Here is a 54,780-nt window from a genome sequence, read left to right as displayed (position 1 = left end):
CCAGCCCGGTCTTACCATGCACATGTTCCGCCGTGACCAGAGGCCGGTTCAGCGGGCGGTCGCATCCGGCAAAGACCGGAACATCCGTGCGCCCGGCCAGTTCGCAGACGATCCGCGCGTTTTTGGCGGTCAGTTCCAGCGGTACGTTGCCGGCAACGGCAGTGATCCCCAGAACATCGATCTCTTCCGGGCTGGCCAGCGCCAGCAGGATGGCGACGGCGTCGTCCTGTCCGGGGTCGGTGTCGATGATGATTTTGCGGGGTGCCATGTTCTGCCTCCGGGGTCTTGAAGCGCGGACACTCGCAAGTGTCACCGCGCTTGTCCAGCGGTTTCAGGCCCCTGTCGCGGCGTCCACAGGCGGGAGTTTGCCGTTGGCGCGATGTTCCTCGGTTTTCACCTCGTCCCAGAGTGCGTCCATCTCGGCCAAGTCGCTTTGAGACGGGGTTTTTCCGCGGGCGGCCAGCCGCGCCTCGACCTGTTCGAACCGGCGGGTGAACTTGGCGTTGGTGCGCCGCAGCGCGGCCTCGGGCTCGATACCCAGGTGGCGGCCCAGGTTGACCATCACGAACAGCAGATCGCCGAATTCATCCTCAAGCGCGTCGGCGTCCATGCTGTTGCGGGCCTCTTCCAGTTCGGCGGCCTCTTCGGTGATCTTGGCCAGCACGTGGCTGGCGTCGGGCCAGTCGAATCCAACACGGGCCGCACGCTTTTGCAGCTTGTGGGCGCGCAGCAGGGCAGGCAGGTTGGCCGCAACGCCGTCCAACGCGCCTTTCTGTTCCTTGCCTGCACGTTCGGTCGCCTTAATGGTCTCCCAGTCCACGGTCTGCTGATCAGCCGATTTGTCGCGGGATTCGTTGCCGAACACATGCGGGTGACGGTCGACCATCTTGTCCGACATGGTGCGCACCACGTCCTGAAAGGTGAAATGCCCCGCTTCCTCGGCCATCTGCGCGTGGAAGACGGACTGGAACAGCAGGTCGCCCAGCTCTCCTTTCAACTCATCATAGGCCTCGCGCTCGATGGCGTCCGCGACCTCATAGGCCTCCTCAATCGTATAGGGGGCGATGGTGGCGAAATCCTGTTCGATATCCCACGGGCAGCCTGTTTGCGGGTCACGTAGGCGGCGCATGATTTCCAGCAGACGCTCGATACCCGCATCGCTGTCATGGATCAGAGGATTTTCGGCCATTGCGAACCCTTTCGTTCCGGTGTCAGATGCATCCATTCCGCAGTCAGGATCAGGAGTCCACCCCAGATGCCCGTCGTAAACCGAATTGCCGAATTCTCTGCCGATATGGCCGCATGGCGCCAACATCTGCACTCGATCCCTGAACTGGAGTTTGAATGCCATGAGACCGCCGCCTTTGTGGCCGGGCGTCTGCGTGAATTCGGTGTGGACGAACTGCATGAAGGTATCGCCAAAACAGGTATCGTGGCCATCATCAACGGGCAGGGTGCCGGCCCGACCATCGGCCTGCGCGCCGATATGGATGCGCTGCCGATTCCCGAGGAGACGGGTGTTGACTACGCCTCGAAGAACCCCGGCAGGATGCACGCCTGCGGGCATGACGGGCACACCACGATGCTGTTGGGGGCTGCGCGCTATCTGGCCGAGACGCGGAATTTCGCAGGTCGCGTGGCGTTGATCTTTCAGCCCGCCGAGGAAGAAGGCGGCGGCGCAGGCGTGATGGTCGAAGAGGGGATCATGGACCGGTTCGACATCGCTCAGGTCTATGCGCTGCACAACGCGCCCGGAATCGCCGAGGGCGCCTTTCATACAACGCCCGGGGCGATCATGGCGGCAGTGGATACATTCCATGTGTATATTCAGGGCGTTGGCGGCCATGGCGCCATGCCGCATGAAGCCCGCGACCCGGTGATGGCCGCCTGCGGGATTGCACAGGCGTTGCAAACCATTGTCAGCCGCAATCACCACGCGCTGGACGATCTGGTGGTCTCGGTCACGCAGATCCACACCGGTACGGTGAACAACGTGATCCCGGATACTGCGTATATCAACGGCACCGTGCGTACCTTTGATCCCACCGTGCAAAAGATGGTGATGGAACGGATGGAGCAGATCGTGCAGGGGCAGGCGGCATCCTACGGGGTTGAGGCGCGGCTGGACTATGAGGTGAACTATCCCGCCACGATCAACGACGCCGGAAAGGCCAGGTTTGCGGCGGATGTTGCGCGCGATATCTCGGGACCTGACAATGTGATCGACAACATGACCCGCAACATGGGGGCCGAGGATTTTTCGTACATGCTGAACGCGCGACCGGGGGCGTATCTGAATCTTGGGCAGGGCGACAGCGCCGGGCTGCATCATCCGAAATACAACTTCAACGATGAGATCGCGCCCGTTGGGGCGTCCTTCTTTGCGCGGATCGTCGAAAAGGCGCAGCCGCTGGGCTGACGGGGGAATAACATGGCACTGGAAGATGCAAAAAATCAGGTGGATGAGGCGTTCACCAATCCGGACCTCAAAGGGCTGTCATTCGAGAACACCTTTGGCGGCGCCACCTCGTTTCTGCGGCGGCTGTATACCAAAGACCTTAAGGGCGTGGATATCGCCGTTACTGGCGTACCCTTTGACCAAGCGGTGACCAATCGCCCCGGCACCCGGCTGGGGCCCCGCGCCATCCGCGAGGCCAGTGCCTTGCAATCGCCGGACGCGCCCTATGGCTGGCCGTTTGACGCGCTCAGTGAGCTGGCGATCGTGGACTATGGCGATGTCGCCTATGACTATGCCAACATTCCGGCCTTTCCCGACACGCTGACTGACCATATCAGCACCATTCTGGCGGCTGATGTGGCCTCGGTTTCGCTGGGCGGGGATCACTATATCAGCTTTCCGATCCTGAAAGCCTATGCCGAGAAATATGGCCCAATGTCCCTGTTGCAATTCGATGCCCATACCGACACCTGGGCCGATGACGACATGACCCGCGTGGATCACGGGACGATGTTCTACAAGGCGGTAAAGTCGGGAATCGTCGATCCGAAACGCTCGGTTCAGGTCGGCATCCGCACCACGAACGAGGACACGCTGGGCGTCAACATCATCGACGCGCGCGAGGTCTATGAATCCGGGCCTGCCGCCGTGGCGCAGAAGATCAAAGGTATTCTGGGCGACAGCCCGGTCTATCTGAGCTTTGACATCGACGGTCTGGACCCGGCTTTTGCGCCGGGCACCGGTACGCCCGTTTGGGGTGGGTTAAGCTCGATCCAGGCGCAGATCATCCTGCGCGACATCGCCGGGATCAACATCAAGGGCGGTGATGTGGTCGAGGTTTCTCCGCCCTATGACACATCCGGCGCGACGGCGATTGCGGGCGCCCATGTGGCGACCCAGATTATTTGCCTGTTGGGGTGGAACAAGCTGATGCCTTAACCATTGGTTAGCCATCTTTCCGGTATCACGTTAACCAAAAGACCGGACGGGAGACATACGGGCATGACAGAGTTTAACCAACCCATCAGCGGCAACGATCTGGCGCGGTTTTCGGGGCCGAATACATTCATGCGCCTGCCGCAGGCGGATACGTTGGCCGGGCTGGATGTGGCCGTGTTGGGCATTCCGATGGATATCGGAACCTCATGGCGGTCGGGGACACGGTTCGGGCCAAAGCAGATCCGTGGCGAAAGTGCGATGATCCGGCCCTATAATATGGCCAATTCCGCGGCTCCGTTCGACAGCCTGCAAATCGCGGATATCGGTGATCTGGCGATCAATACCTTCTCGCTGGCCGACAGTCTGACGATTATCAAAGAAAGCTATGACGCCATTTTGGCGCAAGGTGTGATCCCGGTTGCCATGGGCGGCGATCATTCGATCACCCTGCCGATTTTGCGGGCGATTGCGGCCAAACGGGGGCCGGTGGCTCTGGTCCATGTGGATGCGCATGCGGACGTGAATGATGAAATGTTCGGCGAGAAAGAGACCCACGGCACCGTCTTCCGCCGCGCTTACGAAGAGGGGCTGATCGTCCCTGACAAGACCTTCCAGATCGGTATTCGCGGCTCGGGCTATGCGGCCAGCGATTTCACCGAGGCCAAGGGCTGGGGTTTCCGCCAGTTCCCCGCGTGGGAGCTGTGGCAGCAGAACCTGACCGAGATCGGCTCGCAAATCCGAAAGACTGTCGGGGATCACCCGACCTATATCTCTTTTGACATCGACAGCCTTGATCCATCTTTCGCACCCGGCACCGGAACGCCCGAGATCGGCGGACTGACCACCCCGCAGGCGCTGCAACTGATCCACGCGCTGGCCGGATTGAATGTGGTGGGGTGCGATCTGGTCGAGGTCTCTCCGCCTTATGATCCCACGGGCAACACGGCGCTAACCGCCGCGAACCTGCTGTTCGAGATGTTGTGCATCCTGCCGGGCGTGACGTCACGGTAGGGGGATCGGCATCTTGTCCGACGCGTCATTGCGCATATTGTTTGCCAAAAGAACGGGTTTGGGATGAAGAAAACGGTGTTTTGGCTGGTCATTGGTCTGGTGGTGCTTGTGGGCGCCTATATTCGTTTGGCCCCATCCGATCCCGGTACGTGGCATGTGGCACCCGTGGGTAAGGCTGATCTGGACATGAAAGGCGGTGTGCTTCGGGTGATTGAAACCGGGCCTGAGGGTCTGGCGAAACTGGACGCTATTGCCCAAGCGACGCCACGCACGGCGGTTCTGGCGGGTTCTGTTGAAAAAGGGATGGTCACCTATATCACCCGTACCAAGGTGATCGGCTTTCCTGACTACACCACGGTTCAACAGGACGGAGACACGCTGCTTATCCACGCCCGCCTGCGCTTTGGGCGCTCAGATTTTGGGGTAAACCGAAATCGCGTTGATGGGTGGTTGGCTGCTCTGCAACCGTGACGACAGACACCCCTCCTGCACCTCGCGCCACATCGGTACGTTCAGCGACATCTGACACTGGGCCGTGAACATGCGTCCATCGACCTGAAGGCAGATCATCTCGCCCAGTTCTATGCGCGTGCCGGATTTGTCGGTGCAATAACAGTCCTGAACCTTGCCTTTGGGGCCGACAACATCAGCCATGGCAGGGGCCGCGCACAGCAGTAAAACAAGTGCTAAACGTGTCATACGCGTCAGCATAGCACAGCGACGGGCCTTGACCAAAGCCTCGGATTAAGAGACACCGCGCGGATGATCCCCGAAGAACGCCTTGAACAGATAACCCAGCGATTCCAGTACCTCGAAGCCGCCATGGCCGATGGCGCCTCGGGTGGGGATATTGCGGCCTTGGCCAAAGAGTATTCGGACCTCAAGCCGGTGGTCGATCAGATCATGGCCTGGCGTCAGCTGGTCGCCGATCTGGCCGAGGCCGAGGTCATGCTGGCCGACCCCGACATGAAAGAACTGGCCGAAGAGGAAATTCCGGGCCTGCAGGCCCGCATCCCGCAGGCCGAGCACGCCCTGCAACTCGCATTGCTGCCACGGGACAAGGCCGATGCGCGGCCTGCGATGCTGGAAATCCGCCCCGGCACGGGCGGCGACGAGGCGGCGCTGTTTGCAGGGGATTTGCTGCGCATGTATCAGCGGTACGCCGAAGGGCGCGGCTGGCAATTCGAGATTATTGAAGAACAGGCCTCGGACCTCGGTGGGATTAAAGAGGTCGTGGCCCATATCAAGGGTGACAATGTCTTTGCCCGGATGAAATACGAATCCGGTGTGCATCGGGTGCAGCGTGTGCCGGAAACCGAAAGCGGCGGGCGCATTCATACATCGGCGGCCACAGTGGCGGTTCTGCCCGAGGCCGAGGACGTGGACATCCAGATCGACGCCAATGACATTCGCATCGACACCATGCGCAGCTCTGGCGCAGGTGGGCAGCACGTGAACACCACCGATTCGGCGGTGCGGATCACGCACCTACCGACGGGGCTGGTGGTGACCAGTTCAGAGAAATCACAGCACCGCAACCGAGAGATCGCGATGCAGGTGCTGAAAACGCGTCTTTACGACATGGAACGTCAGCGGATCGATAGCGAACGCTCGGCAGATCGCGCCAGTCAGGTGGGTTCGGGCGACCGGTCCGAGCGGATCAGAACCTATAACTTCCCGCAGGGCCGCATGACCGATCACCGCATCAATCTGACGCTGTATAAGCTGGATCAGGTGATGCAGGGCGATCTGGACGAGGTGATCGACGCGCTGACCGCCGACGATCAGGCGCGTCTGCTGGCGGAGATGGCACAATGATTGCGGCTTTGACAGCAGCACAGGCAATGGTCGCCGCCACCGCGCGCCTGCGGGCCGCAGGGGTGGCCGATCCGGCACGGGATGCACGGGTGTTGCTGGCCCATGCCGCACGGATCGAGGCCAGCCGCGTCACGCTGATCGCGCCCGAGGAACTCTCGCCCGAAATTGCCGAACGCTATGACCAGTTGATCTCGTTGCGGGCCATTCGGGTGCCGGTGTCGCATTTGCTGGGTGAGCGTGAATTCTATGGCCGCCAGTTCCGGGTCAGTCGTGATGTGCTGGACCCACGCCCCGAAACCGAGACATTGATCGAAGCGGCGCTGAGCGAACCGTTCGATCATGTGCTGGATTTGGGCACCGGCTCAGGCTGCATTCTGATCACGCTGCTGGCCGAGCGTACCAGCGCCTCGGGCGTAGGTGCGGATTTGAGCGAATCCGCCTGCCTGCAAGCCAGCGCCAACGCGGTGCAGCACAAAGTGCAGGAGAGGGCCGAGATTTTGCGCTCGGACTGGTTTGAGAACATAGAAGGCGAATTCGACCTGATCGTTTCAAATCCGCCCTATATTTCCCTGTCCGAAATGAACGACCTGTCTCCCGAAGTGCGCGAGCACGAGCCGCGCATGGCCCTGACGGATGAGGGCGACGGGCTTGGCGCGTACCGCCATATCGCAGCCTCGGCGCCGGACTTTCTGATGTCGGGGGGGCGAATTCTGGTCGAAATTGGCCCGACGCAGGGTCAAAGCGTCGCATCCCTGTTCCAGGCCGCGGGCCTGGCCGAAACGAGGATCATTCCCGATCTGGATGGCCGTGATCGTGTTGTTCTGGCCAGAATGCCATAAATACGCCGTCAGGTGAGGCCGAAAAGCGCCGATTAATGTAAAAAAGCTGCGAATTATCGGACAAACCTCTTGTCTGCGCGCGCTGGACATGCTTACTCAGAGTTAGTCGGAGAGGTTGACGCTGTTTCAGCGGGCCCCTGACGCCAAGCCCAAAAAAGTCGACATCGCGTGACGGCTAAAGCCATTGAGCAGTGCAGGACGCGACTTCATCGGCACCGAATGACAAGGCTGACGTAAAGTAAGATGAGATCTTCCAAATCCCGCTCGCGGGCCAAGAATAACCGCAATCGTCCTTCTGGCGGCAACGTTGTTAACCGGGTTTTTGACAGCTCGGGTCCCGAAGGCAAGGTGCGCGGTACGCCCCAGCAGATCATTGACAAATACAACCAGTTGGCGCGCGACGCCCAGCTGTCGAACGACCGAGTGGCGGCTGAGAATTTTCAGCAGCACGCCGAGCATTACCTGCGCCTGCTGAGCGAAGCGCAGCGCGAGATCGAAGCGCGCCGCGAAGAGCAGGAGCGCCAGAATCGCGAGCGTCAGGCCGAGCGTGACCGCGAACGCGCCGAACGTCAGGAACGTGACGCCGCCCGTCAGGCGGACCCGGCCGATGCGCCGCAGCCCGATGTGATGGATTTCGGCACGCCCGAAGCCACACCCGAAAGCGGTTTGGTTGAGACGCCAGAAAGCAAAGGGGCTGAGCCCACTCCGGCACCGGAGAAAAGGGAAAAGCCCGCACGTAAGCCGCGCGCGCGCAAGCCCAAGGCTGCACCAGCCGAGGATGCGCCCAAGACGGACGGCGATGCGCCGGAAGCGGCCGAGTAAGCGCTGGTACAGAAATTGCAAAAGCCCCGGTTTTGCCGGGGCTTTTTTTGTGCTCAGCCTTTTTTGACTTCGCGAGCCAGCGCGCAGAACGCCTCGAGCGGGACCTGCTCGGCGCGTTCGGTGGGCTGGATGCCAGCCGCCAGCAGGCGATCTTCGATATCCGGGGCAACGCCTTTCAATGAGGCTCGCAACATCTTGCGGCGCTGGTTGAAGGCGGCAGCCACGACGCGGGATAGGGTTGCGGCGTCGGCTGGGTAGCGCGGTTCGGGCAGGGCGGTCAGGTGGATCACCGCGCTGGAGACCTTGGGCGGAGGCGTGAAGGCGCCGGGCGGCAATGACATGGCGATCCGCGCCTCGGCCCGCCATTGGGCGAGGATGGCAAGGCGGCCATAGGCCTTGCCGCCGGGTTGGGCGACGATGCGCTCGGCTACTTCGCGCTGGAACATCAGCGTGAGGCTTTGCCAGAAGGGCGGCCATTCGGGTGGGGTCAGCCAGCGGACCAAAAGTTCGGTGCCCACGTTGTAAGGCAGGTTGGCCGCGATGCGGATCGGCGGCGTCAGATGCGCCAGCGGGTCGATTTCCAGCGCGTCGCCGTTGATCACCTCAAGCCGACCGGGATAGGCGGCGGCAATGTCGTTCAGGGCGGCGATGCAGCGAGTGTCCTTTTCCACCGCCACAACCTTCCGCGCGCCTTCGGACAGCAGCCCGCGGGTCAGACCCCCGGGGCCGGGGCCAATTTCCAGCACGTCGCACTCCGTCAGGTCTCCGGCCTGACGCGCGATCTTGGCGGTCAGGTTCAGGTCCAGCAGGAAGTTCTGGCCCAGCGACTTGCGCGCCGAGAGCTGGTGGGTGGCGATGACCTCACGCAGAGGGGGGAGATTGTCGATAGCGCTCATGATCCGGTTACCGTGGCGGGGGTTGATGGGATGCGCCAGTTATTTTGCCTCCGGCGGGGATATTTTCAGACAGGTGAAGGGTCAAGGGCTTTGCGCCATGCGTTGGGCCAGTTTCAGCGCCTCGATCAGGCTGGTCGGGGTGGCGATGCCTTTGCCTGCAATATCCAGAGCAGTGCCGTGGTCGGGTGAGGTACGGATGAAGGGCAGGCCCAGCGTCACGTTCACGCCGCGGTCGAAATCCAGCGTCTTGATCGGGATCAGCGCCTGATCGTGGTACATCGCAATCGCCGTATCATAGTGGGTGCGGGCGGCGGCGTGGAACATCGTATCTGCCGGGTGCGGGCCGGTGACCGTATAGGTGTCGGTGGGCAGGCCTTCAATCAGCGGGGCGATCCAGTCCAGCTCTTCCCGTCCCATCTTGCCACCTTCGCCCGCATGAGGATTCAGGCCCGCAATGGCGATGCGGGGGTGGGCGATGCCGAACTGGCGGCGCAGGCCCTCGGCGGTGATGGAAATCGTCTCGTGCAGCAGGTCCGGGGTCAGGGCCGAAGGGACCTGCGACAGGGGGATGTGGATGGTCGCGGGCACCACGCGCAATTGGTCGCTGGCCAGCATCATCACCACCCGTTTACGATCCGCGAGTGCGGCCAGAAACTCGGTATGGCCGGGATAGGCAAACCCGGCCCCGTCGATCAGCGCCTTCTTGTGGACCGGCGCGGTGCACAGTGCCGAGGCGGCACCGGATTGCACCAGCGCGACACCCTGTTCAATGGCGTCGATGACATATGGCGCGTTGGCCGGGTCCGGCTGGCCCGGGACGTTGGGCGCCGGGAAATCCAGCTGCAATACCGGCAGGGCAGAGGCGCAGGCTGCAGCAACCTCGGACGGGTGCGAGATGCGCGCGACCGGGGTGTCGGGCGGCAAATGGGCGGCGTCACCGATGTAGAAAAACGGGCAGGTGTCGCGCAAATCCGACCACGCTTTGGCTGCGATTTCCGGGCCTATACCGGCCGGATCGCCGCAGCTGAGCGCGATCGGGGCCGTCATTGTTCGACGATGGTCGCTTCGGCGCGCAGCTGTGCCAGCAGGCTGTTGGCAAAGGCCTCGAGCCGTTGTTGGGTAAGCGCGTTGGCAACATCCGTGCGCGTTGTCTCTTCGCCCAGATCGCGGGTGCGGGTGCAGAGCATCAGGAACATCAGCGTCTGGCCGTTGTTGCGGGTCAGCGTTGTGGAGACTTCGTTCAGGTCCAGCTTGGCAAGCTCCAGCGCCACGGCGCGGGGGATCTCGCCCGGGCTGGCCTGAATGCGTTGCAGCACTTCGGCGGGCTGCTCCTTGGCAATGCCATAGAGGTCATCGCAGGTGTCGACCTCTTCCCTCAGTTGGGCGGCTTTGGCCAGGGTGTCAGCGCTGCGGCCACCGGGCATGTTGTAGATCGCATAGTCGATCTCGGAATAGCGGGTGGTGCCCGTCGCAACCTCGCGCAGGCCGCGCATCTGGAACAGGGCGATGGCGTTGGGCAGGGTCAGTGGCTGCGTGATATCCCCGTTCTTCAGCCCGATGATCACCGGTTGCAATGCCGGCGGCAGGCTCGAGAGGTTCAGCCAGTCCAGCCGTCCACCGTTGTCGCGCGTGGCGGCCGCCGAATACTGCGTCGCTGCCGCTGAAAACGCATCAAAGCCTTCCAGCTGGGAGATTTCGTCTGCTAGAAGCTGCGCCTGAGCCACGGTCTGCTGGTTCACCGGGATGATGACTTCGGACAACAGCACCTGCAGGCCGCCGCTGTCGGTTTGTCCCAGCGCCCGATTGATTTCGTCATCGGTCGGTCGGGCCTGCGACAGGAAACGCGCGCTGACATAGTCGCGCCACGTAATCTGATCGGCGACGAAATCGCGTACGGTTTCGCGATCGACGCCCTGATCGGCCAGCAATTGCAGGAACTGATCGGTCGACAATTGTCCACGCGCGGCAAATTCGTCGATCCCGACCTGAATGTCTTCGGGCGCGGCCTGAATGCCCGCCTCGCGCATGGCCTGTCGACGCAGCCGGTCGTCGATCAAAGCCTCGCGCACTTCCTCATCGGATGAGCCGGGTGCACCCAGAGCGGTCAGGAACTGTTGCCGCTGGCTCAACTCGTACCAGGTGATGATATCCTGATTGACCTTGATCGCCGGCGAAAACAGGCTTTGCGCATCGGCCTGAGGCGACGTCATGGCCAGCATTGCCCCGACCAGCACGGGGGCGACCGGTTTTAGCCAACCGGAGCGAAGGAAACTGGAGAAACCTGAAATCAACTGCATCTTCTCTTGTACTGTTGGCCGCCACTGGTGACGGAATAACCCGTCAGGGCTACGGTAAAGCCGAATTCTGTCGAAGGCTCAATACTTGATGATGAGGTAAAGCGCCTGCTGACGTCCATGTTAACCTGCACACATTCATTCTGATACGTGACCCCCAACCCATAGCGGATCGGCTCGGACTCGCTCAGGTCATAGCGTGCCAGGGCGGTTGTGTTCCAGTTCTGATCGACACGGTAACGTCCGGTCAACCAGACCTCGGAAATCTCGTCGTCCACGTTTTCCGCCGGATCGGGCTCTTGCCAGACATAACTGCCGGTGACCCCCACTGTCGGTTTCTGCCATGCGGCGCGCAGTTCGGCCTTGGCAAAGCTGAAATCCCCGTTCAGCAGGCCGCGCCCGGCCAGAGACCAGCCGTTCGCCGTCTGAATCTGACCGGCCAGCAGCAGATCCGAGGTCGTGCCCTGCAAGCCCGAGGTCAGGTTGAAATTGGGGTCCGCATCGGCGCGAAAGACCTGGCCGATCGTAGCCAGGGCCCGCCAGTTGCCGGCGGAATAGCGTGACCAGTTGACGCCGATGACGCCGGTCAGGCCATCTTCGCGCTGGTCCGGGGCAGGGAACCTGGACAGTGACAGAAGGTTGCCCTGATCGAATTCCTGAAAGGTGCTTTCGTCGTCGGGCACATCGTCGTCGGTCACATGTGTCCAGCCGACCTGGGCAATCGGTTCCAGAATCTGGGTCGCCCCGGACGTTTCCCGCTTGCGCATCGGATAGCGCAGCGTCAGTGCCGCGCGGGGGGTGGCCCGGGTCACCTGATCGGGGAAATTGCTGTCGTGGCGGATGTTGAACGTATCGACGGACGTGCCCACGCGCGCCTCGGCCCGCAGGCCCGAGGCGAAGGTCCAGTTGCGCAACCATTCCGCATCAAAGGTGGCGCGGGCGATATCGCGACCGAGGACGTCTTCGTCGCTGGTACGCTCATGCGCGTGCGTGATGAAGCTCAGCCGGACCTCGCCGCCCAGGGACGTTGGGAACATGCGTTTTTGATAATACAGGTCAAAAATCCGCGACGGGATTTCGTCCTGGTTTTCACTGTCGCGCAGGGTTTTGTAGTGGATGAAACTGGTGCGGAACGCGGTATCGCGTTTGATCCGCTCAAGGGCGACCTCGCTGCGCAAGCGGTCAAGATCGGGCAGGCCGTAATCCGCCAGATAAGCATCGTCTGACGTGGTTCTGATGTTGAACAGGAACCGGTAGCCGTCGTTCAGATTGAACCAACCGTTGGCGAACAGGTATCCCCGGTCCTCGCCCTCTTGCAGGTCGTCACGGGTATAGGCGCCCTCAAGCTGGATGCGTCCGTTCTTGAACGCTTGCCGAAAACGCAGCCCAAGGGTCTTGGTCTTGGACGAGACATAGGGCGTCAGCGTCAGGTCCTTGTGATCGCCCAGCTTGATGAAATAGGGCACCTGAACGCCGGTTCCCAGCTGCGATGTGGTCCGGACTGAAGGCACCAGAAATCCGGTGGCGCGATCCAGGGTCGGGTCCGGCAGCCGTAGGTAGGGGAAATAAAAGACGGGCACGTCCAGCACCCGCAGCTGCGCCCCCTCGAAATAAAGCTGCCGTTCCAGCTGATCATGGGTGACCTTGCGGGCGCGAATCTGCCAGATCGGCGGTTTGCCGTTGGCGCAGACATGGCACGAAGTGGCCGAGACCTTGCTGAACTGCGTGTATCTGCCGACCGCGCGGGTGGCCTGAACCGAGGCGATCTGAACCTGTTGGTCGAACACCATCCGGGCGCCGATCAGCAGGCCGTTCTGGATGCTGTCATCCAGTTCCGCCGAATCCGCCAGGATCGTTGTCGCTCCGGCCTGATCGATGCGGATTGGGCCCTCCAGCGTCAGCGCGCCGGTCTCGCGGTCGTAAGTGACGCGGTCGGCGGTGATTTTGACGTCACCCTGAAAGGCCTCGACATTACCTTCGGCCACCAGCACACGTTCGGGCGTGATGAAAATCTCATCTGCCACCAGCAGGGCGGGCTGGTCTTGCTGCTGAACATCCTGCGCCGGATCGGCGGCGGGCTGGGCCTGAGCCGCAGCAGCGGTTGGCAATGCCAGTGCTACGGCGCCTGACAGCAAAAGGTGAGATATGATCCGCATCAGCCGTCCTCCGCATGAAGCAGAAGGCCGAGGGACAGAAGAATGGCAGCAAAGGGTGGCGCCCAGGCCGCGACGATGATTGGCAATTGACCGTTTTCCCCGAGTATTTGGGCAAAGTTGCGAACGAAATAAATGGCAAAGCCCAGCAGAACGGCGGACAGAACCGCGATGCCGGTGCCGCCAAAGCGCACGTGGCGCATGGTGAAAGCCGCGCCGATCATCACCATCGCCATCAGAAAGAAGGGCCGCGCCAACTGAACCTGCAGCCAGACCTCGTATTGTTTGGTGGAAAAGCCAGCCTCGCGGAGGTCGCGGATCAGTTGGGGCAGGTCGTAGACCGAAACCGAATCCTGCTGGCCCAGCGTATCCAGAATGCGTTGCCGCGTCAGAGAGGTCGGGAGTTCGATCTGCCGGTGGACCTCGGCAGCGGCCTCCGGGTTCACGTCATCGGCCAGAGACCAGATCTTTGCGTTGGACAGAATCCACGACCCGTTTGAAAGTCGCGCCTGATCGGCGACGATCTGCTGCGTCGGTTTGCCATCCGGTGAAAACGAGATGATCGTCACCCAGGTCAGTTCCAACGTGTCGGCATTGGTGGTGCCGCTGGCGTGAATGACCGATTGCCCGTCTGCTGACCCCTGCCGCAGCCAAAGCCCTTCGCTGGTGATGGACAGGGCGGAATCGCCCTTGTTCTTGTAGGTGTCGGACAGGCGACGAAACTCTTCGGACGTCGCGGCGGAAATCGGGTTCAGCAAGGCCACTGCAAGGGTGCCGATCACCAGGGCCAGCGACACCGGTGCCAGCAGCGCCCGGATACCCGACCGTCCGATGGCACGGGTCACAACCAGTTCGGAACTGCGCGCCATCCCGACAAACAGCGCGATGGTGGACAGGATCACCAGCAGCGGAAGCATTTCGCTGATCGCCGCCGGTGTATTCAGCAGGGTCAGGTGCAGCAGGGTGCCAAAGGACAGGTTTTCCGAGTCGAAACGGCGGGCCTGCTCGACCAGATCAATCAGAATCAGCAGGGTCAGGAAAATGCCGCCGATGACCAGAAAGCTCTGAATGAACCGGCGGGCGAAATAGCGGTCGAGGATCACGAATGTGCCTCCGCCCGGACGATTTCCTTGGGGAAATGGGCGATCATCGGGCCGAAATCACCGTCGCCTGCGCGGATGCGCACCGGCTTATGCCTGCCCTGTCTCGCCAACTCGTTCTCCCCCGATCCTGCCGGAATTTTTCGGAGACTGTAATGCAATTGGCGCGCGGGGAAAACTGCTATCTGGTCAAGCCGTGCGGGGCGGGCTAGGTCTTGGGGAACAGATTTTGAGGAGTTTGCAATGAGCAGTCTTGTACCGATCCGGTTTCAGCCCTTTGACGTGGACGTGATGGCACAGGCCGAGGGGCGTGTGGCCGTGATCGTGCCGCCTGAGGGCAAGATGAGCCCCGCGGTGCGTCGCGCCAATCGACTGACCCGCGGCGCAGTTGCCCGGCTGATCGAAAGCGCCCGGTTCGAAAAGGTCAAAACGGGCGACGTGATCTCGCTGGGTTGGCCCGGCGGCATGGCGGTAGAGGCATTGGATATCGTCGTTTTGCCGCGCCGCCCCGATGCGGCCGAGGCGCGCAAGGCCGGTGCCGCGCTGGCCAAATTGGCGGGTGGCAAGGACCTGCTGGTGATGGCGGGCAATCAGGTGCGCACCGAGGACCTAGCCATGGGTATCGCCCTGCGCAGCTATGATTTTGACGCGCATAAAACAAAGGAATCGGACGAAGCAGGAACCGTTACAATCAGCCATCAAAAGTCTGATGAGGTCGAAGCCGCCTTTGCCCCGCAATACGCCGTGGCCGATGGTGTGCGCATGACCCGCGACCTGACCAACGAACCGGCCAACGTCCTGACCACGACCGAATTCGCCGACCGTCTGGTCGAGATGAAGGAACTGGGCCTTGAGGTTGAGGTTCTGGATGAGGACAAGCTGGAAGAACTGGGGATGCGCACGCTGCTGAGCGTGGGGCAGGGCTCGGTCAGCCCCTCGAAAGTTGTGGTGATGCAATGGAACGGCGGCGACAAGGACGACGCGCCGCTGGCCCTGGTCGGCAAGGGCGTGGTGTTCGACACTGGTGGTATCTCGTTGAAACCGGCGGGCGGCATGGAAGACATGACCATGGACATGGGCGGCGCAGGCGTCGTCGCGGGCACCATGCGCGCGCTGGCCAAGCGCAAGGCCAAGGCCAATGTGGTCGGGCTGGTTGGGCTGGTCGAGAATATGCCCTCGGGCAACGCGACCCGTCCGGGTGACGTGGTCAAATCGATGAAGGGCGACACGGTCGAAATCATCAACACCGATGCCGAGGGCCGTTTGGTTCTGTGTGACGTGATGTGGTACGCGCAGGAACGGTTCAAGCCGGTGGGCATGATCGATCTGGCCACCCTGACCGGTGCGGTCATCATCGGGCTGGGGCATGAGAATGCGGGTGTTTTCTCGAACAATGACACGTTCTGCGATGCCTTCCTGAAATCGGCCAAGGCCGAGGATGAAGGCGCATGGCGGATGCCGCTGGGCGAGGCCTATGACAAGCAGCTGAAATCGCGCATTGCCGATATGAAGAATGTGGGCGGTCGTCCGGCGGGCTCGATCACCGCCGCGCAGTTCCTGCAGCGGTTCGTGAAAGAGGACACGCCGTGGATTCACCTCGATATTGCGGGCGTGGCTTCAGTGTCTTCGGACACATCCTACGCACCCAAAGGGGCTACCGGCTGGGGTGTCCGCGCGCTCAGCCGCCTTGTGCAGGACAACTTCGAGTAATCCGATGGGCGCTGTCTATTTCTACCACCTGACCCGTCAGCCGTTGGAGTACACATTGCCGGTGCTGCTGGACAAGGCGCGGCAGGCCGGGTGGAAGATCGCCGTGCGGGGCATCGATCCCGCGCGGATGGACTGGCTGGATGAGAAACTGTGGCTGGGGCGGGAAGAGGATTTCCTGCCCCATGGCCGCGAAGGCGGCCCGCATGACGCGACGCAACCCATTTTGCTGACGACCGGACCCGAGGCCGCCAACGATCCGGCCTGTGTCATGGTCGTGGACGGTGCGGCTGTGGAGCCGGACGAGGTAGCGGCGCTGGAGCGGGTTTGCATCCTGTTCGATGGCAATGATGGCGAAGCCGTTCAGCACGCGCGGGGCCAATGGAAGGCGCTGACCGGCGCGGGCTGCGCGGCGCAATACTGGTCCGAGGAATCGGGCCGGTGGGAGAAAAAGGCCGAGGCGTAAGGCGCTGAATTTAAGTCAAGTATCGGGAGGGTGGCAGATGGAAATGAAGCCTTTGGGTCGCACTGGAATCAGGGTGACCGACCTGTGCCTTGGTACGATGACTTTTGGCACGCAAACATCCGAGGCCGATGGTCATAAACAACTGGACATGGCGCTGGAGGCCGGGATCAATTTCGTCGACACCGCCGAGATGTACCCGGTGAATCCGATCTCGAAAGAAACTGTTGGCCGGACCGAAGAGATTTTGGGCAACTGGAACGCCGCCAATCCTTCGCGGCGGGGTGATTATGTTCTGGCCACTAAACACTCGGGCGCCGGATTTGCTCATGTCCGTGACGGTGCGTGGATTACAGGTGAGACCATTCCCGAGGCGATCGAAGGCTCGCTGCGTCGGTTGCGAACGGACTGCATTGACCTCTACCAGTTTCACTGGCCGAACCGGGGCAGTTACATGTTCCGGCAAAACTGGAATTATGCGCCATCGGGGCACAATACCAACGAAGTTCTGGACAACATGCAGGGCTGTCTTGCGGCGCTGCAGACGCAGGTGGACAAGGGCAACATTCGCGCCTTTGGCCTGTCGAACGAAAGCGCCTGGGGTACCGCACAATGGCTGCGGATAGCCGAGCAGATGGGCGCGCCACGGGTGGCCTCGGTGCAGAATGAATACTCGCTGCTTTGCCGCCATTTCGATACCGACATGGCGGAACTGAGCGTGCACGAGGATGTGGGGCTGATGGCGTTTTCGCCCCTGGGCACCGGGTACCTGACCGGTAAGTACCAAGGAGGTGCCATCCCGGACGCTTCGCGTATGTCGTTGAACCCCAGCATGGGTGGGCGGAATTCCAATCGGGTTCTGGATGCTGTCAGGGCCTATCTTGAGGTCGCCGAACGACATGGGCTGGACCCGATACACATGGCGTTGGCCTGGTGCCGTGCGCGACCGTTCATGATGTCCGCCATTTTCGGAGCAACGACCATTGCGCAGTTGGAGCATATTCTGGCGGGTAAAGATCTGCGGCTGTCGGATGATGTCGTGGCCGAGATTGATCAGGCCCACCGCGCGCATCCAATGCCGTACTAGGGGACTCTGCCCCCGCCGTGCTGCGCGCGTCTCCCCCTAGGTATTTTGGGCCAGAGGAAGCGGAGCCCGTCAGTGATGGGTGGGTTGCACGCGCTCTTGCCTCAGGTCGCGGGCCGACAGACCGTGTGCGGTACGGAAGGCGCGGGCGAAGCTGGATTGTGAAGCGAATCCCGTGGCAAGCGCCACATCCATCAGCGGTATGTCGGTGTCTGAAACAAGACGGCGGGCCTCGGCAAGGCGCAGTTGCAGATAGTGGTCCTGCGGCGTGGTGTTCAGGCGCAGGCGAAACTGCTGCTGCAACGTACGGGGACTGGTGCCCAGGGTGTCGGCGATATCGGCGAGGGGGAGGGGGTCGTCAAGCGATGCCTCCATCAGCGCGTTTGCCTTTGCGGTCAGGGCGGTGTGGCGATGCGGGGCGCCGGTGCGGCTTTGCGGCTTTGTCGGCTCGGGCGCGTCATCATACAGGAACAACCCAGAGACACGGGCTGCAAAACCGGAACCGTGACGGGCGGAAATAATATGCAGCATCATCTCGATTGCAGGCATCGCGCCGCCCGAGGTCAGACGGTTTCCAGAAGCAACATAGCGGTCGGATCGCACGTCGACTTCGGGAAAACGGGCGGCAAAGGTCTCTTTGTCTTCCCAATGGGTCGTGGCGGCGTGACCGTCGAGTAATCCGGCCTCGGCGAGCAGCCAAGGCCCTCCGTCAATGCCAGCCATCGTGGCGCCGCTGCCCGCGATGCGGCGCAAGCCGGCCAGCAGGCTTGGTGTCGCGTGACGCGCCAGTTGGAAGCCTGCGACAACGATCAGCAGGTCGCAGCTTTCCAGACGGGCGAGGGGAATGCCTGGAACCTGCAGTGCGCTGGTCAGCATCGCGGGTTCTGCCGTGGCGGTGACATAGTCCCAATCGAACGCCGGACGATCCGCCAGGCGATTGGCCGCGCGCATCGGATCGACGGCAGATGCGAAGCTGAGCGTGTTGCATTCGTCCAGCACCAGCACCGCCGTTTTCAGGGCGCGATGTTCGGGTTGCAGTATGTTTTTTGCGGATTTCATCAAGTTCGATTCGCATTCTGGCAAGTGTTTGCACAAGGCTGCGTCAAACTCAGGTCCGAACGCAAATCGGAATCCGTGGAGAAGCCTGGGGAAAACCCGGGCAAAACCGGGTATAACTTGGGGAGAACGTCATGCCTTTGGAAATGAACCGCGAAGTCTTTATCACCTGTGCCGTCACAGGCTCGGGTGGGACGCAGGATCGCAGCCCGCATGTGCCACGCTCGCCGCAGCAGATTGCGGACAGTGCGATTGCCGCGGCCAAGGCTGGGGCGGCCGTGGTGCATTGCCATGTGCGCGACCCCGAAACCGGTGCGCCCAGCCGGCGTCTGGACCTGTATCGCAAGGTGACGGACCGCATTCGCGACGCTGACGTGGACGTCGTCTTGAACCTGACCGCAGGGATGGGCGGGGACATCGTCTTTGGTGGCTTCGAAAGCCCGTTTCCAGTGAATGAAGCCGCCACCGATATGATCGGGGCCTCGGAACGTGTGGCCCATATCGCGCAGTGCCTGCCCGAGATTTGCACTCTGGACTGCGGCACCATGAACTTTGCCGAGGCCGATTATGTCATGACCAACACCCCCGGCGCCTTGCGCGCGATGGGTCAGATGATGACCGACATGGGCGTGAAGCCTGAGATTGAGGCCTTTGACACCGGCCATCTTTGGTTTGCCAAGCAACTGGTGAAAGAGGGGATTTTGGAGCCCAACGCCTTGGTCCAGCTGTGCATGGGTGTGCCGTGGGGTGCGCCGGACGATCTGAATACGTTCATGGCGATGGTGAACAACGTGCCGGACGATTGGACCTTTAGCGCCTTTGCGCTGGGGCGCAACCAGATGGCCTATGCGGCGGCTGCGGTTCTGGCAGGCGGCAATGTGCGCGTCGGTCTGGAAGACAACCTGTGGCTGGACAAGGGCGTTCTGGCCGAGAATTGGCAGTTGGTCGAACGCGCGAGCACCGTGGTGTCGAACATGGGCGCGCGGGTGATCGGGCCGCAGGAAGTGCGTGAGAAGCTGGGGTTGGTGAAGCGGGCGCCGGTGGCTGCCTAGGGACGCTTGTCTTGGGCGGATTGGGGGCCAGCCCCCAAACCCCCGGAGTATTTGGGAAAAGATGAAGACGTGATGCCTGAGTGAGCTTGAAGAGGCTTTCAGGCTGGAGGAAGAGCGATGAAAACGGCAGCTATCATAGGTGGCGGCGTGATCGGCGGCGGTTGGGCCGCGCGGTTTCTGCTGAATGGGTGGAACGTCCGGGTGTTCGATCCGGACCCCGAGGCCGAGCGTAAGATTGGTGAGGTTCTGGACAATGCGCGACGGTCGCTGCCGGGGCTGAGCAACGTGCCTCTGCCACCCGAAGGCGCGCTGACCTTTCATGATGACATGGCCGAGGCGGTGCAGGGTGCCGCGTGGATTCAGGAAAGCGTGCCAGAGCGGCTGGACCTGAAACTCAAGGTCTACAAGGGGTTGCAAGAGGCTTGTGACCCGCAGGCGATCATCGGGTCTTCGACCAGCGGATTCAAACCGTCTGAGTTGCAGGAGGGCGCGTTGCGTCCCGAACAGATCGTGGTGACGCACCCGTTCAACCCGGTCTATCTGTTGCCGCTGATCGAGTTGGTGCCGATGGACAAGAACCCGCCTGAGATGGTCGAACGCGCGCAGGAGCTGCTGAAATCGGTCGGTTTCTTTCCGCTGCACGTCAAAAAGGAAATCGACGCGCATATCGCCGACCGGTTCCTCGAAGCCGTCTGGCGCGAGGCGCTGTGGCTGGTCAAGGACGGCATTGCCACCACCGAAGAGATCGACGAGGCGATCCGCATGGGGTTCGGCATCCGCTGGGCGCAGATGGGTCTGTTCGAAACCTACCGCGTGGCGGGTGGTGAGGCCGGGATGCGGCATTTCATGGCGCAGTTCGGGCCTGCGTTGAAATGGCCGTGGACCAAGTTGATGGATGTGCCCGAGTTCACCGATGAACTGGTCGACATGATTGCCGATCAGTCGGATGCGCAGTCGGGGATGCACTCAATCCGAGAATTGGAACGTATCCGCGACAACAACCTTGTTGGCATGATGCGGGCCTTGAAGGCACAGAACTGGGGTGCGGGTGCGGTGCTGAACCAGCATGACGCCTTGTTGAAACCCGGTGCGCTGCCCACGCTGGAACAGGCGGACCTGAGCCAGCCGATCCTGACGGTATCACGCGCGGTGCCGCTGGATTGGACCGACTATAACGGCCACATGAACGAGGCGCGCTACCTTGAGGCCTTTGCCGACGCGACTGACCGGTTCATGGAGATCATCGGTTGCGACGCGGACTATATCGCCTCGGGCGGCAGCTATTTCACCGCCGAAAACCACATTCGCTACATCGATGAGGTTCACGCGGGCGCAAAGATCGAGATTCGCACGCAGATGCTGTTGGGGCAGGGCAAGAAGCTGCATGTCTTCCACAGTATGTACGAGGGCGACAAGCTGATCGCCACGGGCGAAAGCTTCCTGCTGCATGTCAGTCTCGAAACCCGCCGCCCCAGCGCGCCATCGGCCGAGATTGAGGCCGCAATGGCCCGAATCGCCGAAGCGCAGGCCGGTTTGCCATATCCGGAAGGCGCCGGTGCTGCGATCCGAAAACCGGCATGAGTGGGCGCGTTCTGATTACGGCCGGTGCTTCGGGCGTCGGCAGGGCCATGGCCGAAGCCTTTGATGCGTCGGGCGCGCAAGTGTGGGTGGCGGATGTGGACCAAGCCGCCTTGGGTGGATGTCCGGCGCATTGGAACCGGTCTGAAGTGAACGTAGCGGACGAAACTGCCGTGGCTGCCTTGTTCGCTGATATCGAGGCCGCATGGGGTGGTTTGGACACGCTCTGCGCCAATGCAGGTGTCGCAGGGCCAACCGCTCTGGTCGAGGACGTGGCGCTGGACGACTGGCGGTTCTGTCTTTCGGTTAACCTTGAAGGCGCCTTCCTGTGTGCGAAATTCGCCGCGCCGATATTCAAGCGGCAAGGCAGCGGGTCAGTGGTGATCACGTCCTCTACCGCCGGGCAATACGGCTATCCAAACCGCGCACCCTATGCGGCGGCGAAATGGGGTGTGATCGGGCTGGGCAAGACGCTCGCGATGGAGCTTGGTTCACACGGTGCGCGCTGCAACGTCATCTGCCCCGGCGCGGTCGAAGGCCCCCGGATGGAGGGTGTGCTGGCCCGCGAAGCCGCCGCCAAGGGCATGACCCGCGATCAGGTCTATGACGGCTATGCGGCTGGTACCTCGATGGGGCGGTTCGTCGAAGGGAAGGATATTGCCAATATGGCCGTCTTCCTTGCCTCGGATGCGGCGCGGCTGGTGTCGGGTCAGGTGATTGCCGTGGACGGCCATACGGTGAATCCTGACCCGAAAATCTAGACCGTATCAGCCCTGGTTTGGCCCACGAATCTGGCGGATGGTCTGGCGGACCGCCTGCCAGTCCTGCGCTTGCTGAATGTTCCCTGCGGCCTCGCATTCGCGCATTTTCCTGGCAGCTTCCGCCTCGGCCTGATCGCCATGAGCGGTATAGAGTGCTCGTGCATATTGAGCGGTTTGTAGTGCGTCCATTCCTATCGTCCTCCCGTCTATGATCGGAATACCCGAAGGTTCGCGCCGAATGACGATAGCACAAGAAAGCCGTTGGTGCATCCTCAACCCTGGGGTGGGCTGGAAATCGCCGCGCGCAACCGTTTGAGATGGTCGGGAAAGTCGCGCGCGGTCAGGTCGGCTTCGCGCACCAGACGGTCGAAATGGCGGGTAAATGTCTCGATCCGATCGCGGTCGCGAAAGGCCATATAGTGGCTGCCCGCGTAGAAAACGCACAGAAGCGGGCCGAAAATCGTCACCGGGGCCGAATAGAGCCGTTTTGCATCGAACAGATAGATGCGCAGGCGCGGATAGAGCTGCTCGCAGATTTCAAGCAGATGGTCGATCTGTTCCAGCCGGATTTTGGGGCAAAGCCCTTCGTAATAGCCCGAGGCCTGGGCGAAACTGTCGATTTCATACAGCGGCATGGCAATTTCATAATCCGACTGGGCGCTGCGCATCCATGTCAGCCGGTCTGCCGAGGCGCCGATCGCCTGATCCGCAGTTCGGCCCAGATGCGGCGCGTATTCCCATTCCAGCACGGCGCGTGTTTTCAACATGTCGGGTAAAGTTGCTGGAACATAACGGATTTTATAACCCGCGGCCTCTTGGTGCCATTCGAAGATCCGCTCATCTACCAGCGCACGGGGGGCCTCGGTCATGGTCAGGGAACTGGCCAGCAGTTCCGCCGCGCTTTCCGGCCGGTCCGACAGGGTCAACAGCCAATCCGCCGATACCCCAAGAGCCGAGGCGCAACTGCCCACCACATGCGCATTCGGCAACCGCGCGCCCTCATCGGTCAATAGCTGCGAAACGGTCGAGCGGTCCACACCGATATGCCGCGCCAGCGCGCTCTGGCTGACATGACGCTCTTCCATGGCGCGGGCGAGTCGCAGCCGGAACTGTGCTGCGCGGTCTCGTTTGTCGATTTTATCCTGCATGTGTTTTTAAATATCACAGATGATGAATTTTGTTAATCATATTCAGAATTTTCAACGAACGCGCCGACCCGTAATTTTAAAGACATAACAATAATATGGGTGACGGAATGGAGACACGACGAAGATCAGTCGTGAAGGCTGTGCTGTGGAATGTGATGGGACTGATCGTGATGACGCTGGTGGGACTGCTGGCCACCGGGTCGGCTGCGATTGGCGGCACGCTGGCGATTGTGAATACGGCCATCGGCCTGACCATGTATGTGATTTACGAACGTATCTGGGCGGGAATCTCGTGGGGCCGCAATGTCTAGGCCCGCACAGCCAGAGTGGGGCACTTTGGCCCTGATCGCGGTGTGTTACGGTGCGTGGCTGGCGGTGGCGTTCCTGATGCCGCTGTGGTTGGCGGTTCCGGCGATGGCGGTTGTGGCCGCGCTGCATTCTTCACTCACACATGAGGCGCTGCATGGTCATCCGTTCCGCACCAAGTGGCTGAACGAGGCGTTGATGGCGCTGCCGTTGACCCTGTTCATCCCGTATCAGCGGTTCCGCGACCTGCACCTGGCGCATCACCGGGACGAGACGTTGACCGACCCCTATGACGACCCCGAATCCAACTATCTGGACCCGCAGGTGTGGGGTACCTTGCCCGCTTGGCAACGGCGGTTGCTGAGTGTGAACAATACGCTGCTGGGACGGATCGTGTTGGGGCCGACCCTCGGGCAAATTGCGTTCATGCGCAACGAGTTACGCGGTGGACGGGATGTTCTGCGGGCCTGGGCGCTGCATCTGCCCGGAGTTGCGGCGGTGTTGTGGATTGTGGCCCAATCCCAGATGCCGATCTGGGCCTATGTGCTGTCGGCCTACCTTGGATTGGGGCTGGTCAAAATCCGCACCTTTCTGGAACACCGTGCGCATGAAAACTCCGGTGCCCGCACGGTGATCATCGAAGATCGCGGCCCGCTGGCTTTTCTGTTTCTGAACAACAACCTGCACGTCGTTCATCACATGAACCCCAGCGCGCCGTGGTATCGGCTGCCCGCCCTCTATCGCGCTGGAAAGGATCGGTATCAGGACCGGAATGAGGCCTATGTCTATCGCTCTTATGCGCAGATTTTCCGCGCGTATTTCCTGCGGGCAAAAGATCCGGTGGTGCATCCTCTCTGGCCAAAGGGTTGATTTCACGACACAAGGGACGCCATGAGTTTGTGGATTCCCGTCACCATCGCCGCCGCGTCCTTCCAGACCGTGCGGTTCATGCTGCAAAAATCGCTCAGCACCGTAAAGCTGACCGCGGCAGGCGCGACCTTTGCCCGGTTCGCCTATTCCCTGCCGCTGGCGCTGCTGGGGCTGTTTGTGGCGCTGCAGGCGACCGGGTTCAGCCTGCCGCCTCTGACAGCTAAGTTCTTTCTGTTCGCCGTCATCGGAGGAACGGCGCAGATTTTGGCCACCATCTGTGTGGTGGCCCTGTTCAAGCAACGCAACTTTGCCGTCGGTATAACCTTCAAGAAGACCGAGGTAATCCAGACCGCCATTGTCGGGTTCCTGGTGCTGGGTGATCAGGTCTCGGCCGGGGCGCTGGTGGCAATTTTCCTTGGTCTGCTGGCGGTGCTGCTGCTGTCGAAATCACCCGGAGGCGACGGGGCGTGGTGGAAGCACCTGACCAACCGTGCCTCGCGGCTTGGGCTGGGATCGGGGGTGCTGTTTGCCTTCTCCTCAGTCAGCTATCGCGGGGCATCGCTGGAGCTGGGCGATATCGACGCTTGGTTCCGCGCGCTGGTGACGCTGGCCGTGGTGGTGACGTTTCAGTTTCTCAGCATGGGTATTTGGTTGCTGTGGCGTGACCGCGCCGAGTTGGTTGCCGTGTGGCAGACCCGCCGGACCAGCGTGTTTGTCGGCCTGACCAGCCTGTGCGGCTCGTTCTGCTGGTTTCTGGCCTTCACGCTGCAGAATGCGGCCTATGTCAAGGCGCTCGGGCAGGTCGAGCTGCTGCTCAGCCTGTTCGCATCACTCTTGTTTTTTCGTGAAACCATCACCCGGCGCGAGATCGCCGGGATGACGTTGCTTGGTGTTTCTATTCTGGCGCTGGTGCTGGCAATTTAGGTCGTGTTTGATTTCTAGGTCACAGAAGAACCAGTTCTATGCAATCAAACCCGACTAGCCAGCGCGGCGCTCGTCAAAGCTCAGCGCGATGAAGCTGGGCAGGTGATCGCCCATGCCCACAACGGCGGGGCCACTGTCGTCGCGGCGACCACGGCCGCGCGGTTCCTTGTCCTTCTTGCGGTCGGGCTTTTTGTCAGTCTTTTTCTCGTCCGACGGCTTTGCCCTTTTCTCGCGCTTGGGGGCTTCGTCCCTCGGCTCTTCCTTCACGGGGTTGTCGAGCCGCGGGATGTCCTTCTGGATCAGTTTCTCAATCGCATCCAAGGCCTTTTCGTCACGGCCCGAGCAGATGGTGATCGCCTTGCCCTCGCGCCCGGCGCGACCGGTGCGGCCGATGCGGTGGACATAGTCCTCGGCATGGCCGGGGACGTCGAAGTTGAACACGTGGCTGACCGACGGAATGTCCAATCCGCGCGCGGCCACGTCCGAGGCGACCAAGAGGCGCAATGAGCCATCGCGGAATCCGTCCAGCGTCTTCATCCGCTGAGACTGGTCCAGATCGCCGTGGATGGCGGCGGCGTTATAGCCGTATTTCTTCAGCGATTTCGCGCAGATATCTACATCGGTCTTGCGGTTGCAGAAAATGATCGCGTTGGTGCATTTGTCGCCCTCAGCGTCGATCAGCGCGCGCAGAACCTTGCGCTTGGCGCTGGCTTCACGGTCACGGCGACCGCCTTTGAACATGACGACGCGCTGTTCGATGGTCTCGGATGCCGTTGCCTGACGGGCAACTTCAATCCGGGCAGGGGCGGACAGGAACGTGTCGGTGATCCGCTCAATCTCGGACGCCATGGTGGCCGAGAAGAACAGGGTCTGACGCGTGAATGGCGTCAGCGAGAAGATGCGCTCGATATCGGGGATAAAGCCCATATCCAGCATCCGGTCGGCCTCGTCCACCACCATGATCTGAACGCCGGTCAGCAACAGCTTACCGCGCTCGAAATGGTCCAGCAGACGGCCCGGAGTGGCGATCAGCACGTCAACGCCACGGTCGATCAGGGCGTCCTGTTCCTTGAAGCTGACGCCGCCGATCAACAGCGCCTTGGTCAGTTTCACATTTTTGGCGTATGTGTCGAAATTTTCGGCCACCTGCGCGGCCAGCTCCCGCGTCGGGCACAAGACCAGCGAACGCGGCATCCGCGCACGGGCGCGGCCACGGGCCAGCAGCGTGATCATCGGCAGGGTAAAGCTTGCGGTCTTGCCAGTGCCGGTCTGGGCGATGCCCAGAACATCCTTGCCCTCAAGCGCAGGCGGTATCGCACCGGCCTGGATCGGGGTGGGGGTTTCGTATCCGGCTTCCTCAATGGCTTTGAGGACCTTCGGGTTCAGGTTCAGTTCGTTAAATTTTGTCATGTATGTCCGGTTCATGCGGACACTAGACCTGGCCCGCGCGTCAGAGGTTTGCCGGGCCCGGATGGCCATACGCGTCATTGCGCAATTTCGGCTTGAGGGGGGACATAACAAAAACGTTGGTCGGGGTCAAATGAAGACCCCTTTAGGGTTTTTCGCGCTCAGGTGGTGCGGATTTTTCGCAACAATTCAGACACTTCCGGGAAAGTGTTTCCCGAGTTTTTCATCCAGTTCCAGCGGTCGGTGCCGGATCATGCCGTGGTCTTCCAGCCGGGCGCGCGCCTCGGGGTCGGCGCCGCTTATCTCTTCGAAAAATGCGCGCAGGCCGTCCGGGCCTTCTTCTGCTTCGATCCAGCTGAGCAATTCGTTCATATTCAAGCCGCCAAGCTCGCGCGGAACATTAGGGGACATGCCGGGCTGGTATGACCCGTGTTCCATTCGGAACCGGTAATGCGCCAAAAAGTGTTCCCAATCGGGGGCGTGACGGTGGCATAGCTCCAGCCCGGGTAGCTCGAATTTGCAGGGCAAAAGCGCCCTGTTTTGAAACAGATTATGGATGCGAAAGCTCAGGTTCTTCATTCCAGTGCGGACAAACAGTTTGCCCTGCACGTGACTGAGGAACCCACCAAGAACGAAGCCGCCATAGTTGGGGTAAATCGACTGCACCAGTCCCTCGCGGTCGGGGCCGCTTGGGATATGCGCCTTGTAGGTATCATCGCCGCTCGACAACGCTTCGACCGGACGAATACGGACCGCTTGGGTTTCGGACGGAACGGATTGCAACTGATCCCGGATGGGGTTTGAGGACCACAGAAATTCGTCCACATCGATATGGGCCAGCCAGTCCAGATCGGTGTTGCGATACGTAAAAGATGCGTTCGCGGTTTGGCGGGTTTGGTGCCGGTCGGGCCTTTCGCGCTGGCGGTAAGCCCAGAACTCGTCATCGCAATTGCGGACTTCGACCTTCGGATGCCGGTTCAGCGTGTTGAACGCCTTGGGATTGGGTTCGTCCAGATAGATATGCATCCGGTCGACCCCGAGATCGAGGTGATAGGCCACAAAGCGCAGGATGTCCGGGGCAGGGCCCCGAACCGTCGAAACAGTACCCCAGGTCGGGTTATCCACCAATTTCGGCCTGCAGGCAGGTCACGTCATCATTTCCTTGGTCGCGGTCAGGTTCAGCGCCGGGTAGTCGCGGACGACCCGGTCGATGTCCCATTGCAGGCGGGTCAGGTAAACGATGTCGCCGTCATGGTCATGGGCAATGTGCTGCTTGTTGGCGTTGACGAATTTCTCGACCTCGGCCTTGTCGCCGCTGACCCAGCGGGCCGAGGTGAACTGAGACGCCTCAAACCGCACGGGCAAGCCGTATTCCATCTCAATCCGGCTGGCGAGCACTTCGAATTGCAGCGCACCGACGACGCCGACGATAAAGCCCGACCCGATCGAGGGTTTGAACACCTTGGCCGCGCCTTCCTCGGCAAATTGCATCAGAGCCTTTTCCAGGTGCTTGGCTTTCAACGGATCTGCCGCGCGAACAGTTTGCAGCAGTTCCGGCGCGAAAGAGGGGATACCGGTCACGCGTAGCGCCTCGCCCTCGGTCAGCGTATCGCCGATGCGCAGTTGCCCGTGGTTGGGGATGCCGATGATGTCACCGGCCCAGGCCTCTTCGGCCAGTTCACGGTCGGACGCCAGAAACAGAACGGGGTTCGAGATCGCCATCGGTTTTTTCGACCGCACATGGGTCAGCTTCATGCCGCGCTTGAAATGGCCCGAGGCCATGCGGACAAACGCCACCCGGTCGCGGTGCTTGGGGTCCATGTTGGCCTGAACCTTGAAGACAAACCCGGCAACCTTCTTTTCATCGGGCGCGATCTGACGCGGTTCCGCCGACTGAACCTGGGGCTGCGGGCCGTAAGCGCCGATGCCTTCCATCAGTTCCTTGACGCCGAAGGAATTAATCGCCGAGCCGAACCAGATCGGGGTCATGTGCCCTTCAAGCACCGCCTGCGGGTCGAGGGCAGGCAGCAATTCGCGCGCCATCTCAACCTCTTCCAGAAGCTTGTCCAGCAGGTGTTCGGGCACGTGTTCGGCCAGCTTCGGGTCGTCGAGACCATTGATCTGGATGCTCTCAGCCACCTTGTTGCGGTCTGCGCGGTCCATAAGTTCCAACCGGTCGCGCAGCATGTCGTAGCAGCCGATGAAATCGCGGCCCACGCCAATCGGCCACGCGGCGGGGGTGACGTCGATGGCCAGCATTTCCTGAATTTCGTCGATGATCTCGAACGTATCGCGGCTTTCGCGGTCCATCTTGTTACAGAAGGTCAGGATCGGCAGATCGCGCAGGCGGCAAACCTCGAACAGTTTCTGCGTCTGGCTTTCCACACCTTTCGCGCCGTCGATCACCATCACGGCGGCGTCTACGGCGGTCAGCGTGCGATAGGTGTCTTCCGAGAAATCGCTGTGACCGGGCGTGTCCACCAGATTGAACCGGAAATTCCCATAGTCGAACGACATCGCCGAGGCGGACACCGAGATACCGCGATCCTTCTCCATCTGCATGAAGTCTGACCGCGTGCGCCGCGCCTCACCCTTGGCGCGCACCTGACCGGCCATCTGAATCGCGCCCCCGTACAACAGGAACTTTTCAGTCAGCGTCGTCTTGCCCGCATCGGGGTGCGAGATGATGGCGAATGTCCGGCGCCGGGCGATCTCGGGCGGCAATGCGGGTTGGTTCGAGGTATCAAGCATATTCGCGCGTATAGGCGGGGAAACCCGCCGAGGCAAGACAAAGGGGGTGGTTCGAATCATGTCCCTATGGCAATAAGAACATATAGTGAACAAATAGTGGAGTGGACCAATGAATTTGAAAGAGATTGCCGACGAACTGGTCGCAGGCTGCCGCGAGGATCGGGCGAAGGAAAATCTGGATAAGCTTTATGCGTCGGATGCTGTCTCGGTCGAGGCAGTGGATTATTCGGGTATGGGCCAGGAAGTGCAGGGCCGCGACGCGATCCGTGGCAAGCATGAGTGGTGGGAAGGCGCGCATGAGGTTTCGAGCGCAACGGTCAGCGACCCGTACCTGCATGGCGACGACCGTTTTGCCGTGATCTTCGAGGTTCAGGGCAAGGTGAAGGAAAGTGGTGAGAGCTTTGATATGCGCGAGGTGGGCGTTTATCACGTTGCCGATGGCAAGATCGTCCGCGAGGAGTTCTTTTACTGAGGCAGCCTGAATTCTGGTCTTCCTTGCGGGGCCGGTGCTAGATGTGTGGCAAGGACAGGGAGGATCAGAATGGATTTGGGAATTCGCGGAAAACGCGCTCTGGTCTGCGCCAGTAGCAAAGGTCTGGGGTTGGGCTGTGCCGAGGCTTTGGCCGCGGCGGGTGTCGATCTGGTAATGAACGCCCGCGGCGCCGAGGCGTTGGAGGCCGAAGCAGCCCGCTTGCGATCCGAACACGGCGTGGATGTGCGGACGGTGGCCTGTGATGTGACTTCAACCGAGGGACGGGTGCAGGTTGTCAACGCGGCACAGGGCGTTGATATTCTTGTGACAAATGCTGGTGGCCCACCTCCGGGAATTTGGTCCGACTGGGAGCGTGACGATTTCATCAAGGCGCTGGACGCCAACATGCTGACACCGATCGCCTTCATGAAGGCGCTGTTGCCGGGGATGATCGACAAGGGCTGGGGGCGTGTGGTGAACATCACCTCGCAATCCGTACGTGCGCCAATCGCGGTGTTGGGTCTGTCGAACGCGGCCCGCACCGGGCTGACCGGTTATGTGGCTGGAACCTCGCGGCAAGTGGCACCGCATGGCGTGACGATCAACAACCTGCTGCCGGGTATTCATGCCACCGACCGCGCGGATTCGCTGGATGGCGGTGTCGCAGCGCAGCAAGGGATATCCATTGACGAAGCGCGCGCGCAGCGTGCAGCGACAATTCCGGCGCGGCGCTATGGGTCGCGGCGGGAATTCGGCGCAACCTGTGCGTTCCTGTGTTCGCAGCATGCGGGCTTCATTGTCGGTCAGAACATCCTGCTGGACGGCGGCGCGACCAATTTAACGATGTGACCATGGCCGAAAACTTTTCCTTGAAAGACCAGCTGTTTAACGCAGAAAAGACCCGCTATCTGGCGGGGCTTTTTGCCGGGGCTGACCCGACCTTTGATGCTGAGGCATTTGTGGGGCTGGTGATGTCCCGCCTGTTGGAGCTTGAGCTCAAGGAACGCATGGCCTGGATCGCCGAATGTTTGCAGCAAACCGTGCCCGGTGATTTGCCAGACATCGCGCCGACCCTGTTGCGCGCTTTGCCACCACCGCTGGATCCCGGCAAGACAGATGACGATTTCGGCGATTTCATCTTTGCGCCTCTGGGCGATTGGGTGGTCAATGTCGGGCTGGACCATCCCGATCTGGCGCTGGATGTGTTGGAAGACTTGACCCAGCGGTTTTCGATGGAATGGGCGATCCGCCCGTTTTTGAACCAACACCAGGATCATGTTCTGGCGCGGATGGAACTCTGGTGTGGGCACGACAGTTACCACGTGCGCCGTCTGGTCAGTGAAGGCACTCGGCCACGGCTGCCGTGGGGGCAGGCGGTGGGGCTTAACATGACCGACCCGCTGCCCTTGCTGGACAGGCTGCATGGCGACCCGACGCGCTATGTCACGCGGTCGGTGGCGAACCATCTGAATGACATTACCAAGAAGGATCCCGAACTGGTGCTGGATCGGCTGCAGGTCTGGGCCTCGGCTGGGCAACAGAGGCAGGACGAACTGCGCTGGATGACGTCTCATACCCTGCGGGGGCTGGTGAAGTCCGGCCACTCGGGGGCCATGAAGATGCTGGGATATGATCCAGATGCCAAAGTCACTGCGGATGTTCAGGTGAACGGTGACGCCCGGATCGGTGAGGCGCTGGAATTCGAGGTGACCTTGAAGGGGGCCGGGGATCAGCCGGTATTGGTGGATTATATCATTCACTTTCAAAGGCCTGGGGGGAAGACCTCAGCCAAGGTGCATAAGCTGAAACAGGCCGCTCTACAGGATGGCACGCTGAAGCTGAGCAAGAAACACAAGCTGAAAGGCAATGCGACCACGTTCAAACTGGTTCCCGGCGCGCATCGGCTTGAAATTCAGGTGAACGGGCGGGTGCGCGCTGGTGTTGATTTCGATCTGCTGGGGTAGCTCGGCACTCTCACGCTTTCGTCAATTCTGAAATGCCCGGATTGCACCGGGGTCTGCGCTGTATTAGCTGCGGTGCAGCCAGTGAGAAAAAGGATAGCCGCGATGAAGCATGAAGCTGTGCAGAATTACTATGGCGAGGTCCTGCAAGGCAGCGCCGACTTGCAAACCAATGCGTGCTGCACGCCCGATGACATGCCGGATCATGTCAAAAAGATTCTCTCGAAAATTCATGATGATGTGCTGACCCGTTACTATGGCTGCGGCCTGATCGCGCCGCTGGATCTGGAGGGGATGAGCATCCTCGATCTAGGCTGCGGTGCGGGCCGCGACGTCTATGCCCTGTCTGCGATGGTGGGCGAAAAGGGCCGAGTGGTTGGTGTCGACATGACGCCCGAGCAGTTGGACGTCGCCCGCGCGCATCAGGATTATCACGCGCAAGCGTTCGGCCATGCGGCCAGCAACGTGGAATTCCATCACGGCTATATCGAAAAGCTGGATGAACTGGACCTTGAACCCGGGTCCTTCGACATCATCGTTTCGAACTGCGTGATCAATCTGGCCACCGACAAAGAGGCCGTTTTGCGGGGCGCACATCGTCTTTTGAAAGAGGGCGGTGAGATGTATTTCTCGGACGTCTACGCCGACCGCCGCATTCCGCAGGCAATGGCAGAAGACGAGGTGCTGTATGGCGAATGCCTGTCAGGTGCGCTCTATTGGAACGATTTCCTGTCGATCTCGCGCAAGGCGGGTTTCGGCGATCCGCGCCGCGTCACACACCGTCCGCTGACCATCGAAAACCCAGTGTTGGAAGAGCGTGTCGCGCCGCTGAAATTCCTTTCGGCTACGTACCGGCTGTTCAAGCTTTCCGAACTGGAACCGGCGTGTGAGGATTATGGCCAGGCGGTGATCTACAAAGGCACCATCCCCAACGCGCTGCATCTGTTCGAACTTGACGACCACCACGCGATTCAAGCCGATAAGGTCTTTCCGGTCTGCGGCAACACATGGAAGATGCTGAAAGATACCCGTTTTGCCCGGCATTTCGACTTCATCGGCGATTTCTCGACCCATTACGGCATCTTTGAAGGCTGCGGCGGTGAAAGCCCGTTCGAAGCGAACGGCGAAGCCACTTCGGGCGGGTGCTGCTGATCCCTTGCGCCTGACGGGCGGGGTTGCTATCCCCGCCTAAAGCCCGATGAATTTGATCGGGAAAAGGCAATGGGGTCCATCGGTGACAGTTGACGCAACTCCTCCTCGTCTGGAAATCCGCAATCTGATCGCCCGGTACGAGGGGCGGGTTGTTGTGGACAACGTCTCGCTGACCGTTGAAGCGGGGAAGGTGACCTGTTTGCTGGGGCCGTCGGGCTGCGGCAAGTCGACCACGCTGCGCATGATCGCTGGGGTCGAGATGCAGGAATCCGGCGAAATCTATGTCGACGGCAAGCTGATCTGTGACACGGTGTTCCGCGTGCCGCCCGAGCGTCGCGAGATCGGCCTGATGTTTCAGGACTTTGCCCTGTTCCCGCATCTGAACGTGGCCGACAACGTGGCCTTTGGCCTGAAGGGTCACAAAGAGGAAAAGCGCACGCGGGTCGAAGAACTGCTGCGCAAGGTCGATCTGATCCATTTCATCGACAAGTTCCCGCACCACCTGTCGGGGGGGGAGCAGCAACGTGTGGCTTTGGCGCGCGCGCTGGCGCCGCGTCCGCGTATCATGCTGATGGATGAGCCGTTCTCGGGCCTCGACAACCGGTTGCGCGACGGTATCCGCGATGAGACGCTGGCGATCCTCAAGGAAGAAGACGCCGCCGTCGTGCTGGTGACGCACGAGCCCGAAGAGGCGATGCGCATGGCCGATGAGATCGCCTTGATGCGCCGCGGCAAGATCGTTCAGCAAGGCGCACCGTACAATGTTTATACCCGTCCGGTCGACAAGGCCGCAGTGGCATTTTTCAGCGATATCAACGTGTTACGCGGCAGAGTTGAGGGCGCGCTGACGAAAACACCATTTGGTCAGTTCCTGGCGCCGGGGGTCCCCGATGGCACGGATGTCGAGATCGTTTTCCGGCCTCAGCATGTCCGGCTGGATTTTGACCGCAATGGCAAAGGGCCACTGCCCACGGTAACCGACGGGGTCGCCGCCCGCGGAGTGGTCGAGCGGGCGCGGTTTCTGGGCAATGAAAGCCTGGTGGAGTTTCGGATGGACCATGACGGCTCGGTCCTGAAGGCCACCGTGCCGAATGTCTTTGTGCCCAATCCGGGGCGGGTCATGTGGCTGACCGTGCGCCGGGATCGGTGCTTTGTTTTCCCGGATTAGGGTCTGAACCCACAGTTTTGCCCCAAGTGGTGCGCGAAAGCCGCAGATTGCAGGTTCGCTTTGCTTGCCGCCGCGCGGGGGCGGGTCTATCAAGGTCAAAACGCAGCGGTGGATGGGGCATATGCGTATTCTTCTGACCAATGACGACGGCATCAACGCGCCGGGTCTGATCGCCCTGGAAGCGATCGCGGCCGATCTGGCCGGACCGGACGGAGAAGTCTGGGTCGTCGCCCCCGCCTTTGAACAGTCGGGCGTCGGCCATTGCATCAGCTATACCCACCCGATGATGGTCGCCAAGCTGGGCGAGCGTCGCTTTGCCGCCGAGGGCTCTCCTGCCGATTGTGTGTTGGCCGGGCTGCATGACGTCATGAAAGACGCGCGACCCGATCTGGTGTTGTCGGGGGTGAACCGGGGCAACAACTCGGCCGAAAATACACTCTATTCCGGCACAGTCGGCGGCGCGATGGAGGCAGCACTGCAGGGTATCCCGGCGATTGCGCTGTCGCAGTATTTCGGCCCGCGCAATCTGGGGCTGGACGATCCGTTCGAGGCCGCAACCCGGTTTGGCGCCGATCTGGTGCGGAAAATCCTGGATGCCACCCCGGTAGAGCAGGGCGATTACCGCTTGTTTTACAACGTGAATTTCCCCCCGGTACCCGCAGATGAGGTGCTGGGCACGCGGGTTGCTCCGCAGGGCTATCGCCGCGACACTCATTTCTCGGTAGAACCGCACAGCTCGCCTTCGGGGCGGCGGTTCCTGTGGATCAAGGGTGGCTACCAGCACAACCCGACCGCGCCGGGCACGGATGCGGCGGTCAATCTGGCGGGCTATATCTCGGTCACGCCGATGCGGGCCGATCTGACAGCGCATGATGCGCTTGAGGCACTGAAGACAATCGAATGACCGGACTGGATCCCGAAACGAAAATGCAGTTCCTGTTCGCCCTGCGGTCGCGGGGTGTAACGGATGCGCGCGTATTGGCGGCGATGGAGCAGGTCGACCGGGGCCGGTTCGTCAAGGGCCTGTTTGCCGAGCGCGCCTATGAGGATACGCCTCTGCCGATTGCCTGCGGGCAGACGATCAGCCAGCCGTCGGTCGTGGGGCTGATGACACAGGCGCTTGAGGTCACTCCGCGGGATACGGTGCTCGAGGTCGGAACCGGCTCGGGCTATCAGGCGGCGATCCTGTCTAAGCTGGCGCGCCGGGTCTATACGGTGGAACGCCACAAGCGTCTGGTGCGCGAAACCGGGGCGCTGTTTCGCGAGTTGGGGCTGACCAATGTCACCACGATGTTGTCGGATGGGTCCTTCGGTTTGTCCGAGCAGGCCCCGTTTGATCGAATCATTGTGACCGCTGCGGCAGAAGACCCGCCCGGACCGCTCTTGGCGCAGCTTAAAATCGGCGGTATCATGGTGTTGCCGGTGGGACAGTCGGATGCGGTTCAGACCCTGATCCGGGTCCGGCGTACCGAAACCGGTTTGGACTATGACGAATTGTTGCCCGTTCGTTTCGTGCCCCTTTTGGAGGGGCTTGGCAGGGACGGGGCGTAACTAGATATTCTGCAATATGCGCCGGAACCCCGGAGAACAGGGGCAGGCGTTGAGGACAGTAAGATGAGAGCAGTTTCCAAATCAGCGATGCTCCGCTGTGCGACAGGGGTGGCGGCCGTGGCGTTCCTCGCCGGGTGCGAAGGTCCGCTCGACTATGATCTGCGGGGCAATGTGGGTGGTTTTACGACCGCAGATGCCGCGCAATCCGCGACCACCAACCGTCCGACCCCGGACGCGCGGGGGGTGATTAGCTATCCGAACTACCAGGTTGCCGTCGCACGCCGGGGGGACACGGTCAATGATGTGGCCGCACGTATCGGCCTGCCTGCGGGTGAATTGGCAAGGTTCAACGGGTTGCAACCCGATGACCAACTGCGCGATGGCGAAGTAATCGCATTGCCGCGCACGGTTGCAGCCGGCAGTACCGTGGATATCGCCACAATTGCCGGGACGGCCATTGATGAGGCACCGGCGGACGGTTCGGTTCGGACATCGACGCTGGAACCCGCGCAACCCGCTGCGGCGCCTGCGCCGACGCCGCCTGCGGCCTCGGGGCCTGAGCCGATCCGTCACAAGGTCAAACGGGGTGAGACGGCCTTTACCATCTCGCGCCTATACGATGTTCCGGTCAACGCACTGGCCGAGTGGAACGGGTTGGATTCGGACTTTACCGTGCGGGAAGATCAGTTCCTGCTGATCCCGATCAAGAACCAGCCTGCGCCGCAACAGGCCGCTGTGCCGGCCACCAACGTGACGCAACCGGGGCAGGGGTCGCCGACACCGACACCGCCAAGCGCGACGCAGCCTCTGCCGGACGAGCAGGTCGCCCCGGCCGTACCAGCGCCTGACGTAACCGCAGAGGCGCCGACCAGCCAGAGCAACTCGGCCCTTGGGTTACCTGTCACCGGGACGATCATCCGGACCTATGAGAAGGGCAAGAACGAAGGAATCGATATTGCCGGGGCACCTGGCTCTGCCGTAAAGGCGGCCGAGGCCGGGACCGTTGCAGCCATCACCGCAGATGCCGATCAGGTGCCGATCATCGTGATCAAGCACAACAGCGACCTTTTGACCGTTTATGCGAATGTCGACAAAGCCAGTGTCAAAAAAGGCGACCGGGTGCGCCGTGGTCAGCAGATCGCATCCTTGAGGGGCGGGGATAACTCCTATGTCCATTTCGAGGTACGGAAAGGGTTTGAGTCGGTTGATCCCGAACCTTACCTGAAGTGACGGAAATGGCCCGTTCCGGGCCATGCCTCCGGCGGGAGTATTTGGGAAAAGATGAAGTCGGTCAGGCGTGCGGGTCGAAGTCGTCCAGGCGCTTGCCGGGTTCGTCCGCGAAAATTTCGGGCAATGGCTCGACCGCCTCGATCAGGTCGATGCGGAAGACTCGAAAGCCTTCGCGCAACTCGCACCAAGCAGTGAGGGTCCAGACGCGGCCCCAGTATTCCATGTGCAAGGGGCGTATGGTGCGGTCTGTCAGAACGCCGTCGATGCGGCGATAGGTCAGGCGCAGTTTCTGGCGGGATTTGATGGCGGCCCGGATCGGGGCCATATGCGCCAGCCCCCGTGCCGCGTCGGCAAAGGGGTAAACGGCGAATTTCCATGTATCGGCCTCGGCCACGACCTGAGTCGGTAGCACCGCGTCGATCTTGTCGGCCAGTGACTCGGCCGCTGCTTTCAGGTCAGGGTCGGCGGCCTCGGCCACGATGGCCATGCCGAGGTTCAGTGCTTCCAACTCTGAGGGAGTCAGGTTCAGCGGGGGCAGGGTGATCTGCTCGCGGACCATGTAGCCGACGCCGCGTTCGCCCTCGACCGGAACGCCGGACGCGGCCAGCGTATCCATGTCGCGGTAGATCGTGCGAACCGAGACCTCGAGCCGATCCGCGATGTCCTGCGCGCGGTGCAGTTTGCCGTCGCGCAGGATCTGGATGATATCGAACAGGCGATCCGTGCGGCGCATGTCACGCCGTCCGAACCGCGTCTAGGCGGTCATGTTCCATTGAACGTTCTCATGGCGCATCTGGATGCTTTCAGGGTTGATGGCGGCCATCAAATTCGCGCAGAAGTCCTGTTGCGGGAATTGCGCGGCGGCATCCTTGGCGGCTTTCATATCGGTCCAGACGACATAGTCAGTCCAGCGGCCATCCTCTCCGTGGCTCAGTTGCCGATGGGCAAAGCCCGGCGCCGAGCGGACAAACGCCTCGGAGGTCTGGCTGAGTTTCACGAACTCTTCTGGCGAGGTGCCATTAGCAAGGGTGAAGGTGACGATTTCTGCAACATGGGTCATGTGAATCTCCGTTGACCAGGTTTCGATGCCCTCTTCCTAGCCACCAACAACTGACATAAACCTGTCAGTTAAGGAAGGCCAGCCCGTAAAAAACGTACGATCCGTTCACAATTCGGCGCGGAATTGATTTGCGTCACTTTTGCGTACGGCCCTGCAGGCGTAGACACGGGGCCAGACAACATTCCCGGCGCGCGGCGCCGACGTACAAGGAGAAGAGACATGCTCAACAATATCGGCCTTCCCGGTCTTCTGCTGATCGCCGTCGTGGTGCTGGTGCTATTTGGCCGCGGCAAAATCAGTTCTCTGATGGGCGAAGTGGGTAAGGGCATCACCTCGTTTAAAAAGGGTGTTCGCGAAGGCGCGGACGAACTGGAGCAGGACGCCGCCGAAGTGGCCAAGGACGTCACCCCCGAGACCGACAAAGACAAGGCCTAAGTCCAGATGTTTGATCTGGGCTGGACCGAGCTTCTGGTCATCGGCGTTGTTGCCCTGATCGTTGTGGGACCAAAGGACCTGCCGGTGCTGTTCCGCAATGTCGGCCGCTTTGTCGGCAAGGCCCGTGGCATGGCGCGTGAGTTTTCCAGCGCCATGAACGAGGCGGCCGATCAGGCGGGCGTGAACGAGATCAAGAAGGGTCTCAACGCGGCCACCAACCCGGTTGGTACCGCCATGGACGGCGTGAAAGAGGCCGCACAGGATCTGGCGAAAAGCATCGACCCGACCAAGTTCGACCCCGACAGCGAAACCGGCAAGCTGGCCGCTGAACGGGCTGAACAGGCCAAGAAGATTCAGGCCTCGACCGCGCGGGCCGCTGCTGATCGCAAGGCCAAAGAAGCTGCTGACGCGCTGGCCAAGGCTGAAGAGGCCGAAGCCGCGCTGAAAACCGAAAGCAAGACATGACCAAAACCGACGAGATCGAGGACAGCTCGGCCCCATTGATCGAGCACCTGGCGGAACTGCGCACGCGGTTGATTCACTGCGTCGTGGCGTTCTTGGTCGGGATGATCATCTGCTTCACGGTGGCCACGCCCCTCTTTAATTTCCTGACTAACCCCCTGTGCAATGTTCTGGCTGAGCGTGGGCAGGATTGCGGGCTGATCTTCATCTCGCCGCAGGAAGGCTTCTTTGTCGCCATCAAGGTCTCGTTGCTGGGCGGCTTCATCCTGGCCTTTCCTTACATCGGCATGCAGATGTGGCGGTTTGTGGCGCCGGGCTTGTATAAGTCGGAAAAGAACGCGTTCCTGCCATTCATGCTGGCCTCGCCCTTCATGTTCCTGCTGGGCGCAAGCTTTGCCTTCTACGTGGTCACGCCGCTGGCCTATGACTTCTTCCTTGGCTTCCAGCAATTCGGTGCCGAAGGTGAGGCTGTGACCGATAGCGCAACAGCGGCACCGCTGAGCGTGGTGTTCCAGGGTTCGGCGCAGGAATATCTGAACCTGACGATCAAGTTCATCGTGGCCTTTGGCCTGTGCTTCCAGCTGCCGGTTCTGCTGACCCTGATGGGTAAGGCCGGACTGGTCACTGCCGAAGGGCTGGGCTCGGTACGCAAATACGCCGTGGTCGCCATTCTGGTGCTGGCTGCACTGGTGACACCGCCGGACGTGATCACTCAGATCATTCTCTTTGTGGTGGTCTACGGGCTCTATGAGGTGTCGATCTTCCTCGTCGCACGCGTCGAGAAAAAGCGCGAAGAGCAACTGCGCGCTGATGGCTATTATGACGACGAAGAAGAAGAGGCCGACGAAGAGATCGTGCTGGAAGAAGACGGCAAGTAATCCTGTCGGTTGCTAACAATCGGGCGCGTCCTTCGGGGCGCGCCTTTTTCGTGCCGCGCTCTTGTTGTGCCGGGCGGAACATGGTTTGAACCCCGCAAGACAAGACCGGAGGCCTCAATGGACGATCAAGCCCTGAACCGTATCGCCGACGCGCTGGAACGTATGGCGCCAGCTCCTCTGGCCGCCCCCGATTTCGGGGCTGCCCCGGCCTTTGTCTGGCATGTGGAGCCGGATCGGCTGGAGCCGGTCACGCAGGTCAACCGGGTCGATCTGGACCTGCTGGTCGGAATCAACCGGTCCCGTGATACGTTGCTGGACAATACGCGTCGGTTCGCAGCCGGCTTCAAGGCCAACAACGCCCTGCTTTGGGGCGCGCGCGGGATGGGTAAATCCAGCCTCGTCAAAGCGGTGCATGGCACGCTACAGGCGGACTTTCCGGACCTGAAACTGGTGGAACTGCAGCGCGAGGACATGGGCTCGGTCGCGCGCCTGCTGAACCATCTGCGCGCCGCGCCGCACCGGTTTATCCTGTTCTGTGATGACCTGTCCTTCAGCCACGATGACCAGCACTATAAATCGCTCAAGGCGGTGCTGGACGGTGGCATTGAAGGCCGCCCGGAAAACGTCGTCTTCTACGCCACCTCGAACCGCCGCCACCTGATGCCGCGGGACATGATCGAGAACGAGCGTTCAAGCGCCATCAACCCGTCCGAGGCGGTCGAAGAAAAGGTCTCGCTGTCCGACCGGTTCGGGCTGTGGCTGGGCTTCCATCCCTGTGATCAGGATGAATATCTGGCCATGATCGACCGCTATTGCGCGGCCCACGGTGTCTCAATTACACCCGAGACCCTGCGCGCCGAAGCCATCGAATGGCAGGCCACACGCGGCGCACGTTCGGGCCGCGTGGCGTGGCAATTCTTCGTCGATCTGGCCGGGCGCAACGGCGTGCATATCGCGTAAACCCGCGCGCTTCATCTTTTCCCAAATACTTCCGCCGGAGGCATGGCCCAAAGGGCCATTCCCTACAGCAGTGCCAAAATGCGCGCGGCCTCATCTGCTGTGCTGGTCAGCACATCACGATCCTCGCCGGGGTGGAAACGAGCGCGTACGGCCGTTGGCATCGGCGCAGGCTCGACAATTGTCACGCGCGGACCGGTGCGTTCGGTCTCAAGCGCCCAGCTGCGTGCCAGCGCCATCTGCGCCGCCTTGGTCGCGCCATAGATGCCATAGAATTTCTCGCCCGCTTTCGGGTCATCGAAAAACACGGCATGTCCGGCCTCGCCCAGCAGGGGGGCGATGTAGGGGATCAGGACCGACGTGGCAGTGGCATTGGTGTTGACGGCCTTGGTCCATTCCTTGGGATCGACGAAATGCGTGGGCGTCAGCGCCGAGGTGTGGACTGCCGTGTGAAGCCACAGATCGACCTTGCCCCAGCGATCATGGATGCCCCGGCACAAGGTGGCCATGGCGTTCGGATCGGCGATGTCCATAGGGGCAAGCGTGGCTGCGCCGCCTTTGGCGCGGATGCGGTCATCCAGCTCTTCCAGCCCGCCGGTGGTGCGGGCAACGGCGACGATGTGATATTCGGGTGCCAGCGCCTCGGCCAGGGCGGCGCCCAACCCACGAGAGGCCCCGGTGACGAGGGCAATTTTGGTCTGATCGGTCATAACAGCGGTTTGAACCCCTGCGCGCAGGGCGTCAAGCCAGTTTAACTGCCGGGTATGGCGATCCGTTTGGTCTGGCCGCTTTGTCGCAGCATCACACCCTCGTCATCAATGGCGACCACGGTGCCTGAGGATACCCGGCTGCCAGGCTTGACCTCTTTCACTCGGCCAGACGACATGCGCACCAGCGCGCGCATATCCGACTTTGGCCCGAAGACCCCCAGCACGGACACGGAACTTTTGTTCAGCGCACCCTTTTGTGTGGCCACGCTTTTGACGGTTGCGTTCGACATGAATTCCGACCCGGCCGTGGTGGCCCAGCCCCTTGTTTTGAGTGGTTGGCAGTCGGCGGCCTAGCAAACCGGACCACAGAGTTAAACCCCGGCTCAGGGTCACGAGACCGACAGGGTCCTCGACTCGGGCGAAGCCCTTGCGATTGCAAATTCTTCATCGGAGGGTTGTGCGCGAAAACCCACTCATGCGCCTGAGAGCCAGACAGAAAAAGACCCGCATCACCAAAGCTGTGCGGGTCAAAAACTGTATTGATTCGAGTCCGGACTTATCCCGAAGCCAGTTTCGCGCTGTTCCACGAACCGCCGGGCACCTGCATGTCCTCGCGCTTTTTGCTGACGCGGCTGCTGTTTTCGAGGCTGTCCAGATAATCGTCGCTGACACTACCGGTGATGTAGTTGCCGTCAAAGCAGGAACAGTCGAAGGCCTCGATCTCGGGGTTGCCTTCCTTGGCGGACCAGATCAGGTCGTCGAGGTTCTGATAGAACAGAGCATCGGCGCCCAGTTCCTGCCGGATCTCTTCGACCTCTTTGCCATTGGCGATCAATTCATGCTTGGTGGGCATGTCGATGCCATAGACATTGGGGAATTTCACCGGCGGAGAGGCGCTGGCAATGAACACCTTCTTGGCTCCGGCCTCACGGCACATCTGCACGATCTTTTTGATCGTGTTCCCGCGCACGATGGAATCGTCGATCAGCAGTACGTTGTGGCCCTTGAACTCAAGCGGAACGGCGTTCAGCTTGCGGCGCACAGATTTCTGACGCTCTTCCTGACCGGGCATGATGAAAGTCCGACCGACATAGCGGTTCTTGACCAGCCCCTCGCGGTAGGGGATGCCGGTCGCCTTGGCGACCTCAAGCGCGACCGGGCGGGCGCTGTCGGGTACGGGGATGATGCGGTCGATATCCAGACCGGCGGCCTCGATCTGACGGGCCAGTGTCTGGCCCATGCGCATCTGGGTCTTATAGACCGAGACACCGTCCAGCAGCGAATCCGGGCGGGCGAGGTAGACATATTCAAAAATGCACGGCGTCAGTTGCCCTTCGACCGCTTGGAAGGTGTGCATTTTGCCGTCCAGATCGATCAGGATCGCCTCGCCGGGTTTGACGTCGCGCAGCTTGTCAAAGCCGTTGATGCCAAAGGCCACATCTTCCGAGGCAAAGGCATAGTCGTCGCCTTCGCCATCCACATCGCGTTTGGCAACGGACAACGGGCGGATGCCATACGGGTCGCGGAAGGCCAGCATGCCGACACCGGCAACCAGACAGATTACCGAATAGGCGCCCTGAACCCGCTCCATCGTCATCTTCACACCGGCAAAGAGGTTGCGGATCGGCTCGGCATTGCCATTCACCTTGATTGCGTCGGCAACCTTGTCGGCCAGCACGTTCAGCAGAATTTCGGAATCCGAAGTGGTGCGCAGGTGGCGGCTGTATTTTGCGGTGACCTTCTCGCGCTGTTCGGCGGTGTTGGTGATGTTGCCGTTATGGACCAGATAGATGCCATAAGGCGCGTTCACAAAGAAGGGCTGGGCCTCGGACGCACTGAGCGACCCTGCCGTGGGATAGCGCACATGGCCCATGCCGATCTTGCCCAACAGGGTTTCGGCGTCCTGTGCGTTGAACACATCCTTGACCAGACCGTTGGCTTTCTTTTCACGGAAGAATTCATCGTTATAGGTGACGATGCCCGAGGCGTCCTGACCCCGGTGCTGCAGCATCAGCAGCCCGTCATAGATTTCCGCAAAGACATCATGCGTCCTGCTTGCGATCCCCAAAATCCCACACATCTACGGGCTCCAACTTCTACGACGTTTTGACTGGCGATGATGATCTGAACATCTGCATAGGTGTACCTGTACGCCTTGCCGCGATCCCGGCTGCTGGTGCAGACGCGCCTTCGTCACGAGGGCGGGCGCGAAAGTAAACAGGGTCAGCAAGATCGGCGGCTCCGATTCCATGTCAGCTCGGCATCCACATAATGCCTAACGGGGCCTGTGTCATCAAAGGATCACAATTGTCGGTTCCTGCAGGTGTATTTTGCCTGACACGGCATCAAAAGGTGACACGGGCGCAGGCATGTGCTGTCATGGCGAAAGTCATGAGTTTTTTCATAAAACCGGGTTCGATTGGGGCAAAGCCATGTGGCAACACAAGCAAGGAACAAAAAAGGAAGAACCTGTAAAACGCAGGTGCCATAGGTGCCGTGGTATGGGACGCGCGCCTTGTCCGATCTGCAATGGGGCCGGAGAGGTCCTTAAAAGCCGGGATATACTTGGAAAACCCATAATGGGTCGCTGCGAAGGATGTTTTGGCCTGAAAACCATCAGATGCACAGTCTGCGCGGGCGAGGGCTTTGTCAGTTAAAACCTGACGCGCAGACGTAGAAAAAAACGCCCGGACAAAGCCGGGCGTTTTTTCTTATTCGGTGGTGGCCGGTTCGGCTGTATCCGGGGCGGCCGGTTGTTCCGTAGTGTCCGTGCCACCGTTGCAGCTTGCCACAAGCTCTTCATATTGCTGGGTGACCCAGCCCAGAGCCTGTTCGGGGTTCTGTTCTTCGATCCGGTCGCTGAACTGTTCGAACACTTTGGCCGAGCGGCTTTCGTCGACGATCGTATAAGACTGACCGGTCATCACGGTGTCGTAGACAAAGAAAGCAATGGCCACCAACAGGATGCCGCGGGCGATGCCGAAGAAAAGCCCAAGCGCCTGATCCAGCCCGCCGATGGCCGAGCGTTGAACGATCGACGAAAACAGCGGTGTAAAGATGCTGACGACGATCAACGCGATGGCAAAGACGGCGGCAAAACCGGTGATCACCGACAATTCGCAGCTGTCGCGCAGGAAATCTCCGACCACCGGGATTTCTTTTACCAGCGGTACGGCCTGGGGTGCAAAAATGAAGGCCAGAACGGCGGCTGCGACCCAGCCCGCGATGGCCAAAACCTCACGTAAAAAACCGCGTGAATAGGCCAGCAGGCCCGACACGACGATGATCAGGGCAACCACCCCGTCGATTATTGTAAAACCTTCCATGGCCCTCGCCTGTATTTTTTTCAGCCCCTCAAGGCGTTACCTTAACCTGCTCCGAAGGTTTCGCCAACAAACCCCACCAAATCAGAGGGTCGGGTGAGTGTCAGACCTGCCACAGTGCCGGTTTTGCCACCTGCCGGAGCAATTGCCGATGTGAAACCAAGTTTTTGGGCTTCTTTCAACCTGTTTTCGGTCTGCGGGGCGGGTCTAAGTGCCCCGGATAACGAGATTTCTCCGAAAACAACGGTATCTGCGGGCAGGGCTGTGTCTTCGCGGGCACTCAGCAATGCGGCAGCTACCGCAAGGTCGGCTGCGGGTTCGCTGACCTTCAGCCCTCCGGCGACGTTCAGATAGACATCGAGGCCCGCGAAGGGGATACCGCAGCGGGCTTCAAGCACGGCGAGGATCATCGCCAGCCGCCCGCTGTCCCATCCGACAACCGTGCGGCGGGGCTGGGAATGCGGTGAAGGGGCCACAAGTGCCTGTAATTCAACCAAAACAGGGCGGGTGCCTTCGATCCCGGCAAACACGGCCGAACCGGGGCTGGGGGTGCCACGTTCCGACAGGAACAGGGCCGAGGGGTTGGTGACCTGCGCCAGCCCTTTGCCGGTCATTTCGAAAACGCCGATCTCATCAGCCGGGCCAAAGCGATTTTTCACGGCGCGCAGGATGCGGAATTGATGGCCACGCTCGCCTTCGAAATAGAGCACGGTGTCGACCATGTGCTCGACCACGCGGGGGCCTGCGATCTGGCCTTCCTTGGTGACATGGCCGACCATGATGACCGATACGCCGTGTCGTTTCGCAAACGTGGTCAATTCATGCGCTGCGGCCCGAACTTGTGACACTGAGCCGGGGGCGCTGTCCACATTGTCTGCCCACATGGTCTGAATCGAGTCGATGATGGCGAGGCCGGGTTTTTCCGCCTCAAGCGTCGTCAGGATGTTGCGCAGATTGGTTTCGGCCGCCAGTTGCACCGGCGCGTCCTCAAGCCCCAATCGGCGCGCGCGCATCCGCACCTGCGCGCTGGCTTCCTCGCCCGAGACATAGATGGTTTTGACGCCGGCCCGGGAAAACCGCGCCGCGGCCTGCAGCAGAAGGGTGGATTTGCCGATGCCCGGATCTCCGCCCACCAAAAGGGCCGAGGCGGGAACAAGGCCGCCACCCAGCACACGGTCCAGTTCCTCGACCCCGCAGAGGGTTCGGGGTGGAGGCGTTTCCTCGGTGGACAGGTCGCTGAGAGCAATGGACTGGCCGCGTTTTCCACCAAGGGATTTCTTGGCCGGTCCGGCGGATAGGGGAACGTCCTGCGAAATGGTGTTCCATTCACCGCATCCGTCGCAACGCCCGGACCAGCGCGAATGTGTCGCGCCACAGGCCGAGCAGGAGAAAGTCGTCTTTGCCATGCCGCCTTGGTGCCCGAGGACGGGCGGTTCTTCAAGCCCTTGCAGGGCTTTCATCTCCGCCGATGGGGTGCCGCGTCCTCAGGCCCCAAGGGGCCATCGTCCGTGGCGGGCGCTGGCGCGCCTATTCCGCGGCGCGGGGGGGCGACATTGCGATGACGCTGGACGCTTGGGACGTTTTATCCTTGGGCGGTGTCTGCAACTGCGCCGACAGTTCCGGCAGCAGTTCAAACAGCTCGTCACGCAGGCGGGTCAATTGCGACTTGGCAATGGATTCCTCCATCTCGACGTCGCGGGTCCATTGGCGCAGTTCGTTCTGGATTACCTGCGCCTCTTCGATCCGCTTCTGGAACTGTTCGATCTCTTCCTGACGCTGTTGCAGGAACATCCGCGCGCGAGAGATTTTGGCGTTGCCGTAGGTTTGGGCCAGCTCGTGGCTGATCTGGCTCATCTGAGCAGCAAGCTCTAGAATCTCGGGCTCAAGCGTCTGCAGGTCGGGGTGCTGGCGCAAAAAGGCCATCCGCTCTTTGACGGCGTCGAACTCGGACGACATCATGAACAGCCCCTCGCGATCTGCGGCATGGGCCATTTGATAGGCCGAAGATATATCGTGCATGTTCAGCGCGAATTTTCGATGGTTGTTTTCCAGCGCCATCATCCGCGCATTGGCCGGCAGGTAGAACGCCAGCATCAGGATCAGCGCGGTCAGGCCGATCTGAACGTACATCCCGGCGTCGGTTACCGTGCCGTCACCGAACCCGGCCTGAATCGAGAGCCAGGGCAATACACCCAGGGCGGACAGAAGTGTGGCTGAAACGGATAGTAGTGCGGCCGCGCATATCAGAAAAAAGGTCAGTCTCAAAAAGGCATTTTGAAATTGCAATGTCACATTGTGGAGGGCTGTCATGATCGACGAACTCCTTCTAGAACCGGTTAACACCAGGTCCAAGCGGAGACACCTAAAACACACAGAATGATCCGCTGCGGACCCGTAAACTACAAATTTTTACTGCTCGAAATACTAAGATGATACTCAGATGAGTGTTTTCAATCAATTAGCTCTGAGGATTTCGTGAACTGCGTGTCATTTCGGTAATCTGGCCCAGTGCAATCGACGCCAGAATACAGGCTGTGAACAGGTAGAGGCCCCATGCGGTTTCGATGGTCGCGTAAGAGATGCCCTTGGCCAGCGTGATGTAAAGCGCGATCAGGAAGATGTCGGCCATTGCCAGTTTTCCGAGGATGTTGAGCGCGGGTTGGACGCGGGCATCCAGCAGGTCCCATTGGATCAGGGCGGTGCCGATGGTTTTGATGTATGGCGCGAAGAGGGCGAAGACGGTGACGATCAGCGCCAGGAAGACGTCGGATTTCCAGAGGGATTGCAGGCCGGTGATGACGCTGATTTCGCTGAGGCCGAAGATCGGCAGCAGGCCCGCGCGCATCAGCGGGGCGAACCACGCGATGGGGTAGAGGATCAGGAGCGAGAGGGTGGCGAGGCGGAGGGTCATTGGCATCACTGATATGTAATCCGTGCTCTGGGAAATCGCTACGATCTTAGCCAACTGGTGGGATAGCGGTTTTTAGGCCCTCGTAAATTGCCCACACTGTTGCGGGGCCCGCGACAACAAAAATCAGCCCCGCCAACCTTGCAAGAGGTTTCGGATCAAAAAAACGTCCGGGCCACAAAACAACGACTGAAATTGCGGTGTAACACAATCCGTTCCCTATCAAAAAAGGTGTATGAGGCACGGCAAAGCTCGGTTGGAAAGCGTACACGAGCCCATAAGTAAAGGTTGCGAAGATCAACAGCGACAATAATGGGAACCGAGACAAACCAACCAACGCAAAGTAAGCGGCGAAAGCCCAGCAAAATATCAGCCCGAATCCAAGAACGTAGTCCAAGGCTAAGCTCGTCACCGCACCGCCTCAATCGGCCCCTCGGCACTGCCGCTGATGAACTGTTCCACATAGGGATCGCCCGACGCATCCATCTGGCTTACCGGGCCGGTCCATTGGATGACGCCTCCGTGCAGCATGGCGACGTTGTCGGCAATTGCGCGGACGGAACTCATGTCGTGGGTGATGGTCATGGCGGTGGCGCCCATCTCAGTCACGATTTCGCGGATCAGGTCGTTGATGACGCCGGACATGATCGGGTCCAGACCCGTGGTGGGCTCATCGAAGAAGATGATCTCGGGCTCGGCGGCGATGGCGCGGGCGAGGCCGACGCGTTTCTGCATTCCACCCGACAGTTCCGACGGAAACCGGTCGGCCACGTCGGATTTCAGCCCCACGCGGCGCAGTTTCTCGATGGCGATCTCGCGGGCGTATTCCGGAGGGCGTTTCAGCGGGCCGCGCAGCAGGCGGAAGGAAACGTTCTGCCAGACCGGCAGCGAGTCAAACAGCGCCGCCCCCTGAAACAGCATGCCAAAGCGGGCCAGGAACCTGTCCCGGTCGCCCTTGGTGGCGTCTTTTCCGTCCACGTAGATCATGCCGCTGTCGGGTTTGATCAGTCCCAGGATACATTTCAGCGCCACGGATTTCCCCGTGCCCGAGCCGCCGATGATAACCATCGAGGTGCCCTTGGGAATCTCAAGGTTCATACCCTGCAACACATGGTTGTCGCCGAAAGCCTTATGTACGTTCTCCATTCGGATCATAGCGAGAAGAACACCCCTGTCAGAATGAAGTTGGCGGCCAAAATCATGATTGCGGCGGATTCGACCGAGGATTTGGTGGCCCGGCCCACGCCCTGCGCGCCGCGGCCCGAATCCATACCGTAGTAGCAGCCCATGATTGCCGCGATCAGGCCGAAGGCGGCCCCTTTGACCAGCGATGAGACGATGTCACGGGCCTCAAGGAAATTGACGGTGTTCGACAGGTAGTTTGCCGGATTGAAACCCAAGTTCTGGGTCGCGACTGCATAACCGCCGGCTATGCCGATAATGTCGCCGATCCCCACCAGCAGCGGAACGGTGATCAGTGCGGCCAGAACGCGCGGGGCGGTCAGGTATTTCATCGGATGCGTCGACAGGGTGACCAGCGCGTCGATCTGCTCGGTCACTTTCATGGTGGCGATCTCAGCCGCGATGGATGAGGTCACGCGGGCCGCGATCATCAGGCCGACCAGAACGGGGCCGAGTTCGCGCACCATACCGATGGCGACGATCTGTGGCACCACGGCCTCGGCGTTGAAGCGGGCGCCACCAGCGTAGATTTGCAGGGCCAGCGCGCCACCGGTGAAAATGGCGGTCATGCCGACGACCGGCAGCGACAGCCAGCCGATATTCATCAGCGCAACCATGAACTCACGCGGGTAGTAGGGGGGGCGGAAGATGTGCGAAATCGCATCCACCGAGAACAGCGCAACTTTGCCGAATGTGGCGAATAGCGCCAGGACCGCCCGGCCCAGACCGCCCAGCAGGTTGAGAGGGTTCATTCCACGTAGCCCCGGGAATAGCGCGCGCCAAGCGAGGTGAGGATTTCGTAGCCGATGGTGCCCGCAGCCTCGGCCAGGTCATCGACGGTCTGGTGGCCGTTCAGGATGCGCAGGCGTTCGGGGTCTTCGGGCAGGTCGGTGACGTCGACGGTGATCAGGTCCATGGAGATCCGGCCGACCACAGGGCAGGGCATGCCACCCGCAAATGTGTCGATACCGCCGCCGATGGCGCGGTGCAGACCGTCGGCATAACCAGCGGCCACGGTTGCGATACGAGACGGACGCCGTGCAACCCAGCTGTTGCCGTAACCGACGGATTCTCCGACCTCGACCGCGCGCACCTGAATGACGGGCAGGTCGACCGTCACCACCGGCTTGGCGTCGGCAAAGGGCATCCCTCCGTAAAGGCCAACACCGGGGCGGCAGAAGTCGAAATGGAATTCGGGGCCCAGCAGCGTGCCGCCGGTGGCTGCCAGCGACCGGGGCGCAGTGACGCCGTCCGTCATCTCGCGGAAGGTTTTCAGCTGCTGGCGGTTCATCGGGTGGTCGGGTTCGTCCGAGCAGGCGAGGTGCGACATGACCACGGCCGGGTTCAGCGGCTCGGCCTTGGGGCGCAGTTCGGCCCAGTCGGCGGGCTCCAGACCCAGACGGTTCATGCCGCTGTCCAGCTGGATGCCAAAGGGTTGGTCCGGTAACGCCTGCTGGTGACGCAGGAACTGTTCGGGCGAGTTGATCAGCGGCGTCAGGTCATGATCGCGCAGCAGATCGGTGTCACCTTCCATATGCCCCGAGAACACGCCGATCAGCGGGCCGGGGCCAACGGCCTTGCGCACGGTGACGCCTTCCTCGGCGACGGCGACAAAAAACTTGCGAACACCTTCCTCGGCCAAGGTCGCGGATACCGGTCCGGAACCCAGACCATAGGCGTCGGCTTTGACCACGGCGCTGGTCTCGACATCCGTTTTTGCGTTGAGCGCCCGCCAGTTGCTGGCCAGCGCCTGAAGATTGATCGTCAAACGTGCGGTACTCATGGTGCTGTTCATGACATTGGAACGCGGCAGGTCAAGGGGGAATGCGGTAATTCTTGTGCATATCGTTGCGATACCGCGCAGCTTTTGGCCGGTGCCGCAAAGCCTTGGCGAAAAAAGGCCTTTGCGGCCCTGACCTGTGTCTCGCCATTGTGTTCGTGCTGTGATCAACTGCGGGCGTTGAAGGGGACTGTCGATGCTGCTGGATTGGAGTTGAAAATGTTGAACCTGACCGCCGAGTTCAAAGCCCGGGCCGCCGAGTTGCCGGGGCTGTTCCGGGATGTCTTTACCGCATCCGAGGGCGAGGACGAGGGGCGCGTGGTCAGCGAATTGGCGGCGGACCTTCTGAATTCTACCCCCGAGGATGATCTGCTGGGTGTGTTGGCCGTGGATCGCGACGTGCTGGCCGGGTGCATCCTGTTTTCACGGCTTCACTATGACCAGGACCCGCGTCAGGTGTTCTTGATGTCTCCGGTGGCGGTGCGGACGGACCGGCAGAAATCAGGCATCGGTCAAAGGCTGATCGGTTTCGGGCTGGAGCAGTTGCGTCTGCACGGTGTGGACTTTGTCGTGACCTACGGTGATCCGGCATATTACGGCAAAACCGGGTTTCAGCCAATCACCGAAGCGGTTGTCCGGCCGCCCATGCCGCTGAGTATGCCGCAGGGATGGATCGGACAATCTCTGAGTGGCGATCAGACACCAATAGAAGGCCCGTCGCGCTGTGTCAGCGCGTTCAACAGGCCCGAATTGTGGTAGGTCAGTAGTTCTCGATCTGACCGTCCTGCTGCCAGGGTTTGACCAGATTGCCAAAGCGGGTGAACTGCGCCTCGAAGGACAGTTCGACCGTGCCGATGGGGCCGTGGCGTTGCTTGCCGACGATGACCTCGGCCTTGCCATGCAGGCGCTCCATGGCCTGCTTCCACTCTTCCATCTTGTCCAGTTCGTGATCGCCGGGCTTTTCGCGTTCCTTGTAGTATTCCTCGCGGAACACGAACATCACCACGTCGGCATCCTGTTCGATCGAGCCCGATTCCCGCAGGTCAGACAGCTGCGGGCGCTTGTCGTCGCGGCTTTCGACCTGACGGCTCAACTGTGAAAGCGCGATCACCGGGATGTTCAGCTCTTTGGCGATGGCTTTCATGCCCATCGAAATTTCGGCGATTTCGTTGACCCGATTGTCGGCCATACCACGGCAGAGCTGCAGATAGTCGATCACCAGCAGGTCCAGCCCATGCGTCCGCTTCAACCGCCGCGCACGGGCGGCAAGCTGCGAGATCGGCAGGGCGGGGGTGTCGTCGATGAACAGGGGGCAGGCTTCCAATTCCTTGGCTGCATCGACGAAGCGGCGGAACTCGGATTCCGTCATGTCGCCCTGACGAATCTTGTGCGACGAAATCTCGGAGGCTTCGGCCAGAACCCGGCCCGCCAACTGCTCGGCGCTCATTTCCAGTGAGAAGAACCCGACGACGCCGCCGTCAATCGCACCCTCAGAACCGTCCGGTTTTGTGCCGCGCTTATAGGCCTTGGCCACGTTGAATGCCACGTTGGTTGCCAGCGAGGTCTTACCCATCGACGGGCGACCGGCAAGGATGATCAGGTCCGACGGGTGCAGACCGCCCAACTGCTTGTCCAAGTCGGCCAGACCGGTGGAAATTCCTGCCATGCCGCCACCGCGCTGGTACGCTTCGTTGGTGACGTTGACGGCTTCTGTGACCGCCTTGAGGAAGGATTGGAAACCCTGTTCGGTCTGGCCCTGCTCGGACAACTGGTAAAGCTGTTGCTCGGCCTCGACGATCTGTTCTTTCGGCTCGCTTGATACATCGACCCGAGCCGCCTTGTCCGAGATATCGCGCCCCAGCCGGATCAATTCGCGCCGGATGGCGAGGTCATAGATCATCTGGGCATAGTCATGCACCGCAAACGCACTGATCGAGGCACCGGCCAGTTTGACCAGATAGGCCGGACCGCCCAGTTCCTTAAGGCCCTCATCCTCGGCCATGAACGACTTCAGAGTGACAGGAGAGGCCAGCGCATTCTTGGCGATGCGCGTGGCCGCGACCTCGTAGATCCGTGAGTGAACCGGGTCATAAAAATGCTCGGCCCCGATGATTGAGGCCACCCGGTCGTAGAGGTCGTTATTCGTCAGGATCGCACCCAGAAGCTGCTGCTCGGCCTCAATGGAATGCGGCATGGTTTCGGCATTCTGAATCTGTGCGGCTGCCTGCTCGATGCTGCTGATCTCGTTCATTTCTGCTCTCTATGCCTGTTAGGCACAGTCCATAGCTCAGCCCCATGAGTCGGGGCAAATTGTATGTTTTTGGGGATAGGCTGTGCATATCTCCGGACCCCATCATATTGAAGTATGATGGGGTTATTCGTCAACATATTGTAGGATTGGATCTCTGTGCGCGGGCATTGTTTCCAGACCGCGCACAGATGTCGCAGCGTCAGCTCTTGTTGGCTTCCTGCCAGCCGCGCGGATCGTTCAGGAAGACTTCGACCGCGTCCAGCGTCTCTTGGTCGAAGGCGTTCTGGGCCTTGGCTTCGGCCAGAACGTCCCACCAGGTGCACAGGTGATGCAGTTGCACACCGTGGTCGCCGAGGGTTTTTTCGGTCTCGGGGAAGATGCCATAGTAGAAGATGACCGCTGTATGCCCGCAGGTGGCACCGGTTTCGCGGATCGCATCCACAAAGGACAGTTTCGAACCGCCATCGGTGGTCAGGTCCTCGACCAGCAGCACGCGTTCCCCTTCGCTCATGGCACCTTCGATGCGGGCGTTGCGGCCGTAACCCTTGGGCTTTTTGCGCACATAGGTCATCGGCAGCGCCATACGCTCGGCGACCATTGCCGCAAACGGAATGCCCGCAGTCTCGCCGCCCGCGATATTGTCAAACGCCTCAAACCCCGCGTCACGCATCACGGTGACGGTCAGGAAGTCCATCAGGGTCGAGCGGATACGCGGGTACGAGATCAGCTTGCGGCAGTCGATATAGGTCGGGCTGGGCAGGCCGCTTGCCAAGGTGAACGGCTCACGCGCGTTGAAGTGGACGGCCTTGATCTCCAGCAGGATCCGCGCGGTCAGGCGGGCGATTTCGGTGCTATCGGGGAAGGAACTGGGGATCATGGTGCAACCTCGGGACAAAATGGCGTTGCGGGCTGATAGCCCGACCATTGACCCAGAGTCGAGAGGCTTGCACGCAAAAGAAAAGCGGACCCCGCCAGGAGGTCCGCTTTGGCCCTTGCGGGCACATGGCAGCCAAGGTGGGCTCAGCTGCTCATGTCATAAGCGCGCTCACCATGGACCGACAGATCGAGCCCGTTGGTCTCGGTCTCGGCGTCCACGCGGAGCGGTGTTACAAGCGCAATACCCTTGATCAAGATAAACGTCACGATTGACGTAAAGGCACCCACGATCACCAGCCCGCCCAGCTGTGCGGTCCAGCTGCCCAGACCAAAGGCGGCGATCATGATGGTGCCAAAGATACCGCCGACGCCGTGCACCGCGAAAACGTCCAGTGTATCGTCGATGTTCAGCATGTTGCGGATGACGTTGACGGCCTCCTGACACAACACGCCTGCCACGGCACCGATAATCAGCGCCTGAACCGGGTCAACATAGCCCGACGCCGGCGTGATCGAGGCCAGACCTGCAATCGTACCGGTGACCAGACCTACCATCGAGGCCTTGCCGTATTTGATGCGCTCCCACAGCGCCCAGCTCAGCGAGGCGGTCGCGGCCGAGATATGTGTCACGGTCATTGCCATCGCAGCGCCGCCGTCGGCCGCCAGTTGCGAACCACCATTGAATCCGAACCAGCCAACCCACAGCATCGCCGCCCCGATCATCACATAGCCTGGATTGTGCGGAGGCGTAGTGCGGTTGCGGCGCGGCCCGAGGATCACGGCGATGATCAGCGCCGCCAGACCGGCGGTTTCGTGCACCACGATGCCACCTGCAAAGTCGCGGACGCCGACTTCTCCCAGAATGCCGCCATCGGTCAGAATGCCGCCACCCCAGATCCAGTGCACGACGGGCGCGTAACACAGCAGCATCCACAGGGCCGAGAAAGTCAGGACAAAGCCAAAGCCCACGCGTTCCACATAGGCACC

The 54,780-nt window shown here is 60.9% G+C and carries 59 protein-coding genes (2 of these 59 cut by a window edge); 29 read left to right on the top strand and 30 right to left on the bottom strand.

From position 1 onward, the window contains the following. Positions 1–268 carry the beginning of a nucleoside hydrolase gene (locus ACR0NT_RS05795; protein ID WP_170671795.1) on the bottom strand. 674 nt of this gene lie to the left of the window's left edge, so 268 of the gene's 942 nt are visible here — the first part of the coding sequence; its start codon is at positions 266–268; its stop codon lies beyond the left edge, outside the window. Between the two features lie 63 nt (positions 269–331). Further along, the gene (mazG, locus tag ACR0NT_RS05790) at positions 332–1,189 is read right to left on the bottom strand and encodes a nucleoside triphosphate pyrophosphohydrolase (protein WP_170672436.1); all 858 of its coding nucleotides are present in this window, start codon (positions 1,187–1,189) and stop codon (positions 332–334) included. A 66-nt stretch (positions 1,190–1,255) separates the two neighbouring features. Here mazG and ACR0NT_RS05785 point away from each other — a divergent pair, with 66 nt between their 5' ends. From ACR0NT_RS05785 to ACR0NT_RS05770, 4 genes are all read left to right on the top strand, one after another. Next, complete coding sequence (locus ACR0NT_RS05785) at positions 1,256–2,419, top strand: M20 aminoacylase family protein (protein WP_170671793.1); 1,164 nt, start codon at positions 1,256–1,258, stop codon at positions 2,417–2,419. Between the two features lie 12 nt (positions 2,420–2,431). Beyond that, positions 2,432–3,397, top strand: coding sequence for an agmatinase (speB, locus tag ACR0NT_RS05780; protein ID WP_170443569.1), 966 nt, complete (start codon positions 2,432–2,434; stop codon positions 3,395–3,397). 63 nt (positions 3,398–3,460) lie between these two features. Next, positions 3,461–4,408, top strand: a complete 948-nt coding sequence (speB, locus tag ACR0NT_RS05775) for an agmatinase (RefSeq protein WP_170443571.1) — start codon at positions 3,461–3,463, stop codon at positions 4,406–4,408. A gap of 63 nt (positions 4,409–4,471) precedes the next feature. Beyond that, a complete protein-coding gene (locus ACR0NT_RS05770; protein ID WP_170443573.1) occupies positions 4,472–4,879 on the top strand; it encodes a DUF1499 domain-containing protein in 408 nt (135 codons plus the stop codon). Here the strand turns inward: ACR0NT_RS05770 and ACR0NT_RS05765 are convergent. Beyond that, positions 4,820–5,062 (bottom strand): hypothetical protein, encoded by a 243-nt coding sequence (locus ACR0NT_RS05765; RefSeq protein WP_480442727.1) that lies wholly within the window; start codon positions 5,060–5,062, stop codon positions 4,820–4,822. The genes ACR0NT_RS05770 and ACR0NT_RS05765 overlap by 60 nt on opposite strands. A 108-nt stretch (positions 5,063–5,170) precedes the next feature. Here ACR0NT_RS05765 and prfA point away from each other — a divergent pair, with 108 nt between their 5' ends. From prfA to ACR0NT_RS05750, 3 genes are all read left to right on the top strand, one after another. Beyond that, the gene (gene prfA / locus ACR0NT_RS05760) at positions 5,171–6,226 is read left to right on the top strand and encodes a peptide chain release factor 1 (RefSeq protein WP_170443577.1); all 1,056 of its coding nucleotides are present in this window, start codon (positions 5,171–5,173) and stop codon (positions 6,224–6,226) included. Further along, a complete protein-coding gene (prmC, locus tag ACR0NT_RS05755; RefSeq protein WP_170443579.1) occupies positions 6,223–7,065 on the top strand; it encodes a peptide chain release factor N(5)-glutamine methyltransferase in 843 nt (280 codons plus the stop codon). Before prfA ends, prmC begins: the two co-directional genes overlap by 4 nt. 243 nt (positions 7,066–7,308) lie before the next feature. Next, a complete protein-coding gene (locus ACR0NT_RS05750; protein ID WP_170443581.1) occupies positions 7,309–7,887 on the top strand; it encodes a DUF4167 domain-containing protein in 579 nt (192 codons plus the stop codon). 53 nt (positions 7,888–7,940) lie between these two features. On the opposite strand, the gene rsmA is transcribed toward ACR0NT_RS05750, so the two are convergent. The 5 genes from rsmA to lptG all read right to left on the bottom strand — a co-directional run bounded on the left by rsmA (position 7,941) and on the right by lptG (position 14,333). Further along, positions 7,941–8,783: a 16S rRNA (adenine(1518)-N(6)/adenine(1519)-N(6))-dimethyltransferase RsmA gene (gene rsmA, locus ACR0NT_RS05745; protein WP_170671791.1), complete on the bottom strand. Its 843-nt coding sequence runs from the start codon at positions 8,781–8,783 to the stop codon at positions 7,941–7,943. 81 nt (positions 8,784–8,864) lie between these two features. Beyond that, a complete protein-coding gene (pdxA, locus tag ACR0NT_RS05740) occupies positions 8,865–9,830 on the bottom strand; it encodes a 4-hydroxythreonine-4-phosphate dehydrogenase PdxA (RefSeq protein WP_170671789.1) in 966 nt (321 codons plus the stop codon). Further along, positions 9,827–11,080 carry a peptidylprolyl isomerase gene (locus ACR0NT_RS05735; protein ID WP_170671787.1) on the bottom strand — a complete coding sequence of 418 codons (1,254 nt, stop codon included), beginning with the start codon at positions 11,078–11,080 and terminating at the stop codon, positions 9,827–9,829. The genes pdxA and ACR0NT_RS05735 overlap by 4 nt, the downstream gene beginning before the upstream one ends. After that, complete coding sequence (locus tag ACR0NT_RS05730; protein ID WP_170443589.1) at positions 11,071–13,233, bottom strand: LPS assembly protein LptD; 2,163 nt, start codon at positions 13,231–13,233, stop codon at positions 11,071–11,073. Before ACR0NT_RS05730 ends, ACR0NT_RS05735 begins: the two co-directional genes overlap by 10 nt. Beyond that, positions 13,233–14,333 (bottom strand): LPS export ABC transporter permease LptG, encoded by a 1,101-nt coding sequence (gene lptG / locus ACR0NT_RS05725; RefSeq protein ID WP_170671785.1) that lies wholly within the window; start codon positions 14,331–14,333, stop codon positions 13,233–13,235. Before lptG ends, ACR0NT_RS05730 begins: the two co-directional genes overlap by 1 nt. 240 nt (positions 14,334–14,573) lie before the next feature. Here lptG and ACR0NT_RS05720 point away from each other — a divergent pair, with 240 nt between their 5' ends. The 3 genes from ACR0NT_RS05720 to ACR0NT_RS05710 are packed head-to-tail and all read left to right on the top strand — an operon-like array spanning position 14,574 to position 17,587. Then, positions 14,574–16,040 carry a leucyl aminopeptidase gene (locus ACR0NT_RS05720; protein WP_170671783.1) on the top strand — a complete coding sequence of 489 codons (1,467 nt, stop codon included), beginning with the start codon at positions 14,574–14,576 and terminating at the stop codon, positions 16,038–16,040. Between the two features lie 4 nt (positions 16,041–16,044). Further along, positions 16,045–16,503, top strand: coding sequence for a DNA polymerase III subunit chi (locus tag ACR0NT_RS05715; RefSeq protein WP_170671781.1), 459 nt, complete (start codon positions 16,045–16,047; stop codon positions 16,501–16,503). A 37-nt stretch (positions 16,504–16,540) separates the two neighbouring features. After that, positions 16,541–17,587, top strand: coding sequence for an aldo/keto reductase (locus tag ACR0NT_RS05710; RefSeq protein WP_170443598.1), 1,047 nt, complete (start codon positions 16,541–16,543; stop codon positions 17,585–17,587). 69 nt (positions 17,588–17,656) lie between these two features. On the opposite strand, the gene ACR0NT_RS05705 is transcribed toward ACR0NT_RS05710, so the two are convergent. Next, positions 17,657–18,643, bottom strand: a complete 987-nt coding sequence (locus tag ACR0NT_RS05705; RefSeq protein WP_170443600.1) for a GlxA family transcriptional regulator — start codon at positions 18,641–18,643, stop codon at positions 17,657–17,659. A gap of 131 nt (positions 18,644–18,774) precedes the next feature. Between ACR0NT_RS05705 and bcoG the strand changes: the two genes are divergently transcribed. The 3 genes from bcoG (at position 18,775) to ACR0NT_RS05690 (ending at position 22,031) form a co-directional block, all read left to right on the top strand. Next, positions 18,775–19,692, top strand: coding sequence for a 3-dehydrocarnitine:acetyl-CoA trimethylamine transferase BcoG (gene bcoG / locus ACR0NT_RS05700; protein WP_170443601.1), 918 nt, complete (start codon positions 18,775–18,777; stop codon positions 19,690–19,692). 117 nt (positions 19,693–19,809) lie between these two features. Further along, the gene (locus ACR0NT_RS05695; RefSeq protein ID WP_170671779.1) at positions 19,810–21,273 is read left to right on the top strand and encodes a carnitine 3-dehydrogenase; all 1,464 of its coding nucleotides are present in this window, start codon (positions 19,810–19,812) and stop codon (positions 21,271–21,273) included. Then, the gene (locus ACR0NT_RS05690) at positions 21,270–22,031 is read left to right on the top strand and encodes an SDR family oxidoreductase (RefSeq protein ID WP_170443605.1); all 762 of its coding nucleotides are present in this window, start codon (positions 21,270–21,272) and stop codon (positions 22,029–22,031) included. The genes ACR0NT_RS05695 and ACR0NT_RS05690 overlap by 4 nt, the downstream gene beginning before the upstream one ends. A gap of 6 nt (positions 22,032–22,037) precedes the next feature. On the opposite strand, the gene ACR0NT_RS05685 is transcribed toward ACR0NT_RS05690, so the two are convergent. Both ACR0NT_RS05685 and ACR0NT_RS05680 read right to left on the bottom strand, forming a co-directional pair. Then, complete coding sequence (locus ACR0NT_RS05685) at positions 22,038–22,220, bottom strand: hypothetical protein (RefSeq protein ID WP_170443607.1); 183 nt, start codon at positions 22,218–22,220, stop codon at positions 22,038–22,040. A gap of 83 nt (positions 22,221–22,303) precedes the next feature. Continuing rightward, complete coding sequence (locus ACR0NT_RS05680; RefSeq protein ID WP_170443609.1) at positions 22,304–23,179, bottom strand: helix-turn-helix domain-containing protein; 876 nt, start codon at positions 23,177–23,179, stop codon at positions 22,304–22,306. Between the two features lie 107 nt (positions 23,180–23,286). Between ACR0NT_RS05680 and ACR0NT_RS05675 the strand changes: the two genes are divergently transcribed. From ACR0NT_RS05675 to ACR0NT_RS05665, 3 genes are read left to right on the top strand one after another with little or no spacing between them, the layout of a single operon-like run. Further along, positions 23,287–23,490, top strand: a complete 204-nt coding sequence (locus ACR0NT_RS05675; RefSeq protein ID WP_170443612.1) for a DUF2061 domain-containing protein — start codon at positions 23,287–23,289, stop codon at positions 23,488–23,490. Further along, positions 23,483–24,355: a fatty acid desaturase gene (locus ACR0NT_RS05670; protein WP_170671777.1), complete on the top strand. Its 873-nt coding sequence runs from the start codon at positions 23,483–23,485 to the stop codon at positions 24,353–24,355. Before ACR0NT_RS05675 ends, ACR0NT_RS05670 begins: the two co-directional genes overlap by 8 nt. Positions 24,356–24,376: 21 nt before the next feature. Then, a complete protein-coding gene (locus ACR0NT_RS05665; RefSeq protein WP_170443615.1) occupies positions 24,377–25,279 on the top strand; it encodes an EamA family transporter in 903 nt (300 codons plus the stop codon). Positions 25,280–25,333: 54 nt separating this feature from the next. Here the strand turns inward: ACR0NT_RS05665 and ACR0NT_RS05660 are convergent, their stop codons facing one another. The 3 genes from ACR0NT_RS05660 to ACR0NT_RS05650 all read right to left on the bottom strand — a co-directional run bounded on the left by ACR0NT_RS05660 (position 25,334) and on the right by ACR0NT_RS05650 (position 29,437). Then, on the bottom strand, positions 25,334–26,689 hold the full coding sequence (locus ACR0NT_RS05660) for a DEAD/DEAH box helicase (protein ID WP_170671775.1): 1,356 nt from the start codon (positions 26,687–26,689) through the stop codon (positions 25,334–25,336). 186 nt (positions 26,690–26,875) lie between these two features. Continuing rightward, positions 26,876–27,811 carry a glycosyltransferase family 2 protein gene (locus ACR0NT_RS05655; RefSeq protein ID WP_480442718.1) on the bottom strand — a complete coding sequence of 312 codons (936 nt, stop codon included), beginning with the start codon at positions 27,809–27,811 and terminating at the stop codon, positions 26,876–26,878. A 21-nt stretch (positions 27,812–27,832) separates the two neighbouring features. Next, entirely contained in the window at positions 27,833–29,437 is a 1,605-nt protein-coding gene (locus ACR0NT_RS05650) for a peptide chain release factor 3 (protein WP_170671773.1), read from the bottom strand. Between the two features lie 109 nt (positions 29,438–29,546). Here ACR0NT_RS05650 and ACR0NT_RS05645 point away from each other — a divergent pair, with 109 nt between their 5' ends. From ACR0NT_RS05645 to ACR0NT_RS05610, 8 genes are all read left to right on the top strand, one after another. Further along, positions 29,547–29,909 (top strand): SnoaL-like domain-containing protein, encoded by a 363-nt coding sequence (locus ACR0NT_RS05645; RefSeq protein WP_170671771.1) that lies wholly within the window; start codon positions 29,547–29,549, stop codon positions 29,907–29,909. 69 nt (positions 29,910–29,978) lie between these two features. After that, positions 29,979–30,758, top strand: coding sequence for an SDR family oxidoreductase (locus ACR0NT_RS05640; RefSeq protein ID WP_170671769.1), 780 nt, complete (start codon positions 29,979–29,981; stop codon positions 30,756–30,758). Positions 30,759–30,760: 2 nt separating this feature from the next. Continuing rightward, on the top strand, positions 30,761–31,873 hold the full coding sequence (locus ACR0NT_RS05635) for a hypothetical protein (protein WP_170671767.1): 1,113 nt from the start codon (positions 30,761–30,763) through the stop codon (positions 31,871–31,873). A 102-nt stretch (positions 31,874–31,975) separates the two neighbouring features. Beyond that, on the top strand, positions 31,976–33,022 hold the full coding sequence (locus tag ACR0NT_RS05630; protein WP_170671765.1) for a methyltransferase domain-containing protein: 1,047 nt from the start codon (positions 31,976–31,978) through the stop codon (positions 33,020–33,022). A 46-nt stretch (positions 33,023–33,068) separates the two neighbouring features. Further along, the gene (locus ACR0NT_RS05625) at positions 33,069–34,190 is read left to right on the top strand and encodes an ABC transporter ATP-binding protein (RefSeq protein WP_170671763.1); all 1,122 of its coding nucleotides are present in this window, start codon (positions 33,069–33,071) and stop codon (positions 34,188–34,190) included. Positions 34,191–34,311: 121 nt separating this feature from the next. Further along, complete coding sequence (surE, locus tag ACR0NT_RS05620) at positions 34,312–35,094, top strand: 5'/3'-nucleotidase SurE (RefSeq protein ID WP_170443633.1); 783 nt, start codon at positions 34,312–34,314, stop codon at positions 35,092–35,094. Further along, positions 35,091–35,741: a protein-L-isoaspartate(D-aspartate) O-methyltransferase gene (locus ACR0NT_RS05615; protein WP_170671761.1), complete on the top strand. Its 651-nt coding sequence runs from the start codon at positions 35,091–35,093 to the stop codon at positions 35,739–35,741. The genes surE and ACR0NT_RS05615 overlap by 4 nt, the downstream gene beginning before the upstream one ends. 63 nt (positions 35,742–35,804) lie before the next feature. After that, on the top strand, positions 35,805–36,971 hold the full coding sequence (locus ACR0NT_RS05610) for a peptidoglycan DD-metalloendopeptidase family protein (RefSeq protein ID WP_170443637.1): 1,167 nt from the start codon (positions 35,805–35,807) through the stop codon (positions 36,969–36,971). Between the two features lie 61 nt (positions 36,972–37,032). On the opposite strand, the gene ACR0NT_RS05605 is transcribed toward ACR0NT_RS05610, so the two are convergent. Together ACR0NT_RS05605 and ACR0NT_RS05600 are read right to left on the bottom strand one after the other, a co-directional pair. Next, positions 37,033–37,704, bottom strand: coding sequence for a helix-turn-helix transcriptional regulator (locus ACR0NT_RS05605; protein WP_170443639.1), 672 nt, complete (start codon positions 37,702–37,704; stop codon positions 37,033–37,035). A gap of 21 nt (positions 37,705–37,725) precedes the next feature. After that, positions 37,726–38,031, bottom strand: coding sequence for a hypothetical protein (locus ACR0NT_RS05600; RefSeq protein WP_170443641.1), 306 nt, complete (start codon positions 38,029–38,031; stop codon positions 37,726–37,728). A gap of 219 nt (positions 38,032–38,250) precedes the next feature. On the opposite strand from ACR0NT_RS05600, the gene ACR0NT_RS05595 reads away from it, so the two are divergent. The 4 genes from ACR0NT_RS05595 to ACR0NT_RS05580 all read left to right on the top strand — a co-directional run bounded on the left by ACR0NT_RS05595 (position 38,251) and on the right by ACR0NT_RS05580 (position 40,766). Further along, positions 38,251–38,466 (top strand): twin-arginine translocase TatA/TatE family subunit, encoded by a 216-nt coding sequence (locus ACR0NT_RS05595; protein ID WP_170671759.1) that lies wholly within the window; start codon positions 38,251–38,253, stop codon positions 38,464–38,466. A 6-nt stretch (positions 38,467–38,472) separates the two neighbouring features. Next, the gene (gene tatB, locus ACR0NT_RS05590) at positions 38,473–38,931 is read left to right on the top strand and encodes a Sec-independent protein translocase protein TatB (RefSeq protein ID WP_170671757.1); all 459 of its coding nucleotides are present in this window, start codon (positions 38,473–38,475) and stop codon (positions 38,929–38,931) included. After that, positions 38,928–39,806, top strand: a complete 879-nt coding sequence (gene tatC, locus ACR0NT_RS05585) for a twin-arginine translocase subunit TatC (protein WP_170443645.1) — start codon at positions 38,928–38,930, stop codon at positions 39,804–39,806. The genes tatB and tatC overlap by 4 nt, the downstream gene beginning before the upstream one ends. Positions 39,807–39,923: 117 nt before the next feature. Next, the gene (locus ACR0NT_RS05580; RefSeq protein ID WP_170443647.1) at positions 39,924–40,766 is read left to right on the top strand and encodes an ATP-binding protein; all 843 of its coding nucleotides are present in this window, start codon (positions 39,924–39,926) and stop codon (positions 40,764–40,766) included. 62 nt (positions 40,767–40,828) lie between these two features. On the opposite strand, the gene ACR0NT_RS05575 is transcribed toward ACR0NT_RS05580, so the two are convergent. From ACR0NT_RS05575 to alr, 11 genes are all read right to left on the bottom strand, one after another. Beyond that, positions 40,829–41,473, bottom strand: coding sequence for an SDR family NAD(P)-dependent oxidoreductase (locus ACR0NT_RS05575; RefSeq protein ID WP_170443649.1), 645 nt, complete (start codon positions 41,471–41,473; stop codon positions 40,829–40,831). Positions 41,474–41,514: 41 nt separating this feature from the next. Continuing rightward, positions 41,515–41,763, bottom strand: coding sequence for a hypothetical protein (locus ACR0NT_RS05570; RefSeq protein WP_170443651.1), 249 nt, complete (start codon positions 41,761–41,763; stop codon positions 41,515–41,517). Between the two features lie 266 nt (positions 41,764–42,029). Beyond that, the gene (gene purF, locus ACR0NT_RS05565; protein ID WP_170671755.1) at positions 42,030–43,553 is read right to left on the bottom strand and encodes an amidophosphoribosyltransferase; all 1,524 of its coding nucleotides are present in this window, start codon (positions 43,551–43,553) and stop codon (positions 42,030–42,032) included. Between the two features lie 631 nt (positions 43,554–44,184). Continuing rightward, a complete protein-coding gene (locus tag ACR0NT_RS05560) occupies positions 44,185–44,799 on the bottom strand; it encodes a CvpA family protein (RefSeq protein WP_170443655.1) in 615 nt (204 codons plus the stop codon). 41 nt (positions 44,800–44,840) lie between these two features. Next, positions 44,841–46,202 carry a DNA repair protein RadA gene (gene radA, locus ACR0NT_RS05555; protein WP_170443657.1) on the bottom strand — a complete coding sequence of 454 codons (1,362 nt, stop codon included), beginning with the start codon at positions 46,200–46,202 and terminating at the stop codon, positions 44,841–44,843. A gap of 121 nt (positions 46,203–46,323) precedes the next feature. Further along, on the bottom strand, positions 46,324–46,983 hold the full coding sequence (locus ACR0NT_RS05550; RefSeq protein WP_480442711.1) for a DNA repair protein: 660 nt from the start codon (positions 46,981–46,983) through the stop codon (positions 46,324–46,326). Between the two features lie 271 nt (positions 46,984–47,254). Then, positions 47,255–47,707 carry a paraquat-inducible protein A gene (locus ACR0NT_RS05545; RefSeq protein WP_170671751.1) on the bottom strand — a complete coding sequence of 151 codons (453 nt, stop codon included), beginning with the start codon at positions 47,705–47,707 and terminating at the stop codon, positions 47,255–47,257. A gap of 46 nt (positions 47,708–47,753) precedes the next feature. Continuing rightward, entirely contained in the window at positions 47,754–48,101 is a 348-nt protein-coding gene (locus ACR0NT_RS05540; RefSeq protein WP_170671749.1) for a hypothetical protein, read from the bottom strand. Between the two features lie 11 nt (positions 48,102–48,112). Then, positions 48,113–48,859 carry an ATP-binding cassette domain-containing protein gene (locus ACR0NT_RS05535; protein WP_170671747.1) on the bottom strand — a complete coding sequence of 249 codons (747 nt, stop codon included), beginning with the start codon at positions 48,857–48,859 and terminating at the stop codon, positions 48,113–48,115. Then, on the bottom strand, positions 48,856–49,638 hold the full coding sequence (locus tag ACR0NT_RS05530) for an MlaE family ABC transporter permease (protein WP_170443665.1): 783 nt from the start codon (positions 49,636–49,638) through the stop codon (positions 48,856–48,858). Before ACR0NT_RS05530 ends, ACR0NT_RS05535 begins: the two co-directional genes overlap by 4 nt. Further along, positions 49,635–50,669, bottom strand: coding sequence for an alanine racemase (alr, locus tag ACR0NT_RS05525; RefSeq protein WP_170443667.1), 1,035 nt, complete (start codon positions 50,667–50,669; stop codon positions 49,635–49,637). The genes ACR0NT_RS05530 and alr overlap by 4 nt, the downstream gene beginning before the upstream one ends. 216 nt (positions 50,670–50,885) lie before the next feature. On the opposite strand from alr, the gene ACR0NT_RS05520 reads away from it, so the two are divergent. Further along, the gene (locus tag ACR0NT_RS05520; RefSeq protein WP_170671745.1) at positions 50,886–51,425 is read left to right on the top strand and encodes a GNAT family N-acetyltransferase; all 540 of its coding nucleotides are present in this window, start codon (positions 50,886–50,888) and stop codon (positions 51,423–51,425) included. Between the two features lies 1 nt (position 51,426). On the opposite strand, the gene ACR0NT_RS05515 is transcribed toward ACR0NT_RS05520, so the two are convergent. The 3 genes from ACR0NT_RS05515 to ACR0NT_RS05505 form a co-directional block, all read right to left on the bottom strand. Next, entirely contained in the window at positions 51,427–52,917 is a 1,491-nt protein-coding gene (locus ACR0NT_RS05515) for a replicative DNA helicase (RefSeq protein ID WP_170443671.1), read from the bottom strand. A gap of 199 nt (positions 52,918–53,116) precedes the next feature. After that, positions 53,117–53,794 carry an orotate phosphoribosyltransferase gene (locus ACR0NT_RS05510; RefSeq protein WP_170671743.1) on the bottom strand — a complete coding sequence of 226 codons (678 nt, stop codon included), beginning with the start codon at positions 53,792–53,794 and terminating at the stop codon, positions 53,117–53,119. Positions 53,795–53,937: 143 nt separating this feature from the next. Beyond that, positions 53,938–54,780, bottom strand: the 3' portion of a protein-coding gene (locus ACR0NT_RS05505) for an ammonium transporter (protein ID WP_170671741.1). 339 nt of this gene lie beyond the right edge of the window; the window shows 843 of its 1,182 coding nt (coding positions 340–1,182); its start codon lies beyond the right edge, outside the window; the stop codon is at positions 53,938–53,940.

The organism is Ruegeria sp. AB10, from assembly GCF_056542745.1.
This window is presented reverse-complemented; position numbering and strand designations above follow the sequence as displayed.

Coding starts and splice junctions, on each gene's coding strand:
- surE (WP_170443633.1), top strand. CDS start 34,312: ATGCGTATTCTTCTGACCAATGACGACGGCATCAACGCGCCGGGTCTG.
- ACR0NT_RS05635 (WP_170671767.1), top strand. CDS start 30,761: ATGGCCGAAAACTTTTCCTTGAAAGACCAGCTGTTTAACGCAGAAAAG.
- ACR0NT_RS05600 (WP_170443641.1), bottom strand. CDS start 38,031: ATGACCCATGTTGCAGAAATCGTCACCTTCACCCTTGCTAATGGCACC.
- ACR0NT_RS05660 (WP_170671775.1), bottom strand. CDS start 26,689: ATGACAAAATTTAACGAACTGAACCTGAACCCGAAGGTCCTCAAAGCC.
- ACR0NT_RS05665 (WP_170443615.1), top strand. CDS start 24,377: ATGAGTTTGTGGATTCCCGTCACCATCGCCGCCGCGTCCTTCCAGACC.
- ACR0NT_RS05615 (WP_170671761.1), top strand. CDS start 35,091: ATGACCGGACTGGATCCCGAAACGAAAATGCAGTTCCTGTTCGCCCTG.
- ACR0NT_RS05650 (WP_170671773.1), bottom strand. CDS start 29,437: ATGCTTGATACCTCGAACCAACCCGCATTGCCGCCCGAGATCGCCCGG.
- ACR0NT_RS05770 (WP_170443573.1), top strand. CDS start 4,472: ATGAAGAAAACGGTGTTTTGGCTGGTCATTGGTCTGGTGGTGCTTGTG.
- ACR0NT_RS05520 (WP_170671745.1), top strand. CDS start 50,886: ATGTTGAACCTGACCGCCGAGTTCAAAGCCCGGGCCGCCGAGTTGCCG.
- ACR0NT_RS05720 (WP_170671783.1), top strand. CDS start 14,574: ATGAGCAGTCTTGTACCGATCCGGTTTCAGCCCTTTGACGTGGACGTG.
- ACR0NT_RS05680 (WP_170443609.1), bottom strand. CDS start 23,179: ATGCAGGATAAAATCGACAAACGAGACCGCGCAGCACAGTTCCGGCTG.
- ACR0NT_RS05605 (WP_170443639.1), bottom strand. CDS start 37,704: ATGCGCCGCACGGATCGCCTGTTCGATATCATCCAGATCCTGCGCGAC.
- mazG (WP_170672436.1), bottom strand. CDS start 1,189: ATGGCCGAAAATCCTCTGATCCATGACAGCGATGCGGGTATCGAGCGT.
- ACR0NT_RS05730 (WP_170443589.1), bottom strand. CDS start 13,233: ATGCGGATCATATCTCACCTTTTGCTGTCAGGCGCCGTAGCACTGGCA.
- ACR0NT_RS05595 (WP_170671759.1), top strand. CDS start 38,251: ATGCTCAACAATATCGGCCTTCCCGGTCTTCTGCTGATCGCCGTCGTG.
- ACR0NT_RS05645 (WP_170671771.1), top strand. CDS start 29,547: ATGAATTTGAAAGAGATTGCCGACGAACTGGTCGCAGGCTGCCGCGAG.
- ACR0NT_RS05710 (WP_170443598.1), top strand. CDS start 16,541: ATGGAAATGAAGCCTTTGGGTCGCACTGGAATCAGGGTGACCGACCTG.
- ACR0NT_RS05640 (WP_170671769.1), top strand. CDS start 29,979: ATGGATTTGGGAATTCGCGGAAAACGCGCTCTGGTCTGCGCCAGTAGC.
- ACR0NT_RS05670 (WP_170671777.1), top strand. CDS start 23,483: ATGTCTAGGCCCGCACAGCCAGAGTGGGGCACTTTGGCCCTGATCGCG.
- ACR0NT_RS05750 (WP_170443581.1), top strand. CDS start 7,309: ATGAGATCTTCCAAATCCCGCTCGCGGGCCAAGAATAACCGCAATCGT.
- ACR0NT_RS05765 (WP_480442727.1), bottom strand. CDS start 5,062: ATGGCTGATGTTGTCGGCCCCAAAGGCAAGGTTCAGGACTGTTATTGC.
- alr (WP_170443667.1), bottom strand. CDS start 50,669: ATGAGTACCGCACGTTTGACGATCAATCTTCAGGCGCTGGCCAGCAAC.
- tatB (WP_170671757.1), top strand. CDS start 38,473: ATGTTTGATCTGGGCTGGACCGAGCTTCTGGTCATCGGCGTTGTTGCC.
- ACR0NT_RS05695 (WP_170671779.1), top strand. CDS start 19,810: ATGAAAACGGCAGCTATCATAGGTGGCGGCGTGATCGGCGGCGGTTGG.
- ACR0NT_RS05510 (WP_170671743.1), bottom strand. CDS start 53,794: ATGATCCCCAGTTCCTTCCCCGATAGCACCGAAATCGCCCGCCTGACC.
- speB (WP_170443571.1), top strand. CDS start 3,461: ATGACAGAGTTTAACCAACCCATCAGCGGCAACGATCTGGCGCGGTTT.
- ACR0NT_RS05685 (WP_170443607.1), bottom strand. CDS start 22,220: ATGGACGCACTACAAACCGCTCAATATGCACGAGCACTCTATACCGCT.
- ACR0NT_RS05545 (WP_170671751.1), bottom strand. CDS start 47,707: ATGACCCTCCGCCTCGCCACCCTCTCGCTCCTGATCCTCTACCCCATC.
- rsmA (WP_170671791.1), bottom strand. CDS start 8,783: ATGAGCGCTATCGACAATCTCCCCCCTCTGCGTGAGGTCATCGCCACC.
- ACR0NT_RS05705 (WP_170443600.1), bottom strand. CDS start 18,643: ATGAAATCCGCAAAAAACATACTGCAACCCGAACATCGCGCCCTGAAA.
- pdxA (WP_170671789.1), bottom strand. CDS start 9,830: ATGACGGCCCCGATCGCGCTCAGCTGCGGCGATCCGGCCGGTATAGGC.
- ACR0NT_RS05715 (WP_170671781.1), top strand. CDS start 16,045: ATGGGCGCTGTCTATTTCTACCACCTGACCCGTCAGCCGTTGGAGTAC.
- prmC (WP_170443579.1), top strand. CDS start 6,223: ATGATTGCGGCTTTGACAGCAGCACAGGCAATGGTCGCCGCCACCGCG.
- ACR0NT_RS05515 (WP_170443671.1), bottom strand. CDS start 52,917: ATGAACGAGATCAGCAGCATCGAGCAGGCAGCCGCACAGATTCAGAAT.
- tatC (WP_170443645.1), top strand. CDS start 38,928: ATGACCAAAACCGACGAGATCGAGGACAGCTCGGCCCCATTGATCGAG.
- ACR0NT_RS05610 (WP_170443637.1), top strand. CDS start 35,805: ATGAGAGCAGTTTCCAAATCAGCGATGCTCCGCTGTGCGACAGGGGTG.
- purF (WP_170671755.1), bottom strand. CDS start 43,553: ATGTGTGGGATTTTGGGGATCGCAAGCAGGACGCATGATGTCTTTGCG.
- ACR0NT_RS05560 (WP_170443655.1), bottom strand. CDS start 44,799: ATGGAAGGTTTTACAATAATCGACGGGGTGGTTGCCCTGATCATCGTC.
- ACR0NT_RS05580 (WP_170443647.1), top strand. CDS start 39,924: ATGGACGATCAAGCCCTGAACCGTATCGCCGACGCGCTGGAACGTATG.
- bcoG (WP_170443601.1), top strand. CDS start 18,775: ATGCCTTTGGAAATGAACCGCGAAGTCTTTATCACCTGTGCCGTCACA.
- ACR0NT_RS05570 (WP_170443651.1), bottom strand. CDS start 41,763: ATGTCGAACGCAACCGTCAAAAGCGTGGCCACACAAAAGGGTGCGCTG.
- speB (WP_170443569.1), top strand. CDS start 2,432: ATGGCACTGGAAGATGCAAAAAATCAGGTGGATGAGGCGTTCACCAAT.
- prfA (WP_170443577.1), top strand. CDS start 5,171: ATGATCCCCGAAGAACGCCTTGAACAGATAACCCAGCGATTCCAGTAC.
- ACR0NT_RS05530 (WP_170443665.1), bottom strand. CDS start 49,638: ATGAACCCTCTCAACCTGCTGGGCGGTCTGGGCCGGGCGGTCCTGGCG.
- ACR0NT_RS05630 (WP_170671765.1), top strand. CDS start 31,976: ATGAAGCATGAAGCTGTGCAGAATTACTATGGCGAGGTCCTGCAAGGC.
- ACR0NT_RS05625 (WP_170671763.1), top strand. CDS start 33,069: ATGAATTTGATCGGGAAAAGGCAATGGGGTCCATCGGTGACAGTTGAC.
- ACR0NT_RS05675 (WP_170443612.1), top strand. CDS start 23,287: ATGGAGACACGACGAAGATCAGTCGTGAAGGCTGTGCTGTGGAATGTG.
- ACR0NT_RS05535 (WP_170671747.1), bottom strand. CDS start 48,859: ATGATCCGAATGGAGAACGTACATAAGGCTTTCGGCGACAACCATGTG.
- ACR0NT_RS05785 (WP_170671793.1), top strand. CDS start 1,256: ATGCCCGTCGTAAACCGAATTGCCGAATTCTCTGCCGATATGGCCGCA.
- ACR0NT_RS05690 (WP_170443605.1), top strand. CDS start 21,270: ATGAGTGGGCGCGTTCTGATTACGGCCGGTGCTTCGGGCGTCGGCAGG.
- ACR0NT_RS05575 (WP_170443649.1), bottom strand. CDS start 41,473: ATGACCGATCAGACCAAAATTGCCCTCGTCACCGGGGCCTCTCGTGGG.
- ACR0NT_RS05735 (WP_170671787.1), bottom strand. CDS start 11,080: ATGCAGTTGATTTCAGGTTTCTCCAGTTTCCTTCGCTCCGGTTGGCTA.
- radA (WP_170443657.1), bottom strand. CDS start 46,202: ATGGCAAAGACGACTTTCTCCTGCTCGGCCTGTGGCGCGACACATTCG.